The organism is Treponema sp., assembly GCF_052169735.1.
GTDB lineage: Bacteria > Spirochaetota > Spirochaetia > Treponematales > Treponemataceae > Treponema.
This window is the reverse complement of record NZ_JBQNBW010000012.1, coordinates 1-46995: the sequence shown is the minus strand read 5'-3', so window position 1 is coordinate 46995 and position 46995 is coordinate 1. Positions and strand designations below refer to the sequence as shown.

General features: G+C 42.1%; 42 protein-coding genes and 3 tRNA genes. 12 read left to right on the top strand and 33 right to left on the bottom strand.

What is annotated here, in order from left to right; genetic code table 11:
• Nucleotides 1–147: 147 nt before the first annotated feature.
• Nucleotides 148–1194, bottom strand: coding sequence for a substrate-binding domain-containing protein (locus ACTTJ8_RS03460; RefSeq protein ID WP_442718867.1), 1047 nt, complete (start codon nt 1192–1194; stop codon nt 148–150).
• Nucleotides 1195–1458: 264 nt separating this feature from the next.
• Here ACTTJ8_RS03460 and ACTTJ8_RS03455 point away from each other — a divergent pair, with 264 nt between their 5' ends.
• On the top strand, nt 1459–3189 hold the full coding sequence (locus ACTTJ8_RS03455; protein ID WP_442720311.1) for a DUF262 domain-containing protein: 1731 nt from the start codon (nt 1459–1461) through the stop codon (nt 3187–3189).
• A complete protein-coding gene (locus ACTTJ8_RS03450) occupies nt 3186–5402 on the top strand; it encodes a DUF262 domain-containing protein (protein ID WP_442720310.1) in 2217 nt (738 codons plus the stop codon). Before ACTTJ8_RS03455 ends, ACTTJ8_RS03450 begins: the two co-directional genes overlap by 4 nt.
• A 106-nt stretch (nt 5403–5508) precedes the next feature.
• Here the strand turns inward: ACTTJ8_RS03450 and ACTTJ8_RS03445 are convergent, their stop codons facing one another.
• The 20 genes from ACTTJ8_RS03445 to ACTTJ8_RS03350 form a co-directional block, all read right to left on the bottom strand.
• A complete protein-coding gene (locus ACTTJ8_RS03445; RefSeq protein ID WP_442720309.1) occupies nt 5509–5607 on the bottom strand; it encodes a hypothetical protein in 99 nt (32 codons plus the stop codon).
• Between the two features lie 8 nt (nt 5608–5615).
• Nucleotides 5616–5810, bottom strand: a complete 195-nt coding sequence (locus ACTTJ8_RS03440) for a pyroglutamyl-peptidase I family protein (protein ID WP_442720308.1) — start codon at nt 5808–5810, stop codon at nt 5616–5618.
• 64 nt (nt 5811–5874) lie between these two features.
• Nucleotides 5875–6288, bottom strand: a complete 414-nt coding sequence (locus ACTTJ8_RS03435) for a bacteriohemerythrin (protein ID WP_442715651.1) — start codon at nt 6286–6288, stop codon at nt 5875–5877.
• Nucleotides 6289–6451: 163 nt separating this feature from the next.
• Nucleotides 6452–6922 (bottom strand): 30S ribosomal protein S7, encoded by a 471-nt coding sequence (rpsG, locus tag ACTTJ8_RS03430; protein ID WP_442715652.1) that lies wholly within the window; start codon nt 6920–6922, stop codon nt 6452–6454.
• 11 nt (nt 6923–6933) lie between these two features.
• On the bottom strand, nt 6934–7308 hold the full coding sequence (gene rpsL / locus ACTTJ8_RS03425; RefSeq protein ID WP_442720307.1) for a 30S ribosomal protein S12: 375 nt from the start codon (nt 7306–7308) through the stop codon (nt 6934–6936).
• Nucleotides 7309–7543: 235 nt separating this feature from the next.
• Complete coding sequence (gene rpoC, locus ACTTJ8_RS03420) at nt 7544–11863, bottom strand: DNA-directed RNA polymerase subunit beta' (protein ID WP_442720306.1); 4320 nt, start codon at nt 11861–11863, stop codon at nt 7544–7546.
• Between the two features lie 14 nt (nt 11864–11877).
• On the bottom strand, nt 11878–15372 hold the full coding sequence (gene rpoB / locus ACTTJ8_RS03415; protein WP_442715655.1) for a DNA-directed RNA polymerase subunit beta: 3495 nt from the start codon (nt 15370–15372) through the stop codon (nt 11878–11880).
• Between the two features lie 313 nt (nt 15373–15685).
• Nucleotides 15686–16072 carry a 50S ribosomal protein L7/L12 gene (gene rplL, locus ACTTJ8_RS03410; RefSeq protein ID WP_442715656.1) on the bottom strand — a complete coding sequence of 129 codons (387 nt, stop codon included), beginning with the start codon at nt 16070–16072 and terminating at the stop codon, nt 15686–15688.
• Nucleotides 16073–16167: 95 nt separating this feature from the next.
• Nucleotides 16168–16698, bottom strand: coding sequence for a 50S ribosomal protein L10 (rplJ, locus tag ACTTJ8_RS03405; protein WP_442715657.1), 531 nt, complete (start codon nt 16696–16698; stop codon nt 16168–16170).
• Between the two features lies 1 nt (nt 16699).
• Nucleotides 16700–17380, bottom strand: coding sequence for a 50S ribosomal protein L1 (rplA, locus tag ACTTJ8_RS03400; RefSeq protein WP_442715658.1), 681 nt, complete (start codon nt 17378–17380; stop codon nt 16700–16702).
• Entirely contained in the window at nt 17381–17815 is a 435-nt protein-coding gene (rplK, locus tag ACTTJ8_RS03395; protein ID WP_442715682.1) for a 50S ribosomal protein L11, read from the bottom strand.
• 78 nt (nt 17816–17893) lie between these two features.
• A complete protein-coding gene (gene nusG / locus ACTTJ8_RS03390; protein WP_442715659.1) occupies nt 17894–18448 on the bottom strand; it encodes a transcription termination/antitermination protein NusG in 555 nt (184 codons plus the stop codon).
• 9 nt (nt 18449–18457) lie between these two features.
• Entirely contained in the window at nt 18458–18637 is a 180-nt protein-coding gene (gene secE, locus ACTTJ8_RS03385) for a preprotein translocase subunit SecE (RefSeq protein WP_442715660.1), read from the bottom strand.
• Between the two features lie 21 nt (nt 18638–18658).
• Nucleotides 18659–18731, bottom strand: a tRNA-Trp gene (locus tag ACTTJ8_RS03380).
• Between the two features lie 38 nt (nt 18732–18769).
• Nucleotides 18770–18940: a 50S ribosomal protein L33 gene (gene rpmG, locus ACTTJ8_RS03375; RefSeq protein ID WP_442715661.1), complete on the bottom strand. Its 171-nt coding sequence runs from the start codon at nt 18938–18940 to the stop codon at nt 18770–18772.
• Between the two features lie 26 nt (nt 18941–18966).
• Nucleotides 18967–19039: transfer RNA gene (locus ACTTJ8_RS03370), tRNA-Thr, on the bottom strand.
• Nucleotides 19040–19108: 69 nt separating this feature from the next.
• On the bottom strand, nt 19109–20629 hold the full coding sequence (locus tag ACTTJ8_RS03365; RefSeq protein WP_442715662.1) for a hypothetical protein: 1521 nt from the start codon (nt 20627–20629) through the stop codon (nt 19109–19111).
• A gap of 82 nt (nt 20630–20711) precedes the next feature.
• Nucleotides 20712–21380: a metal ABC transporter ATP-binding protein gene (locus tag ACTTJ8_RS03360; protein WP_442715683.1), complete on the bottom strand. Its 669-nt coding sequence runs from the start codon at nt 21378–21380 to the stop codon at nt 20712–20714.
• 76 nt (nt 21381–21456) lie between these two features.
• Nucleotides 21457–22944, bottom strand: a complete 1488-nt coding sequence (locus ACTTJ8_RS03355; RefSeq protein WP_442715663.1) for an HDOD domain-containing protein — start codon at nt 22942–22944, stop codon at nt 21457–21459.
• Between the two features lie 127 nt (nt 22945–23071).
• On the bottom strand, nt 23072–25186 hold the full coding sequence (locus ACTTJ8_RS03350) for a methyl-accepting chemotaxis protein (RefSeq protein WP_442715664.1): 2115 nt from the start codon (nt 25184–25186) through the stop codon (nt 23072–23074).
• A gap of 616 nt (nt 25187–25802) precedes the next feature.
• On the opposite strand from ACTTJ8_RS03350, the gene ACTTJ8_RS03345 reads away from it, so the two are divergent.
• A tRNA-Sec gene (locus ACTTJ8_RS03345) sits at nt 25803–25892 on the top strand.
• A 25-nt stretch (nt 25893–25917) separates the two neighbouring features.
• Nucleotides 25918–27045 carry a sigma 54-interacting transcriptional regulator gene (locus ACTTJ8_RS03340; RefSeq protein ID WP_442715665.1) on the top strand — a complete coding sequence of 376 codons (1128 nt, stop codon included), beginning with the start codon at nt 25918–25920 and terminating at the stop codon, nt 27043–27045.
• Here the strand turns inward: ACTTJ8_RS03340 and ACTTJ8_RS03335 are convergent.
• Complete coding sequence (locus tag ACTTJ8_RS03335) at nt 26972–27772, bottom strand: RNA methyltransferase (RefSeq protein WP_442720305.1); 801 nt, start codon at nt 27770–27772, stop codon at nt 26972–26974. The genes ACTTJ8_RS03340 and ACTTJ8_RS03335 overlap by 74 nt on opposite strands.
• Nucleotides 27773–27840: 68 nt before the next feature.
• On the opposite strand from ACTTJ8_RS03335, the gene ACTTJ8_RS03330 reads away from it, so the two are divergent.
• The 3 genes from ACTTJ8_RS03330 to ACTTJ8_RS03320 all read left to right on the top strand — a co-directional run bounded on the left by ACTTJ8_RS03330 (nt 27841) and on the right by ACTTJ8_RS03320 (nt 31185).
• A complete protein-coding gene (locus ACTTJ8_RS03330; RefSeq protein ID WP_442715667.1) occupies nt 27841–28569 on the top strand; it encodes an SDR family NAD(P)-dependent oxidoreductase in 729 nt (242 codons plus the stop codon).
• 62 nt (nt 28570–28631) lie between these two features.
• A complete protein-coding gene (locus ACTTJ8_RS03325) occupies nt 28632–29189 on the top strand; it encodes an STAS domain-containing protein (protein ID WP_442715668.1) in 558 nt (185 codons plus the stop codon).
• Nucleotides 29190–29679: 490 nt separating this feature from the next.
• Entirely contained in the window at nt 29680–31185 is a 1506-nt protein-coding gene (locus ACTTJ8_RS03320) for an IMP dehydrogenase (RefSeq protein WP_442715669.1), read from the top strand.
• 219 nt (nt 31186–31404) lie between these two features.
• On the opposite strand, the gene ACTTJ8_RS03315 is transcribed toward ACTTJ8_RS03320, so the two are convergent.
• Complete coding sequence (locus tag ACTTJ8_RS03315) at nt 31405–32052, bottom strand: peroxiredoxin (protein WP_442715670.1); 648 nt, start codon at nt 32050–32052, stop codon at nt 31405–31407.
• A 180-nt stretch (nt 32053–32232) separates the two neighbouring features.
• On the opposite strand from ACTTJ8_RS03315, the gene prs reads away from it, so the two are divergent.
• Together prs and ACTTJ8_RS03305 are read left to right on the top strand one after the other, a co-directional pair.
• On the top strand, nt 32233–33501 hold the full coding sequence (prs, locus tag ACTTJ8_RS03310) for a ribose-phosphate diphosphokinase (RefSeq protein ID WP_442720304.1): 1269 nt from the start codon (nt 32233–32235) through the stop codon (nt 33499–33501).
• Between the two features lie 64 nt (nt 33502–33565).
• Nucleotides 33566–34921 carry an FGGY-family carbohydrate kinase gene (locus tag ACTTJ8_RS03305; protein ID WP_442720303.1) on the top strand — a complete coding sequence of 452 codons (1356 nt, stop codon included), beginning with the start codon at nt 33566–33568 and terminating at the stop codon, nt 34919–34921.
• 37 nt (nt 34922–34958) lie between these two features.
• Here the strand turns inward: ACTTJ8_RS03305 and ACTTJ8_RS03300 are convergent, their stop codons facing one another.
• The 8 genes from ACTTJ8_RS03300 to ACTTJ8_RS03265 all read right to left on the bottom strand — a co-directional run bounded on the left by ACTTJ8_RS03300 (nt 34959) and on the right by ACTTJ8_RS03265 (nt 43794).
• A complete protein-coding gene (locus tag ACTTJ8_RS03300) occupies nt 34959–37268 on the bottom strand; it encodes a leucine-rich repeat domain-containing protein (RefSeq protein ID WP_442720302.1) in 2310 nt (769 codons plus the stop codon).
• Between the two features lie 9 nt (nt 37269–37277).
• The gene (locus ACTTJ8_RS03295; protein ID WP_442720301.1) at nt 37278–38348 is read right to left on the bottom strand and encodes a leucine-rich repeat protein; all 1071 of its coding nucleotides are present in this window, start codon (nt 38346–38348) and stop codon (nt 37278–37280) included.
• A gap of 115 nt (nt 38349–38463) precedes the next feature.
• Complete coding sequence (locus ACTTJ8_RS03290; RefSeq protein WP_442715675.1) at nt 38464–38814, bottom strand: hypothetical protein; 351 nt, start codon at nt 38812–38814, stop codon at nt 38464–38466.
• On the bottom strand, nt 38811–39395 hold the full coding sequence (locus tag ACTTJ8_RS03285; protein WP_442715676.1) for a DUF4339 domain-containing protein: 585 nt from the start codon (nt 39393–39395) through the stop codon (nt 38811–38813). The genes ACTTJ8_RS03290 and ACTTJ8_RS03285 overlap by 4 nt, the downstream gene beginning before the upstream one ends.
• Nucleotides 39396–39406: 11 nt before the next feature.
• Complete coding sequence (locus tag ACTTJ8_RS03280; protein WP_442720300.1) at nt 39407–40897, bottom strand: SPFH domain-containing protein; 1491 nt, start codon at nt 40895–40897, stop codon at nt 39407–39409.
• A gap of 12 nt (nt 40898–40909) precedes the next feature.
• Nucleotides 40910–42133 carry a hypothetical protein gene (locus tag ACTTJ8_RS03275; protein ID WP_442720299.1) on the bottom strand — a complete coding sequence of 408 codons (1224 nt, stop codon included), beginning with the start codon at nt 42131–42133 and terminating at the stop codon, nt 40910–40912.
• A 298-nt stretch (nt 42134–42431) separates the two neighbouring features.
• Nucleotides 42432–42782, bottom strand: coding sequence for a hypothetical protein (locus ACTTJ8_RS03270; RefSeq protein WP_442720298.1), 351 nt, complete (start codon nt 42780–42782; stop codon nt 42432–42434).
• A gap of 4 nt (nt 42783–42786) precedes the next feature.
• On the bottom strand, nt 42787–43794 hold the full coding sequence (locus tag ACTTJ8_RS03265) for a zinc ribbon domain-containing protein (RefSeq protein ID WP_442720312.1): 1008 nt from the start codon (nt 43792–43794) through the stop codon (nt 42787–42789).
• A 408-nt stretch (nt 43795–44202) separates the two neighbouring features.
• Between ACTTJ8_RS03265 and ACTTJ8_RS03260 the strand changes: the two genes are divergently transcribed.
• Nucleotides 44203–44415, top strand: a complete 213-nt coding sequence (locus ACTTJ8_RS03260) for a hypothetical protein (protein WP_442720297.1) — start codon at nt 44203–44205, stop codon at nt 44413–44415.
• A 618-nt stretch (nt 44416–45033) separates the two neighbouring features.
• Here ACTTJ8_RS03260 and ACTTJ8_RS03255 read toward each other — a convergent pair.
• Nucleotides 45034–45294: a Txe/YoeB family addiction module toxin gene (locus tag ACTTJ8_RS03255; protein ID WP_442719093.1), complete on the bottom strand. Its 261-nt coding sequence runs from the start codon at nt 45292–45294 to the stop codon at nt 45034–45036.
• Complete coding sequence (locus ACTTJ8_RS03250) at nt 45294–45536, bottom strand: type II toxin-antitoxin system Phd/YefM family antitoxin (protein WP_432918818.1); 243 nt, start codon at nt 45534–45536, stop codon at nt 45294–45296. Before ACTTJ8_RS03250 ends, ACTTJ8_RS03255 begins: the two co-directional genes overlap by 1 nt.
• A gap of 445 nt (nt 45537–45981) precedes the next feature.
• Here ACTTJ8_RS03250 and ACTTJ8_RS03245 point away from each other — a divergent pair, with 445 nt between their 5' ends.
• Nucleotides 45982–46215: an AbrB/MazE/SpoVT family DNA-binding domain-containing protein gene (locus tag ACTTJ8_RS03245; RefSeq protein ID WP_442720296.1), complete on the top strand. Its 234-nt coding sequence runs from the start codon at nt 45982–45984 to the stop codon at nt 46213–46215.
• A complete protein-coding gene (gene mazF, locus ACTTJ8_RS03240) occupies nt 46209–46547 on the top strand; it encodes an endoribonuclease MazF (protein ID WP_442720295.1) in 339 nt (112 codons plus the stop codon). The genes ACTTJ8_RS03245 and mazF overlap by 7 nt, the downstream gene beginning before the upstream one ends.
• Nucleotides 46548–46995: the final 448 nt, after the last annotated feature.

Below are 46995 nucleotides of genomic sequence, written 5' to 3'. Positions count from 1 at the left end.
GCTCTTTGGCTTTATCTTCTTTCCCTTCCCTTTATTCTCAAAGATCACTATGCTTTACTGTGTTTTATTCGCAGCAAGCGTTGAAGAATATACTACAAACCTATTCTCTTTGTCAACACCCTTTTGCTTTTTTTTCTTACTTTTTTTTCATTCTTCAATTTCCATTCGATCTAACACAGCTTTATCTATAATATCAAAAGGTATAATATTGAGACTATTATGTTCCTTGCCATAAATCGCATCAATAATAACGCGTGCCGCAGTTTTTCCCTGCCCCTCAGCATCTTGCAGAACGGTCGCAACCATCGTACCTTGTTGAATAGCTACTTTCCCTTCAATAGTTGCATCCACGCCTACTACAATCACATTATCAATACCCGAATAATCGAGAGCTTGAATTGCTCCTATTGCCATTTCATCATTGCTAGCAATGACAGCTGAAATTTGCTTACCATACTGCTTTAACCAGTTCATCATAATCGTAAAAGCTTTATCACGCTGCCATTCAGCACTCGCTTCAGCCAGCACAACAATTTCCGGATAGCGTTCTTGCAACACCTCTTTATTGCCGCGCACCCGTTCCACCGCAGCTTGCTGATCCAGCGGTCCAAGCAAAATAACAATATTTCCGCCGCCATGCAACAATTTTCCAAGATAGTCAGCTTGAAGCCGACCTGCAACAACTTCTTCGGAACTGACGACATACACGCCTTTCGGAATAAGATTTTTATTCGGATACGGATTACGGTTAATGTAACAAAGCGGGACACCCTCATCTTGAGCAATTGCAGTAGTAGTTGCCGCAGATTCCTCGTTAATAGGAACGACGATAAGCCCATCAACCTTTCGTGCTGCAAAATAGGCAACTTGATTCCGCTGTTTTACTATATCATCATCAGCGTTGCTTATTTCTATCTCTCCACCAGCCTCAAGGACTGCTTCTTTTACCGCATCTAGTATCTGTATTTGAAAAACATCTTCTATATTATTAAGACAATACCCTATGACAAACGAACGATTTATCCTATCAAGATCGCTATCGGACTCGGCGGGTGCCTGTTTTTGCACGCAGGCACAGAAAAACCACGGCAGCACAAACAAGACAACCAATAGTATGATAATACAGTTTTTTCTTCTATCTACTGTATCGGTATCATTACGATATGTCAGGTAACATTCTAAAGTTTCAGCCATTCTGCTAGTATGATGCCATTGAAAAGCAAAAACGTCAACAAGAAAAAAGCAATATTTACAATTTAATTGAACTAATTTTCGTTATACAGATATTATCCAATAACCGCAGCCCGCCCGTTCACACCGGTTGCAATATCCTATCATATCCCCAAAAATACAGAGACACTACAGTGATATACTACAAAATACACAATACTATGTAAGTATGAAGCATCTTTTTTATAATTGACGTAAGAAATATTATAAAATATACTAGAAAATAAGATGAATGATATAAAATTAGAGCTAAGACTTGTCGGAAATATAAGCGGATATTTCTTTATAGCAGATTATCAGCGAGGGTATCGATGGAAAGAAGAAGTTGAAATGTTGTTGAACGATATTTCAGAAATAGAAGAGGGCAAAAACTATTGTTTGCAGCCGATAGTTGTAAAGAAGATCGATGACAAATTTGAGCTGATCGACGGTCAACAGCGTCTGACGACTTTATATCTAATACAAAAATTTACAAAAACGTATCGCCCGAAAATTCAGGTAAAGTACTCTATTTCTTATGAAACAAGAGCAAATAGTAAATCTTATCTGGAGAATTTAGATTTTGATTCCCTTAATGAGGATTTTCACAATATTGATGAATATTTTATCACGGAAGCAGCAAAAATTATCAAACATTGGTTTGAAAAATTCAATAATACTGATGAAACAAGATATTCAAATGATGATGATGCAGCAAATGACATACAAACAAAGCTCAACAGTAAAGTGCATGTAATTTGGTATGAGGTTGATTCAACAGAAAATTCGACCCAACTTTTTACACGCTTAAACATTGGTAAAATCCCGTTGACCAATGCAGAACTTGTAAAAGCTCTGTTTTTGAGTAGAAATAATGGTCTCAACGACCAAAAACAATTAGAAATTGCAAGTCAATGGGATATTATCGAAAAAGAACTGAGGAATGATAATTTCTGGTGTTTCATAACGAATGAGAAGGCTGCAAAATATCCCACAAGAATAGAATTAGTTTTTGATCTGATGGCAGGCAAACAAATATCAGACAGAGAGCGTTTTAGAACATTTTTCTATTTCAGCAATAAAGTAAAAGGCGAAAGCAATAAAGCAGATGTTTGGCAAGAAATTTTACGCTATTATCAAAAATTAAAAGGATGGTATGAGAATTTTGAAGTGTACCATAAAGTAGGCTATCTTATTGCTACACAAGCGATTACTTTGGAGCGTTTACTGCATGAATCCGCAAATAAAACCAAGTCTGCTTTTCAGCAGTCTTTGGACAAAAAAATTGCACAGAGTATCAATTACAATAAAGATTATTCGGAATTGTCTTATAAACATGACGGCTTTCTAATTGAAAAGCTGCTTCTATTATTCAATGTAGAAACTATCAGACAGAAACATGATGTATTTATGAGATTCCCTTTTGAACGGCACAAAAAAGAAAAATGGAGTTTAGAACACATCCATGCTCAACACTCAGAGGGCTTGAACAAAAAAGAAGCTATAAAAGAATGGCTTGTAAATCACAAGCAATCATTAGAAAGCCTTCACGACCCGACATCAACTCCTTTGATACAGCGTTGCGATGATTTACTTCGGCAGCTTGATGATCCTAACGATAAATCGAACACAGGAGAAATCTTTGCACCGATTTTTGCCGAAGTTATCTCAAAACTTTCCGAGAATGGAGAACATGAAGAAATTCATAGTTTGGATAATATGGCTTTACTTTCCAGTAGTGATAATTCGACACTTAGCAACTCTACTTTTGATGTTAAGCGCAATAAAATTATTGCTATGGATAAAACCATTGACTACGTTCCTGTTTGCACTCGCCGTGTCTTTTTAAAGTATTACACCGATTCGGATAAAAACCAACTTCACTTCTGGGGAGAAGCTGATAGAAAAGCATACATAAAAAATATGAATGAGGTATTGAAAAAATACTTGGAAATTAACCAAAAGGAAATTGATTTATGACACCCGAGTTATATACTTTTAAGAATTTAATAGGCGCTTATTTTTCGATTAATGGAGAAGACTCCGTTCGCATAGATGAGATTATAATCCCTCGCATTCAGCGCGATTACGCACAAGGTCGAATCGGCGCATCAGAAAATAGGGTACGGGAACGCTTTTTGGATGCCTTGTATGAATCAATATATGAGCAGCGATCTATCACACTTGACTTTATTTATGGGGATGTAGAAGCAGGAAAGCTGACATTATTAGATGGTCAACAACGATTAACAACACTATTCTTGCTCTATTGGTACGCTGCCAAAAAAGAGAAGATTGAAAAACAGGCATATAATTTTCTGAAGTCTTTCTCATACGCTACACGATTCAGTTCAAGAGATTTCTGCAAGGCTCTCGTTGAAGAAGAAATCAATTTTTGTTCGGAAGAATTATCAAAAGAAATTGAAAATCAAGCATGGTATCCCTTCGATTGGAAAAACGACCCAACAATACAAAGTATGCTGGTGATGATTGATGCTATCAATAAAAAATTTAAAAATATTGAACATTTATGGCAATATCTTAGCGAAAAAAATCTTATTTCTTTTTATTTTCTGCCATTAGAGAAAATGGGATTAAGTGATGAATTGTATATAAAAATGAACTCTCGGGGTAAACCCTTAACGGATTTTGAACATTTTAAGGCAGAATTTTTAGAAATTATAAAAGCTCAAAGTGAACCGTTGTACAAAGAGTTCAGTCAGAAAATCGATATTGACTGGACAGATATACTTTTCCCATATCGGGGCGAGAATCAGATTATTGATGACAAGTTTATGCGTTATTTTAAATTTATTAGTCATATACTTTGTTATCACAACGATATTCGTCCTCTAGAATACAATGAGTTTAAATTAGCAAAGCAGCTTTATGCCAAAGAAAATGCAAACTCTATATCAAACTTAGAATTCTTAAAATCTGCATTTGATTGCTGGTACGGAATCGATATTGATGCTTTCTTTAATTCCGTCTTTTATACAGATTCTTATGAATGTGGAAAAACAAAATTGTATTTAAAAGAAGGGGAAACAACAAATTTATTTTTTGACTGCTGCAATTATCACTCAGAATTTGCAAATAATGGAAGGAACCGTTTGTTTTCTTTGAACAGTATATTGCTATTCTACGCTGTAGTGCTCTATCGGCAAAATATAACCTCTATCACTCAACAAAACTTTAGACGAAGAATCCGCATTGTCCGTAACTTAATAGAAAATTCTCAATATGAGATTCGTGAATTTGACCAATACGGCAACAACCAAATGCAGCGTCTGTTAAATGATGTGTCTGAAATTATTCTTAACGGGAATATCGTAACAGAAGATAGAGGTTTTAATCTTTTACAGAAACAGGAAGAACAATCTAAACTTGCATGGCTTCAGTCTAACAGCCAATACCAAGAAGAACTTTTTAAACTTGAAGATTATGACTTATTAAAAGGAACGATTTCTATTGTTGGATTACATTCCCATCAGAATTTCTCCAAATTCATTAATCTTTTTGATAATTGTGATAAAAAATTAATTAGTAAAGCATTGCTTTGTATTGGTGATTATTCTCAAAATTTAGGTTGGCGGACTCAATTAGGAGTAAAATCAAAAGATTCTGTTTGGGCAGATTTATTTCACCCGACAAAGCAACGGAATGAAGGCAATAGATTCCAGAATACATCAACAATTTTGAATCAGTTGCTCGCACGGCTGCCTAAGGACACAGCTGAGATTCAGATATTTTTAAAAACAGCTGTTTCCGACTATTTAAATAATTCTAATACCCCGAAGGACTGGCGATATTACTTCATTAAATATGAGCAAATGCATTATGATACGCACGGTATGTACTGGTGGCATGATAAAAAAGGAAAACCCTATGAGATAATTATAATGCATACAGGAAAAGCTCTTAGTGGAAAGAATTGGAATATTTTTTCTTATGTGCTATCTGAACTATATCCCGATGTATTTGAACTTGGAAATTTTGCATATCAGGGCGATAAACTAAAAATAAAGAATGAAAATACCTATATTGAAATTTTCAATGATAAAGTTATAGTCACCAAAGAAAATCAGGATGCATTCTATTTTTTAATCCCGCAAAATAGCGATGGTATAGATTTGGAAGATAGAATAGAAAAAATAAGCCAAGAATTAAGAGGCAAAGGGCTTTTATCTTAAGGGTACTTTGATGCTGCTAAGCATTCCCAAATATCCCTGTACGGTTTTGCGATCTTTGTTTCGAGATATGGTCCTTACACCGCCATCTTTATTTTAGTATAGCGGGTTAGCAGATTTTACCGCCCGAAATTTTTATATCAGTATTGTTTTCTATAATAGCTTCAAGCGCTAACGTAATCCCGCGGAGAATGGTTTCTACGCTCATAGAGGGTGTTAAAAGCGGTTTTCCGATCGCTTGTTCAGGTAAAAATTGATACCCACCCGTTCAACGGAAATGTCTGCTCTGCTGCCTGCTTGCCCGATACTCAGCACGACATCGGGATTTTCTTGTTCAACTGCTGCAGTTATTTTTGCTAATGACTTTCCTACCACTGTGGGAACTTCCAGCTTGATAATTTTTACACCCAAGATGTTTGCTTATGAACAAAAATCCCTGCTGTATATATCCGTAAGCATCAACAATACTCTGCAGTTATTTCTTTACGGCAAAATAATGGCGCGCCCATTCCTTATCATCAACAAGAATATGGTTAAACAGCCAATCGCGCAAAAAGCGCACAAAAGAATTCGGGATAAGTTGCTTTCCGTTTTTATAGGCATTTACAGAACTGAGTATTTCTTTTATAAATAGCTCGTGCTGCATTTTATGCTCCCGTAATCCCGGATAGTTAATACTTTCCATTATGCCCTCTTCATCCTTAAAATGAAACATGACATATTCCACCAATTCTTTCATAACATCCTTGAATGTTTCATCCAGTACAGCTTTCTCATCAAGACATGCACTATATAACTGATTAATTAAATCAACAAGATGCCGATGCTGTTTGTCGACACTTTCTACGCCAACATTGTAGCTGGTATTCCACGAAACAAAATTAGGCACACAAAACTCCTTCTCATTTTAACATTAGCAGCTCTCTTCATTATATCGGCGGGTCATACCATAAAAAAAAGCCTTGAAACAAGGTTCAAGGCTTTTTCTGCTCGTTATGCAGCGTTGCAATACCGTGTAGTAGACACAACTCGCAGATGAGCCGTTTTGTTTTCTACCACCGGTAATGGGCAAATGCTTTGTTCGCTTCTGCCATACGATGGGTATCTTCCTTCTTTTTATAGGCAGTACCCGTATTATTGTAAGCATCAATAACTTCAGCAGCTAAGCGATCTGACATTGCATGACCATTCCGCTTGCGGGCAGCGCCGATTATCCAACGCATTCCAAGCGCTTCACGGCGGGCTTCACGAATTTCGATCGGCACCTGATAGGTAGCGCCGCCAACACGACGAGATTTTACTTCTACCAGCGGCTTGACATTCTCAAGCGCCTTTGTAAACACAGCAAGAGGGTCCTCACCGGTCTTTGTTTTGATAACATCAAAGCAGTCATAAAGAATTGCTGTAGTCGTTGATTTTTTGCCATCGAGCATCATACGTGCAATAAATTTTGAAAGCATCACACTGTTATACCGAGCATCCGGCGCGATAGGTCTATTGATTGTCTTCTTTTTTCTTCCCATAATACACCTCCTTACGCCTTAGGCTTCTTAGCGCCGTACTTGGAACGCCCGCGCTTGCGGTCGGTAACTCCGAGTGTATCCTTAGTTCCGCGAATAATATGATAGCGGACACCAGGTAAGTCTTTAACACGTCCGCCGCGGATAAGCACAACGGAGTGTTCCTGTAAATTATGACCAATACCCGGAATATATGCAGTTACTTCAATACCATTGCTTAAACGCACACGAGCAACTTTCCGCAATGCGGAATTCGGCTTTTTCGGTGTAACTGTCATTACACGGGTGCATACGCCGCGCTTTTGCGGGCATGACTGTAATGCAGGACTCTTGGTTCGCGAGACGACCGCTTTACGTCCCTGCTTTATCAACTGATTAATTGTAGGCATTTGCCCTAACTCCTTCTATTTTTCCGCCAGCACCACGGATTTTAGTTTCATTCTATTTCAGATGCTGCCGCTTTTGCTCTGCAATGACCGGCAGCTCGCACATTAAGGCATCTCTAAAAGGAAACATAATCAGCGCCCTCGACACAAAGCATCAGGTTACTGAACCCCTCGCACGAATACGCATTTTAGAGAGCCGTATACCATCGGACCATTTTAGTGGAGGAAGCCGTTTCTGTCAATCCTCAGCGTCACTTGAGGCATCATCAGTATCTTGCGGCTCATCATACCCAGCCTCAACAGCAATACTTTCATCATAGCCCAAATCATCGTCGGCATCAAAATCCTCTGCAGCTGCTTCAGCCTCAGCTTCTTCCAGCTCACGCTTACGCCGCTCCAGGATTTCGTTGACCTGCTCGTCCAAATCGCTCATGTTCTTATCAAAGAGCTTGACCGACCGATACTGCGGCATACCGGTTCCTGCAGGAATAAGATGCCCGATAACAACATTTTCCTTCAAGCCGCGAAGCTCATCCGTTTTACCGGCAATAGCCGCATTGGTAAGAACCTTCGTAGTTTCTTGGAACGAGGCTGCCGAAATAAACGAATCGATATTGAGAGCAGCCTTCGTAATACCTTGGAACATTGGACGTGCAATGGCAGGCTGACCGCCCTCAGCAGTAACCCGCTTGTTTTCCGCATGGAACTGATATTTATCAACTTGCTGACCATAAATAAACCGTGTATCACCGACAGAGACAACTTCAATCTTACGCAGCATCTGGCGTACAATAACACCGATATGCTTATCACTGATAGAAACACCCTGCATTCGGTACACGTCACGGATTTCGTTCATCAGGTAATTCTGTAGCGCATTTTCACCCAAAATTGCCAAAATATCATGAGGATCAAGATTTCCGTCACAGAGCCGCTCACCAGCTTCAACCGTATCACCATCACGGATAAGCAGCCGCCGCGACATCGGCACCAGATGCTTATATTCCTTCCCATAGTGGTCGCGGACAATAACAATCCGCTTACCCTTCAGCAAGCCCTTAAACGAAACAGTACCGGTAACTTGTGCCAGTACCGCGGGTATTTTAGGACGGCGGGCTTCAAAGAGTTCTGAAACACGGGGCAAACCACCGGTAATATCCTGCGTTCTTACCGCAGCCTGTGGGAGCTTAGCAATCATATCTCCAGCTTTAATCGGAGAGTCTTCTTCAACCATAAGCTGAGCGCCATCCGGCAAATAGTAGAAGCCGAGCGCATTACCGGATTCATCAGAAATAAACACCCGCGGCTGCAGCGTCATATCAGCTTTCAATTCTGAAATATGCCGTTCCGTAGTACCTGTGTCGGTAACCTCTTCTTTCAGCGTAGAACCGGGGATAATATCTTCAAACCGTACAAAACCATCCTGTTCCGCTAAGATCGGTTCATTATGAGGATCGAATGTTGCAATAATCGAGCCTGCCGGCACATATTCATCTTTTTTAACCACTACCGTTGAACCGTTTCTGATCTCAGTTTTCTGCTCAGGAGCGGTTAAATATAAGGAGGAACCATTTATATAGGCAAAAGCATTGATAAGACTCTTTACCTCTGTTCCATCGGCAGCAGTGTAAAGCACATCGTTGCACAGTACCCGTGCCGTATGCTGCACAACAAGAGTATCGCCGGCTGTAAGATTATACTCTTTCAAAACCTTTTCAAATACAAGAGTACCGCGGCGGGTAAAGAGCAGCGCTCCATTATCCCGCGGGATTGCCGTACCCACAATATCTTTGACAATAATCGGGTACTTAAACTCGATATGGTTTTCCTTGGCAGTACTGCTTGCGGTACCGCCTACGTGGAAGGTACGCATCGTCAGCTGAGTACCCGGCTGACCAATTGACTGCGCCGCAATAATACCGACTGCTTCACCGATTTCAACAATCTTATTCCGCGCGAGGTTTCTTCCATAGCACTTAATACATACACCGTGCTTGGATTCGCAGGTAAGAACAGTACGAAGTTTGACTGACTGCACACCAGCTTCTTCGATCTTTGCGGCAATGTCATCGGTAATATATTCGTTTACATCGATTAGCAATTCATGGGAAATCGGGTGAACAACCCGTTCCAGCGTATATTTTCCAACAATGCGCTCGCTCAAGGATTCAATAACTTCATCTCCTGCCTTTACCGCCTCATACTCGATACCGTTAATCGTACCGCAGTCCTCTTCGTTGACAACGACATCCTGAGCAATATCAACGAGACGGCGTGTCAGGTAACCGGCATCTGCTGTTTTCAGAGCCGTATCAGCAAGACCTTTCCGCGCTCCGTTTGTTGAAATAAAGAACTCGATAACATTCAAACCTTCTTTAAAGTTTGAACGGATCGGTAATTCGATAATATCACCGCTCGGTTTTGCCATAAGACCGCGCATACCGGCAAGCTGACGTATCTGGTTACGGCTGCCGCGTGCACCGGATGTAGCCATCATATAGATAGTATTAAATCCGTCCTTATCTTTAGCAAGCGTATCCATCATGATGTTAGTCAACTCTTCATTGGTTTTTGACCATACTTCAACAACCTTGTTATACCGCTCTTCCTGGGTGATACTACCGCCGCGGTACTGGTTATATATAGAAAGAACTTCTTTATTTGCTTTTTCGAGGATACCGGACTTCTCTTGCGGAATAATGATATCATCCATACTCAGGGTTGCACCGAAGAATGTTGCATAGTAATATCCGACAGATTTGAGCTTATCCAACATCTGCACAGTAACATACGTTCCCTTTGTGCGGTAGACCGTTTCAATCAGCTTGCGGATTTGCTTATCATCCAAGGTAGTGTTTACGAAAGGAACGCCTTCAGGCATTTCCTCATTAAAGGCAAGACGGCCGGGCGTTGTTTCTACCTCTTCACCGCGATACTTAATTTTAAGAAGATCCTGCCAGCCGATGGATTTTGCTTCCGCAGCCATCATAACCTCCTCAACAGAGGAATACTGACGCAGCTGCTGCCCTTCTTTTAGAGACCGCGGCTTTGTTAAATAGTACAACCCAAGAACCATATCCTGTGAAGGGTATACAATGGTCTTGCCGTTTGCGGGGTCAAGTAAGTTCCGGCTGGAAAGCATGAGTGTCCAGCACTCCATCTGGGCAGCCTGTGTCAGCGGCACGTGAATAGCCATCTGGTCGCCGTCAAAGTCGGCATTAAAGGGCTTACAAACCAGCGGGTGAAGTTTAATTGCCTTCCCTTCAACAAGAACCGGCTCAAAAGCTTGGATACCAAGGCGGTGCAGTGTCGGCGCACGGTTCAACATAACAGGATGCTCACTGATAACCTCATCAAGCACTCCGAATACCGCTCCGTCCTCCTGCTCAACCATGATCTTTGCTTTTTTAATATTGGAGACAACCTCTTTCTGTACAAGCTTTTTCATAATGAAGGGCTTAAAAAGCTCCAGCGCCATCTTCGTCGGTAAGCCGCACTGCCAGAGCTTCAGCTCCGGTCCGACAACAATAACGGAACGTCCTGAATAGTCAACACGTTTACCGAGCAGGTTTTGGCGGAATCGCCCCTGCTTACCTTTCAGCAGATCGGAAATAGACTTGAGCGGACGGTTTGAGGTTCCCTTGATAACTCGTTTCCGTTTTGAGTTGTCGAATAAGGCATCAACAGCCTCCTGCAGCATCCGTTTTTCATTCCGGATAATAATATCAGGAGCTTTGAGACTCATAAGACGGGTAAGACGGCTGTTCCGATGGATAACACGGCGGTAGAGATCATTTAAGTCCGATGTTGCAAAGCGTCCGCCATCCAACTGTACCATCGGGCGCAGATCGGGCGGTATAACAGGAATGACATCAAGGATCATCCATTCGGGCTTATTGCTCGATGTTCTAAAGTGCTCAACAATTTCAATCCGCTTTAAAAGCCGCTTATCGCTTTTAGCACCTTTTTCAATCATCTTCAAGCGGAGCTGTGCCGCAAGTTCATCCAAGTTTAAATTGCTCAAGAGGGTCTTAACCGCTTCTGCTCCCATATTTGCAGTAAAAGCGCCGCCATGCCGCTCTTGTGCAGCCCGGAATTCATCTTCACTCAGCAGCTGATTTTTCTTGAGGTCGGTTCCACCCGGTTCAATAACAATATATTTTTCGTAGTATAATACTGAGCGAAGCGCTGCTACCGGCAAATCGAGCAACAACCCCATCCGGCTGGGTACCGACCGATAGTACCAGATATGAGAAACAGGGGCTGCCAATTCGATATGCCCCATACGCTCACGGCGTACCTTAAAATGGGTAACTTCTACGCCGCAGCGGTCGCAGATAACACCTTTATAACGGATAGACTTAAACTTCCCGCAAAAACATTCCCACTCTTTGGTTGTCCCGAATATACGCTCACAAAAAAGCCCATCGCGCTCCGGGCGGAGCGTACGGTAATTAATGGTTTCCGGTTTCTTTACTTCGCCGTAAGACCACTCACGGATTGCTTCAGGCGAAGCGAGCTTAATCATAATATTATCAAAATCTTGTATATCTCTCATAGCCCATCCTCATCTTAATTTGAAAACTTAGAGCTTTTTTCATTGATCAATTCTTCATCACGTTCGGTAAGCGGAATACGCTTTCCTTTTTGATCATAAATCGTAAAGTCCAAAGCTAAACCGCGCAGTTCTTGTACCAATACGTTAAACGATTCCGGAATGCCGGCAGCCGTAGTTGCCTGTCCCTTTACAATCGATTCATATATCTTCGACCGCCCATGCATATCATCCGATTTAATGGTTAACAATTCCTGCAAGGTATTTGCCGCACCATACGCTTCAAGCGCCCAAACTTCCATTTCTCCCAAACGCTGACCGCCGAACTGTGCCTTACCGCCAAGGGGCTGCTGTGTTACCAGCGAGTACGGCCCGGTAGACCGTGCGTGCATCTTATCATCTACCAAGTGCGCCAGCTTCATAAAGTAGATAACCCCGACAAAAACATCATTTTGGAAGGGCATACCCGTTCGTCCGTCACGCAGCTTGACCTTTGAGTTTGCAGGAATACCTGCCTGTACAAGCTTTTGCTCGATTTGCTCATTCGTCGGCGACTGGAATACCGGGGCTTCATACCATTCATCAAGACGCAAACCTGCTAATCCTAACTCAGATTCCAAAATCTGACCGATATTCATACGGGACGGAACGCCGAGCGGGTTCAAACAAATATCCAGCGGGGTTCCATCTTCCATATACGGCATATCTTCTTCCGGCAAAATACGGGCAACAATACCTTTGTTCCCGTGCCGTCCTGCCATTTTATCACCTTCGCGCAGCTTACGTTTTGTCGCAATCAGTACTTTGATAAATTCATCGACACCGGGACTCAGATCATCCCCCTGCGAACGCTTGAGACGCTGCACATCAATAACAGTGCCCTCAATTCCGTGCGGAACACGAAGAGAAGAGTCGCGCACATCCTTTGCTTTTTCACCAAATATTGAGTTCAAAAGCTTAAACTCAGGGGTTGTTTCGGACTCATTTTTAGGGGTGATCTTTCCAATGAGGATATCGCCCGACCGCACCTGAGCGCCGATACGGATGATGCCCTCCGCATCCAGATTGTCGAGGCTCTTTTCCGATTTATTGGGAATATCACTGGTAATCCGTTCCGCTCCCAGCTTTGTTTCGCGGACTTCGGTAGAAAATTCTTTAATATGCACTGAGGTAAACATATCTTCTTTGATAACACGGCGCGAAATAAGGATAGCATCTTCGTAGTTATACCCATTCCACGGCACAAAGCCTACCAAAATATTACGTCCCAGTGCGAGTTCACCCTGATATGTTGCAGGCCCATCAGCAATAACCTGCCCCACTTCAACATGCTGTCCCACCGAAACAATCGGACGCTGGTGGTAGCAGGTATCTTGGTTTGTCCGCTGATATTTCAACAACACATAATCACGGATTTTTCCTTCATCACCATCAGCCTTGATCGATATTTTTTCTGAAGAAGCATATACAACCGTACCGCTTTGCTTTGCTTTTACTAAAACGCCGGAGTCGTATGCACACTTACCTTCCATACCGGTACCAACCCGAGGAGGCTCCGGAAACACCAGAGGGACACCCTGACGCTGCATGTTTGAACCCATAAGGGCGCGGTTTGCGTCATCATGCTCCAGGAAGGGAATCAAAGAAGCAGATACAGAGATAATCTGTTTTGGAGAGACATCCATGAACTGTACATCTTTTGAGTTACGTGTTGTATAATCGCCTTGATGCCGGCATGCAATCTGCTCGGCAGTAATGGTACCGTCGCTTTGCACAGCCGTTGAAACCTGCGCAATGTAGTACTTATCCTCATCCATTGCTGAAAGATATTCAACTTCCCGTGTTGCCACACCGTTTACAACCTTTACATACGGAGCTTCGAGGAAACCATAGTCGTTGACATGTGCATAACTTGCCATCGAAACAATAAGACCGATATTCGGACCTTCCGGTGTTTCAATGGGGCACATCCGTCCATAGTGCGTATAGTGAACGTCACGAACCTCAAAACCTGCCCGATCACGTGAAAGTCCGCCTGGCCCCAAAGCATTCAAACGGCGCTTATGAGTAAGCTCTGCAAGCGGATTGACCTGATCCATAAACTGGGAAAGTTGACTTGCACCAAAAAACTCTTTAATCGTTGCAACGATCGGCTTTATAGAAATAAGTTCTTGCGGCTTAATCGTCTCAATTTCTTTTGATCCCATCCGCTCACGTGCAATCCGTTCCATACGCAAGAAGGCGGTTTTTAATGTATTCGTCATCAACTCACCAACCGAACGGACGCGCCGGTTTCCTAAATGATCAATATCATCTATAGAAGCTGCGCCAATATATACTTGAATGAGATACTTCATCGTATTTACAATATCATCGAGGATAAGGGTACATTCTTCCACCGGCTGCGCATAGTCAAACTTTTTGTTGAGCTTATACCGCCCTACCCTGCCGAGGTCATAGCGGCGGGAAGAAAAGAACATCGACGTTAAATCTTTTTCGGCTGCTTCCACCGTCATAGGATCACCAGGTTTTAAGGCTGCATAAACCACCGACAAAGCTTCCTCTTTGGAAGGTTCTTGTCCCTTGGCAGCATCAGCAAAACGGATTTCCTCACGCTCAAAACAGTTGATAATAACAGGAGAATCAAGACTACCGTCCGCTTTAAAATCGATTACGGATATTTCGGTAATATTATTTTGATGCAGTTCATCAATAACGTGGGGATGTATTTTCTCACCAGCCTGATACAGAGTACGCTCACCTGACTCATCGGTAATCGTTATCCGTTTTGCAAAAACACGCCCTACCAGCTTATCATAAGCAGCGCTGCCTTCAGCAACAGACAGCACTTCAGTCTTATAAAAAAAGTCAATTATCTGTTCACGGGTTTCGTACCCCAATGCCCGCAAAAATAAGGTTCCAAGAATGCGTTTCTTTTTATCCAGCTTTGCGTAAATTAAATCTTTCTTTTGATCAATCTCAAATTCCAACCAACTGCCTCGGTAGGGGATAATTCGGCTTGAATAGACACCTTTATCATGAGAAAAGATAACCCCCGGAGAACGGTGAATTTGCGAAACGACAACCCGTTCAGCGCCGTTGATAATAAATGTCCCTCGCTCTGTCATTAAGGGAATATCGCCCATGTAGATACTTTTACGGCGAATTTCACCGGTTTGATTGAACACCAAGTCTATTTGAGCTTTAAGAGGGATCGCATAGGTTAACCCCTTCTGCTTACATTCGTACTCGCTAAACTTTATATCATTTTCATCAAGCGTATATGATTGATATTCCAGGGTCATATCGCCATTCGGACTTTCTATTGGGAAGGTTGTCCGGAACACATCCTCCAGACCGACCTCTTCCGACGTATTACCGCTTTGATGAACACCGCGGCTTAAGAACTTTTCATACGAAGCGAGCTGGATATCTATTAAGTTAGGCAGCTCCATAAAATTCTGAATATTTTTTCCGATATATTGGCGATTAACCGTTTTCCGAACAAGCATCCCATATCCCCCTTCACTTGCTTGAGCAGATCCATAATCTTGCAAAGACCACGGCACTCAATGTGCAGCTCATTATTAAAACCGATAGAACCTACTGAAAACCGCCATTCCTAAAGGCTCGTGTTATATCATCAAACCATCAGCCTTCTGGCGCGGACAGCTGACAAGTCCTTATTTCCTATTTTTACTTTACTATTCTGAATAAACTACAAAAGCCTCCCCGCAAAACGAGGAAGCTACAAACAAACATGAGAAAAATCACAAGATCAAAGAAATGCCGATTGTATCATACAACCGGCATCTGTTAAAAAAACTAGGCAATCTCGATCTCTGCACCGGCAGCAGTCATTGCTTCTTTAATTTTCTGAGCTTCCTCTTTAGAAACATTCTCTTTCAAGACTTTCGGAGCACCTTCTACAAGTTCTTTTGCTTCTTTCAGACCAAGACCTGCAACAACGTTCCGAACTTCTTTAATAACTCCAATTTTCTTGCCGGGGTCTGCCAAACCTTTTAAGGTTACAGTGAACTCAGTCTGTTCCTCAGCAGGAGCAGCGCCCGCCGCACCGCCAGCAACCACAGCTACAGGAGCTGCTGCTGTTACACCGAACACCTCCTCCATGGACTTAATAAGCTCGGAAAGTTCGAGAATTGTTTTCTCTTTAATTGCTTCAATAATTTGTTCATTGGTTAATGCCGCCATATTATCTTCTCCTATAAAATAAATTTACAGCTTATACAAGCCGCAGTAAAGGCAGACAGGAAGACAGCGCATGAAGCCTGACTGCCGAAATTTTATTATGCCTCAGCGGATGCAGGAGCTGCACTTGCGCCGTTCTCTTTGTCAACAATAGCTTGAAGAGTACGCACAAATTTAGCAGTCGTGGCATTAACCGTAGACATAAACATTGCAATAAGTTCTTTTTTGCCGGGCAGTTTAGAGAATGCTTCGATCTTTGCAGCATCATAGAACTCCCCATCAACCACCGCCCCCTTAACAACAAGAGCAGGGGTTTCTTTTGCAAATTCAAACAAAGTTTTGGCAGCAGCATTTGCATCTTCGCTGACCATTGCTACTGCTGTGGGACCAACCAAGTAATCCTTGGCATCTAATTGCATAGAATCAAAAGCTATACGCGCAAAATTATTACGCACAACCTTGTACGTACAATTATTTTCACGCAGCTTTGCACGGAGCTGAGTAATCTGCTCCACCGACAATCCGCGATATTCTGTAAAAATAAAAGATGTCGAAGCCTTTAATTCATTGGTTATATTTTCAATAGCAGCCGTTTTTGAGGGCTGCGGTTTATGTGCTCGCAATGCCATCTTATTCTCCTACCTTATAATCAATCCAGACACCGGGCCCCATTGTAGAGCTGATAGAAACAGACTGCACAAAATCAGCCTTCGCATCGGTAGGCTTTTTCCGCACAATTTCCGTCAGTAATGTTGTGATATTTTCGGCAACCTTATCGGTATCCATAGAAACCTTTCCGATTGCTAAATGTACAACACCTGTCTTGTCGGCACGAAACTCCACCCGTCCTTTTTTCAGTTCGTTAATTGCAGCAGTAATATCAGTAGTAACAGTACCGGTTTTAGGATTCGGCATAAGCCCTTTACGCCCCAAGACCATACCAAGCCGTCCAACATCCTTCATCATATCAGGAGTTGCAACTGCGACATCAAAGTCAAGCCAACCGCCCTTCACTTTTTCAATATACTCTGCAGCGCCTGCATAGGCAGCACCGGCATCCAAAGCCTCTTTTACACGATCCTCTTTACAGAAAACCAATACGCGTTTTTCACCGCGGAACTGATGCGGAAGCACAACAGTATCCCGAACACTCTGATTCTTTCCGATTTTAAGACTGACATGTACTTCAACGGTTTCATCAAACTTCGCAAACTTCAGCTCTTTAACCAGATCAACCGCTTTAGGTACAGGAAACAAAGCCGTACTATCATACTTTTTTAGTGCATTACGATAATTTTTTCCGTGCTTCATTTAACGCTCCACCTCCACGCCCATACTACGTGCAGTACCTGCAACGATCTTCTTAGCAGCTTCCAAATCATTTGCAGTAACATCAGGCAGCTTCATCTTTGCAATTTCTTCCAATTTTGCTTTCGAGAGCTTCGCAATTTTCTGCGTCATTGAATTAGAAGAACCCTTTTGAATATTACAAGCCTTTTTAATCAAAACAGCAGCAGGCGGTGTCTTCAAAATAAAAGTAAAACTTTTATCGGAATACACAGTAATAACAACAGGAACAACAAGACCAGGCTCCATTGATTTTGTACGGTCATTAAACTGCTGTACAAACTGAGGCGCACTCACACCATGAGGTCCAAGAGCAGGACCAACAGGCGGAGCCGGCGTTGCCTTTCCGGCAGGACACTGCAATTTAATAACCGCAGCAACCTTTTTTTTTGCCATAATTATCTCCTTCTGGTATTAACGGGAATACACTTCCCTCCCATAAAAATAAAAATCAACACATAAAAAAAATAATAATAACTAAACCAACTCAACCTGCAGCATATCAACTTCCACAGGCGTTGTCCGTCCAAATATAGGCACCATAACACGCAATTTATTACGCTCAGACATAATCTCTTCAACACTACCGGTAAATGATGCAAAAGGACCTTCAATAATCTTAACCTGCTGACCTTCTGCGAAAATCTGTGCAGCACGAGGCTTTTCACCCTTAATTTCACCCGATTTCTGCAACACACTCTTCGCTTCTTCAGCAGAAATAGCCTGCGGACGAGCATCACCCACAACGCCCAAAAAACCGGTAACACCATGAATACGCCGTATAGGAGCACAAACCCCTTTCCAATTCGTAGCAGGCAAATCCATCTCTATAAGAATATAGCCCGGCAAAAACTTCCGCCTAACAACCTTTTTCTTACCGTCTTTTACCTCAGTCAATTCTTCTTCAGGTATTTTAATTTCAGACACAACACCGGGAGGTATGCTATTATTATCTATAAGTTGACGTATCGCCCGCTCAATCTTTTTTTCATACCCTGAAAAGATATGAAGAATATACCACTCTTTTGCCATACCCGTCCCTTAAAAGAACCATCCCAAGCAGGCAACAAAAAAAGCATCAACCGCACCAAAGAAAACAGCAACAAGAATAGTAGAAACGATAACAACTTTAACAGCAGCAACAACATCATCACGAGTAGGCCAAACCACTTTACGCAGCTCAGCAATACATTCTTTCCCGAAAGTAATTATTTTTGACATACCTACCCCTTATTCAAGAAACAGGCCAGGAAGGACTCGAACCCTCAACATTCGGTTTTGGAGACCGACGCTCTGCCATTAGAGCTACTGACCTATATAAACGGTGAGAATTATAACCAATAATACTTATTATTACTTAATCTTCGCTTCTTTATGCAGAGTATGCTTACGATCAAACGGACAATACTTGCTTAACTCAAGCTTTCCTTGAATGTTTTTTCGATTTTTTGCAGTCGTATAGTTCTTCCGCTTACACTCACTGCACTGCAGCGAAATCAGCTCAACAGACGTTTTTTTAGCCATTACAACCTCCCTCTAAAAAAAGAAAAAGCTTCCGAGCGGAATCGAACCGCTGACCCCAACCTTACCATGGTTGTGCTCTGCCGACTGAGCTACAGAAGCATAAGACATCTTAGAATATCAGAAGCGCAAAAAAGTGTCAAGCGCAGCAAAATATTTTTCACACATAAATTACGGATTAAATAAACCGACTTCGGGAGCACGCACCCGCACCAACGCAGTATACATATCAGCATTAGCCTTTATAAAATCCTCACTTGAAACAAACGCCCCGTTTTCATATATATCAAGATGAAACGCACCCCATTCGTCAAAGTAAGGAAAGAACACCGCTATCTTATCATACGTTCTCAGCTCCGCTCCGGTGGATCCAGCACTCAAACAAGCCAGATAAAAATGATCCGCTTCGGTTATCGTAAGATAATACAAAAGCGGCAACAGGTATGATGTTTGATAGCCTGCATACTGTTGACAACCTAAAAACTGCGCCTGCCGCGCCGATGATTTTTCAAGCTTTGATGCAGACACTCCATCAAGCACAAAGGGACACACCGTTACATCCAAACCGGAATCAGAAGGATATACAGTACGGCTGAGATTCAGAGTTAAAGCTGCAGCACCAAGATTACGAATCCAATCAAGCCCAAGAAACACATCAGCTGTAGAAAGCATAGGTTTGGTAAAATGCGTTTTCGGCACATCCGTCGAAAGCTTAAGTGATTCCACCATAATCCCCTGCCCTGCGACAGGCCGCACCATCCCATCAATTACCCACTTTGCAAAGCCGGCAGCATCAACACCGCCGCTTATTTCCGACCGAATTTGATCTATTCTAAGAGCGGAGGTAAGCTCCAACTCCGTCTGAGGCTCAAGCGTACTGATGTGCACAGGTTTTCCTTCATGATCAAAACAAGCATCAGCTACATACACCAACCGGTCAAGCCGGCTTTGTACAATCTGCGACAACACCCGCACTGGACTATTATAACACGGCAGGTTAAATATATCCCATGGAACAACCGCATTAGTCAATGCCTTTAAACGAGAAAGCGAAAGCTGATACAAAGCCTCAAAAGGAACGCCTACCGCTATACCTCTACACACATAGGCATTAAAGAGACGAATATCGATAAAGGACTTCCCGCGATACGCTTTTTTTGCAGCCGGATGCAGAGAAATTAAAAGAGCAGGATTCTCGCGCGGATATATTTTAATTGATAGCGGGGCCCCCGTATCAACACTCCGCTGCAGCATCCATGCCCCTTGCGGAACAAGATTTCGGTCAGGAATACTATAGTCGGTCAGCAACGGTATCACAGAGACCGTATAGGTAGTCTTATCGTTTTCCGCATAGGCGCCGGACACCGTAAAAGCATTACCTTTGGAATCCGTATACACTTCAGCCCCAAGTTTTATAACCTCGTCGATCGGCGCAGACAGCCACTTACTCAAAATAAGCTGACGTATTTCGGCAGAATCGGGAATTTGATCAAAAGGATAGAGGCGGACGGCTTGCTGAGTCTCTGAAGACGGCACTGTTTTTATCACAGCACCGGCAGGAGCAGCTTCTTTGCTAACCTCAATACCGGGGATTACAGATGCATCAGCAGCAAAAAGAGGATAAACACTCAATATACATAAGAGAATACCGGTAAAAAAACAACACGGAATCCAAAAAACAGCTCTTTTCATACGTCTATGGTATCGGCACGCACAGTCCACAGCTTAAGAAAGCATCTGAGGATACTGTAGATTGCCCTGGAATGCTCAGCACTTAACCGGAATAAACCGAACGGCGGAAATGCAGAAACTCTGCAGCATATTTTTGCGGTGTACAAAGATGGCCGCAGCCATTTGCAAGATGAAAAATATCGGTAGAATTAAGAACAGCTGCATCGAGATTATGTTCGACGGACACAACTGTCAACCCACTCTCCGTATTCAGTTTTTTGATATAGGCATAAATCTCCTGTTGGCTTTGGATATCAATACCGGTTGACGGCTCATCCAGTATCAAAAGATCAGGTTCACCGATAAGCGCACGGGCAATATACATTTTTTGCAGCTGTCCTCCGGAAAGCGTTCCGATCCGGGCATGTTTATGTTCAAGCAGCCGCACATCGGCAAGAATGCGGTCGATAATACTTTTATCATGGCATTTCCGTACAATGCGATAGGAATTTAAGGCTTCGTATACAGTAATGGGAAAACCGCTTACTGCGGCTTTTTTTTGAGGCACATACCCAACCATTTGGGTACCGCAGCGGATAGTTCCTGCATCAGGAAGCACTAGAGAGAGGATGAGCTTAACCAGTGTACTTTTTCCTGTTCCGTTTTCACCGACAATCGAGATATATGCCCCTTTTTTAATAGTAAGACATAAATTTTCAAATAGCGCCTTGCCGTTACCGTAGCGGAAAGAAAGATTTTGAATACACACCATACTGCATTCGGCTGTATGTTCATGTACAGAGGAGCATGCAGCGCACACGGCAGACAGACACTCTTCCATTGCGGTATTAGTCCTGCTTGTGAAACTTTGCATTCAGCTTATCACACAAAGCCTGCAGCTGTTCTTCTTTTTCGATAGCATGCTGTTTCAGCAGAATAGGCGGTATTTGATAGTAGTTGATATTTCCCTCAGTATACTGCAGCATAAACTCCGCAAACCCCACAGTAGCAATCAAGTTACAATATTCCTTGGGCGCTGATTCAGGATCATATTGATACTTTATCGTATTGATGATGGCGGCAGGCAGATGCCACTTTTCCGCTACAGCTACACCGATTGCTTGATGCTCCATTCCTGCCATAACGCTTTGTATAACCGGCTCAGGAATATTCCTTTCAGTTTTCAGATCATTGATTTGTTCCAGTAATTTAGGATAAATCGAACTAAATATGATTTTTCCCAGATCATGCAAAAGAGCACACACATAGATTTCTTCAAGAATACCGACTTTCCCCTGTATTTTTGCAATATTATACGCAAAAAATGCACATTTGTAGGTATGATCCCACAGTTTTTTCTGCTCTTCATTCGTAACATTTAAGACCTGCAAAGTGCCGACTGAATACAACAGGTGTTGAATACCGCGCAATCCAGCCATTTTAACCGCTTCGTTAATACTCATACACTCTTTCGTCAGTCCGAATGCCGCAGAGTTGACCATCTTGAGAAGATCAGTTGTTAAGGCAATATCATCGCTAATCAATGAAGCAATAGTCCCCATCGTTGCATTTGGATCATTGATGAGGTGTTGAATTTCCATAATTTTTTCAGGGAATTGCGGCATTTCATCAATATACTCAACAATAGTCTTGGTTAATTCTAACAGATGCCGGTTTGCTTCAAAATCCGTCGGAATAGTAATCCGATTAATCGTCATATCTTTTTCGGTAATAAGCTCAAAAGCATCTTCCTGTAAGCCGATTTTTTTCAGCATCAGCAGCATAATAATCAGTCCAAGCCCTGCCCCTTCGGTATCATCAATAGCTTGCATAAAAGCCTGATCAACGGTCTCATAATCCCGCGCAACGACCATCCGATCGAAAATACGTTTAAATTCGGTTGCAACCATCTGTACATTATTGCGTACCTCAAAAATGATACAACCGGGCTTTGCCTGCATAATCACTTTAATATACAAGCCCTCTTTTTTTTGCTGCTGAAGATAGTAATCAATATTACTCAAACTCTCTTGCTTAAAATTGAGCATACCTTCATCATAGGACTTTTGATCATAGATATCAAAACCTTTTTCTTTAAAATATACACGTTTTGTATTGGCTTTTTTCGCATTAGTAGTCAGCTCATTCAAACAATAGACAATATAGTCTTCAATTTCCGTTTGATGCACAGCTCCAAGAAAAACTTTTACTACCTCAACAATATATGTTTCCGTTTCTTTAGGAAGCGTATAAGTGTTAATTGAAAGAGGGATATTCATCTGAACCGCTTGCCCAATTTTATTTTTATCAACCGGAATACTGGTACTATTACTCATGATGGATAGTATACGGGAATTTAAGAATTTCCGCAATGCGTCTTGACAAAAAGCACAGAGATTCCGCGAGGCATTCTTTTCGTTTATCACACAAACATTGGGGGTGTCTCAATGCAGTTTTAGTATATCACTCCACTTTGAATTTTCCGACCTCATTTGCCAGATTCTCAATACTTTGTCTATTTTTTTGTGTCATTTCATTTACTTCTTGTACGCTATTGTTAATCTGCACAGCACCGGAAGCCATCTCATTCATACTTTCAGTAATACGCCGGGTAAGCTCATCTAATTTATGCATTTCATGTGCAACCCCCTCCCCGCCTTTCAGCATTTCTTCAGAACCTGCTTGTACTTCTGTGGTAACCATATTGATATCTTTAATAGCCGTCAGTACTTCTTTACTCCCCTTTGCCTGTTCTCTCATAGTTTCCGTTAGCAGGTTACTCATATCTGTAACCTTCTGCGTAAGATTGAAGATAGTATTAAACTTCTCTTCTACAGTTTTAGAGGATGCAGAAAGCGTTTCTATTTCACCGGTAAGCATTTTTAGTGTCGCCGTAATCGTTTTACCTTGCATTGCAGAATCTTCCGCCAGTTTACGGATTTCGTCAGCAACAACCGCGAACCCCTTTCCTGCTTCACCAGCATGAGCAGCTTCTATAGCAGCATTCATTGCTAACAAGTTTGTTTGCGATGCAATATGCTGGATAACGCCCGAGGCTTCCATCAAAGAACCTGATTCTTCTGCAATCTTTTGCGTTACCGTATTCGAAGTTACCAATGTGGCTTTACCATCATCGGTTGCAGACACAAGGTCTTTGATAATCGTATCAGTTGTTGTGAGCGTTGTACTAATTGAGTCAACATTTGCAACCATTTGCTCAACTGATGATGAAGACTGCGCTACGCTTGCAGCCTGTGTTTCGATACTGTTGCTCAGCTGCTTAATCGTTCTGATAATCTCTTCAACCGTTGCGGCAGTTTCGGCAACACTTGCGGCCTGTGTAATTGTCTGCTGCTTAACACCTTCAATGTTTGTGCTAATTTCTTTGATGGAATGCGCAGTCCGGCTCATATTCGCGGAAAGTTCTTTACCAACTTCTTCCATAACACTGCTGTTTGTTCCGATTGCCTGAATAGATGTAGCAATCTTGTGTATTGTTTCATTAAAATATTGAGATAGGTCTGTAACCTCATCATTGCCGCTTACAGCCATACGTACCGTTAAATCACCTTCCCCTTGTGCAATATCCTTTAGCGCAGCCACCAGCTTTTGAAGCGGCTTTACCATACTCCGCGCAACAAAATACACAATGATGAGTGAAACTGCTAAAACTGCGCCCCAAATGATATTCATAAAAAGGCTCATCATGTTTACTGATGCCATAAATTCTTGGTAGGGCGCTGTGATAATTACCGTCCATCCTGATAATTTGCTCTTAGCATAGGATGATAGCGTTTCTGCTCCTTCATTATTAAAGTATTCAACTCCTGGTGTTGTAGCTTGGAGCGCTTTCGTTTCAAAGGCTGCGAGGGGCGCTATACTCGGATCCATTTTAGCCTCTTCTACGGAATTATATTGGTCTTCTACGAAGCGCACATCTCTATCTGCAATTGTATTTCCGTTCAAGCCAAGAATATAGCAATAACCTTTTGTACCGATAGTTATATCTTTTATAGCCTCAGATAAGCGTGTTGCCGGTACGGCTGCACTTAATACACCGATAATAGTTTTATCATCACCGATAATCGGTACTGCATAGATAATTTGCAGGGTGTTTGAGACACGGGAGAGAGTCGGCTCTGCTACGAAAGGTTTACCCGAGGCGGCTGATAAAAACCATTCTCTATCGCCGACATAAACCGGTTTTCCGTCATCGGTGCCGTACCGGTTTCCTTTCATATCTGCAACACCGAAATACTCAACTCGGGAATTATTCCCCGCTTCATGAGTCAGCATTTGTACTCTTTCGTAGTATGAAAGAGCAGTATCTCTTAAAGCCGGCATACGGGCAACCCCTTCAACAAATTGGAGTGTAGCCTGTATTCTTCCGTCAATAATTTCTGCAACATCGGCAGCTTTATCCGTTAAATGATCTTGAATTTTTTCAGTTACGGCATTGCGGGCAACTGTGACACCCAGTACAGTTTCTATCATAAGGGCAACAAAAATAAGTGAGCCGAATATGAGCATCAGTTTTTTTCCTAAGGAAAAACGTTTCTTTGTTAATTTTTTATGCATACTACATCTCCTCTCATGCCTTATCGATACTTCCATAAAAAGTCAAGAAAACAGCTTTTATTTACCCCCATAAAGGCGGCGATAGTATCCCCTCGAATGCTGCTATACTAAGACTGAGCATTCCTATCCTGCTTGCAGACAGCTTGAACGATACACCGAAAACTTTTTATACTTTTGGAAATAAAAATCCCCCGACGCAGAGCATCGTAGTTATATTACTCTTGTAAGGTAATTGAGGTTTGCTTTAATCCCCCTCTGTGACGACTCAATCAGTCTCAGGGTATTAATGCTCCCTATGAATAAATTTTAATTTGATTATGGATTTTATATCGATAAATATTAGCGATAGTTTTATACACTATTTTCAACAGTTAGTCTACAATAACCTGTAAAAAACTGTAAAAACTTTCAGAAATTCTGCATAAAAAATTGTAAAGTCATATTATGTAATAATTTGTCCATTTCACTCCTCATGCCTTTTTTTTTGCAGGCTGCATTGTTGTAACCTATTGCCATACAATGATTTAAACAGTTGCAATGAGGAATCCCTCATTTTTACGTGCAGATCGCTTGCGTAAAAGCCTTTTTCACTTTATACTGCCTGCATTGCTTATCGGGAAGCTGATGGGATCTGGTGGTCTTCGCGGTCTTCAAAACCGTTGGTTGCATAATTCGCAACGGCAGGTTCGATTCCTGCCTCTTCCGATTTTGTCTTATGGGTGTGTAGCATCATGCTGAATGTTTTATTTCTTGCTGCATTTCCAGAAGATGCTGAAAAGCTCAGGCATTTATCGGAGCCTATCTGGATTTTAGATTATGTAGCAGATAATAGGGAGGTTTTAACTCGATTAGAACAAACAGTATACGATGTACTGTTGTTTGATTTTGAAGCGGGCGGCATCTATCCGCCTGATATTATTAATACTGTTTGTAGACAGTATCCAGCTCTATCGATTTTTTTACTCTCTCGGCAGCACTGCTGTTTTGTAGAGCAAAAAGTGTGTGCTGCAAAAAAAATTTCCGGCTGTTTCCCTATTCCTTGCGATTTTAATATCCTTTCCGCTGCAGTAGATAATGCTTTTTATAACTATATAAGAAAACAAGAAGCCATTGCGACTATGGAAAATGACCCTCTTTATGTACAATTACAAGGCAAAAGTTCTAAAATGCAAGAAGTGAGAAACTTTATCATGGATGCTGCGGCTCAAACAGCTCATGTACTGCTGTATGGGGAGAGCGGTTCCGGAAAAGAGGTAGTCGCTTCCCTTATTCATCATTATTCTGATCATCGTACCGGAAATTACATGCCGGTGAATACCACCTGTATTACGGAAGAATTGGCAGAAAGCCTGCTGTTCGGCTCCTCAAAAGGAGCATATACGGGAGCTATTGAAAAAGAAGGGCTATTTGCACAAGCTGACCACGGTACACTCTTTTTTGATGAGATTGAAAATTTAACTTTGAATCTGCAAGGAAAGCTGCTGCGGGTTATTGAAACGCGGGAGTTTTATAAGCTGGGCGGAAGCAAAAAATATTATTCTGACTTTAGGCTGATATGCGCAACAAATCAAGATTTGCAGGATATGGTACATAAAGGAACTTTTCGTCTAGATCTTTTTTATCGGCTTGATGTGCTTCATCTTGTTTTGCCGCCCCTCCGTAAGCATAAAGAAGATATAGCGTATCTTTCCCGTCATTATTTAAAAGAAGTGCAGAAAACGCTGTCACGGGAGGCGCTTGATTTGTTACATAATTACAGCTGGCCGGGAAACGTGCGGGAACTGTTTAATTGTCTGCAGCGTGCGGCATTTCTGGCGCGGAACTCTCCTGTGATACAGACATATCATATTGACCTTTGATATAGCAAATTTTTTTGAACAATGTTTCTAAATATCGTGCCTCCCGGATAGATAAGCCGGCACGGGCAATAATTTCTTGAAAAAACCGGATATTATCTTCTTTTCCTCCATGCTTAAAAAGACCGATAGCGCATAGATACTCATTAATGTGTTCAGCTGCCGCAGTAATGGCTGTGTACGGGATTCGTTTATAGCCGTATTGCTGCCGGCTATAGGCACGGAACAATGTGTAACAAATAAGCTGCACGGCATGAGATAAATTAAGAGAAGGAAACACTTGAGATGACGGGATATTTAACGCTAACGAGCAAATATGCAGCTCTTCATCAGTAAGACCGGTACGTTCATTCCCAAAAACTACAGCAATCAGCCCTTCTGCATTTGTCCATGCGAATGAGCAGAACTCTTCGGGTGTCATCCCCCATGATTTACGCTTTTCCCCCATACGTCTCGTGGTGCCTGCTACAATACTGCTATCGGCAACTGCGGCTTTCAATCCGTCTACGGAAGGTTCAAAAAAACGTGCATTGTGCCAAATCGCGTCAGCATGGATAGCAAGCCGGAGTATTTCCTGCTCATCATAGTCTGTTTTGTTGCCGACAATCCGTAAGTCGTAACAATCATTATTGGCCATAGCCCTACATACGGCTCCAATATTACGGCTTATTTCCGGACGGCAAAGAATAACTGCAACGGGAAGACGGTGTTGTGAGTTCTGAGAAATCATGGCTGGTAATTTTGTACAAAGCGCTTGTTATGTCAAGTGCTTTGCAGTATAATTAAAGAGGCATAGGTATGAGTATGGAAAATTCACTGCAAGGTAAGAGTGCTTTAGTGATCGGCGGTACAAGCGGCATAGGATACAGCGTAGCGCAAGCGCTTTTACAAGAGTCTGTCTCCGTTGTAGTGCAGGGACGGACGCATTCGCAGCAGCTTGAAGCTTTTTATAGCCAAGGGAATGCAGCCGTTCTAATGTGTGATCTAGCGGATCGGACATATTTACAGGAACTATGCCGGTATGCACAGGCTACTGATATACTCTGTATCGGTTATGGTCCTTTTTTGCAGAAACCTCTTGATACAACAACAATGGAAGAGTGGATAAACACCGTCTATGCAAATCTTACACTTCCGGGGTTACTTGTTTCCGCGGCTCTTTCCGGTATGAAAGAACGGAAGTGGGGGCGGATATTATTATTCGGCGGTACTGAGACGCAGATAATACGGGGCTTTAAAACAAATCCTGTTTATGGAGCAGCAAAAACGGGGCTTATGTCTCTTGTCAGATCGATAAGTATGGGGTATGCTGCATACAGGATAACAGCGAATGCGGTTTGTCCCGGTTTTACCGATAGCAGATTATTCTCGCAAGCAGATCGAACAGCATTGGCTCAAAAAAGTCCTGATGGAAAGTTGGTAACTCATGCAGAGATAACGGATGCAGTTCTTTTTTTATTAAAAAATAGTACCTATAATGGTATTATTATGCCGATAGATAAAGGATGGACATCGTTCTCTCTGTAATCGTAGTTGCACTGGTATGTGTAATATAATAAAGTTTTTGCATGGGAGTAAAGGATTGGTATATGAATGATGCTGAAATAATTCAGAGTTTTGACACTGAAAAAGACAAAAGTCTTAAAATTCAACTTCAAAAAGTCGAAGGGCTTGAGAAATGTATGGTGATTCTTTTGTCAGGATATGTTGATACCTATAATTCAACATTTTTTCAAAAGCGAATCACAACCCTGATAGATGCCGGATATGTTCAGATTATTTTTAACTGTGCACATTTGGACTATGTTTCCTCAACAGGTATCGGTTCTTTTACTGCATTTCTGAAAGCGGTAAAAAGTAAGGGCGGTGATATTGTACTATTGAGCCTTCAGCCAAAAGTGTATGAGGTTTTTCAACTGCTCGGCTTTGCCAACTTTTTCACTATTCATGACTCTTTAGAGACATCGATTGACTTCTTTAAGAATAAAGGAGTTCCTATTGTCTCTCAGACAAGTGTATTCCCTAAAATATTTTCTTGTCCTATTTGTGCAAAAAAGTTAAAAGCGCCGCGCCCGGGACGTTTCCGGTGTTCCGAATGTAAAACTATTCTAGTTATAGACAGTAATGCGCAGGTTTCTTTGGGATAGTTGATAGCAATATGTGAATAAGTTGTGGATATATTTTGCATGATATATTCATAACTTATTTTTTTTTACACTTTTCTGTTCCGTTCCATTCTATTTATTTTATAAATCTTTTACCATTTACTATTTATACTGTTTGTTAATTTGAAGTATAATATGTAAACTTCCTTTTGTGCAGTCCTATGTTGTATTCTTCTTATGAAAAACACTGTAATAAGTTGTGGATAAGTTGTTGATTCGGTGAGTAAGTTGTGCATAATCAGTGTGAACTATGCGGAATAATTGTTAGAATCTGAAATTACCGGCTGTGAGGGCTTGATAAAAAATGTAAGGTACGGCATTATTTCCCCTATTATTTCAGTAATCCGCAAGGTCGGTGCACAATACCGGGCTTGCGGTTCTTATCATGTGGTTGCAGTCGGGTTTAATACCCTTTGTTATGGCTCAAGAAGCACAGGGGGTATTAAACCTTCCGCACGGCTAAGGAGTTATTATGGCATACTATTATGAAGAACCCTCGCATACTTTTAATGAGTATCTGCTTATTCCCCGTTATACAGGGGTTGATCACAATCCGCAAAATATTGACTTGCATACTCCGCTTACACGGTTCAAAAAGGGTGAAACTCCGCTTTATACCTTAAATATTCCGCTTGTATCATCTATTATGCAGTCGGTTTCTGATGATGGTATGGCGATTGCACTTGCAAAAGAAGGAGGAATCTCGTTTATCTTTTGTTCACAGGATATTGCAAAACAGGCTGCAATGGTATGTGCGGTAAAAGATTATAAGGCAGGTTTTGTAGAAAGCGATTCAAATTTGAAGCCAGATAACACATTGGAAGATGTACTCCGATTGAAGGAAAAAACAGGACACACGACCGTTGCGGTTACTGATGACGGTACTGCGCATGGGAAGTTGCTGGGTGTTATTACCGGTCGTGATTATCGTCCCAGTCGAATGGCGCGGGATTTACCCGTTGCAAAGTTTATGACACCGATTGAAAAAATCCATTATGCTGATGAAGGGGTTACACTGACTGAAGCAAACGATATTATTTGGGAATATAAGCTGAATGCGCTGCCGGTCTTGGATTCGGAAGGTAAGCTGGTGGCTTTTGTATTCCGGAAAGACTATGAAAGTAAAAAAGAGCATCCGAATGAGCTATTGGACGAAAAAAAACGCTATTTAGTCGGTGCCGGTATTAACACTCGTGATTATGAGCAGCGGGTTCCTGCCTTGGTTGCTGCCGGAGCTGATGTTTTATGTATAGACTCCTCAGATGGTTTTTCAGAATGGCAAAAGCGGGCTATTCAATTTGTGAAAAAGACCTATGGAAATAAAATCCCGATTGGAGCAGGCAATGTCGTGGATGCGGATGGATTTATCTTCTTGGCTGATGCAGGAGCTGATTTTATTAAAGTCGGTATTGGCGGCGGTTCCATCTGCATCACACGGGAAACGAAGGGAATTGGACGCGGGCAGGCAACTGCATTGATTGAAGTCGCTAAGGCACGGGATGAGTATTTTAAAAAGACGGGAGTGTATATCCCGATATGTTCGGACGGCGGTATTGTGTACGACCATCATATTACAATGGCGCTGGCAATGGGCAGCGATTTTTGTATGCTTGGGCGGTATTTTGCCCGCTTTGATGAAAGCCCGACCAACAAGATATTGATTAACGGCAGCTTTATGAAAGAGTATTGGGGAGAAGGCTCTGCCCGAGCTAGAAACTGGCAGCGTTATGATTCAGGCGGCGATAGTAAACTGGCATTTGAAGAAGGGGTAGACTCTTATGTTCCCTATGCCGGAACATTGCATGACGGCGTCAAAACAACGCTGTATAAAGTCCGTTCTACTATGTGCAACTGCGGCGTGCTTACCATTCCCGAACTACAGCAAAATGCAAAGATAACGCTTGTTTCTCCCTCCAGTATTGTTGAGGGCGGCTCGCATGATGTTGTATTGAAAGATGTGCGCTCGTCTATACGGTAGCTCATAGACAGGAGGGCTACAAGCACAAGGAAATTTAGATATTCTTCCGATAGTCCCTGTAAAAATCAACAGCCCCGGCGCTGCATGCGCGTATTTAACCCCCGTACGGATAAGGCACAGTCGACAAACTGCATTAGTATCAATGCCTCTTCGACTGTGCCTATTGATAGAAGATACACACACCCCGTTATACACGGGTGTTTATCCTTGAGTATTCGCCTATTTTAATGCCTTGTGGCAGAACCACCAATCAAATCCTTCGTATTTCTTAAGCCGTTCTGCAGCATCTTTTACGTTGGCGGCAGGCGGTACAATCGCATGGTCTTTAATTAAGCCGTTTTCGGGCCAGTTAGCAGGCAGAGCTACATCTTCTTTGTCAGAAATCTGGAGCGCTTTTACTGCACGGAGAATTTCTTTCATGTTTCTGCCGATTTCTTGCGGATAGTAGAGGACTAAGCGGAGAATGCCATCAGGATCGACAATAAAGACTGCGCGAACCGTATTTGTACCTTTTCCGGGATGCAGCAAACCGAGTGCATTCGCAACGGAATCATTTGCAGCAATAACAGGGAAGGTAATATCTACATTGAGTTTATCCTTTATCCATTCAATCCATTTAATGTGGCTGAATACTTGGTCAACAGAAAGACCTACTAATTTTACACCAAGTTTTTCAAATTCCGGAACCAATTCCTGAAAACCGACAAATTCAGTGGTGCACACCGGGGTAAAATCTGCCGGATGGCTGAATACAATAAACCATGAGCCTTTCATATCAGCCGGTAAAGACATTGGACCATGAGTTGTATTTACCTGTAATGCGGGGAATGCGTCGCCTAACAGCGGCATATTAATTCTTTCATCCATAATGAGCTCCTTAAATATTAGTAATTGTTCTTAATATATCATAGCTTATCGAAAACGGCAAGTGTAAAACAAAAAAGAAAAAAAGATGCCAAGTCTGCTAAAGATTATTTTTTAGCGATTGAAGTTTTTTTAAAAATATGTAAACTACTCCCAGCATTGATTCAGGATGAGGAGGCTGGTATGATGTATTCCGGTTCTGCGAATTTAGCTATTGTGGCATGTCCGGGCGGTGAACATTTTGCTGATCTGACCATTCAGCATTTAAAACACATTTATGTAGAAAAATTGAATAGAAAAATAGAGCAGCTGACAAAACGATATGATATACCAAAAGAAAAGCTCATCAAAGATATTAATTTTTACAACGATTTGAGTTCTCCTGTTTTACATGCAAATAATGATGTTGGCAATATACGGGTGCCGCGGTTTAAAGTAAACGCACGCTTTACGTATTTTATGAACGGTGAATTTAAAACCGAAATTTTGGAATGTATCCGCGGAAAAAGTGTTTTTATCTTCCAGGATGTAGAAAATCATCATCCGCTGTGGGTTAATGAAGGGAAAAATCAGCATGTTTTTTCCGTTAATGATCACCTTATGTCGATGATGGTAACTATTGATGCCGTTCGTTATGCAGGAGCAGCTCATATTGCATTGGTAGTTCCGGTATATCCGTATAGCCGGCAGCACAAAAAGAAGGGGCGGGAAGGTTTAACGGCAAGTATGCTCGGCTATTTTTATGAATGCCTTGGCGTTGACCAAATTATCACCCTTGATATTCACTCCCGTGAAATAGAAAATTCTTTCCATACAGCGCGTATCGAAAATCTTCATGCCAGTTATCAAATTATCAGAGAACTTATCCGTATAGAAAATCTTGCTGATCCCGATGCAGAATTAGTCGTTGTTGCACCTGATAGCGGGGCTGTAGACCGTAATAAGTTCTACTCAAGCGGATTGAAAAAACCGCTCGCTATGATTTATAAAGAGCGGGATTATTCGGTTGTTACTCAAAATGCAAAGCAGACAAATATCGTCAATATTAATTTATTAGGCGATGTACAGGGAAAAACTGCATTTCTTGCAGATGATATGCTTGGTACCGGCGGAACCTTGTTAAAAGCGATGGAGTTTCTCAAGAGTAAAGGTGCAAAGAAAGTTATTGCCGCAGTCAGTTTGCCGTTCTTTACCGGAAATGCGATCGAGTTGTTTGATGAAGCCTATAAAAAAGGACACTTTTACCGTGTAATTGGTACCAATGCAGTGTATCATGAAGAATTACTGCAAAAAGAATGGTATATTTCTACTGACGTGTCAGGTTTATTTGCACAAGTTATTTCTCGGCTGCACCACAATCAGTCTTTGAGCGGTTTGTTGGATAATAGAGATATTATTGAGCGGATGCTGCATACAGACTCAGCAGGATCGCATAAAACCGACAATCAATAAAACAAACCCAGCCGGTTTAAGCGCAGAGAGGGGCTATCTGGACGCTGTTTGTAGAATCTACTCTGTGAAAATAGGTTGTATGCAAAGCGGTATCTTTTGTGTAGATATAGGAACCTCGTCCTTAAAGGCAGCCTTTATCACTGAAAGCGGAACGGTGATGAAGTTTATCCGGTTGCTTTTTCCTCAACCCGTGCAGGCAGCTGATTGGGTACGCGCTTTTTTTTCCGCGTGGGCAGCGCTACCGGCTGATTGCACTATTCAAGCTATCTGTGTTTCCGGCAATGGTCCCTCGCTTGTTGCGTTGCCTCATCGGCGCAGCGTACCGAAAAGTGAGCCTTCCCTACCAGCATCTCCTGTTTCGGCAGAATTGCGGGACAGTATTATCGAAGCAGCCAAAGATGACATCCTGTTTTTATGGAACGAACCGCTCCCGCCTGATTTTACTGTTCCGGCGGGGACATCCCTGTTTTTACCACGGATTGCTGCGTTTCATACAAAATACCCAGAGGTGTTTGATGCAGCGGCTTACCTCTTTTCGGGACCTGAATATATTGCCTATCTGCTCACCGGCACAGCGGTAACGGTTTTACCAGACCCGCGCTACGAAGCTGCGTATTGGAATAGGGCAGACCTTCCGCACTTTGCCGAATCCGTATTGCGTATCGATGGAGAATCTTTGACTAAGTTGCTTCCCCCATTTGCTCACGCGGGAACGGTACTGGGGGCGTTTTGCGGTATTCCGGTTATTGCAGGCGTGCCGGATTTTATTGCAGCTTTAATCGGAACAGGAACACTCATACCGGGAAACGCCTGCGATCGTGCCGGTTCGAGTGAAGGGCTGAATATCTGTATTCCGCAACCGATCCGCACTGCCGGCGCATTGCTCTTACCATCGGTTATGCCCGCATTATGGAATATTTCTTCGGTTATTCCGTCTTCCGGAGCTGCTTTTTCCGCATTTTTGGTAAGCCACGGGTTTTTAGGCAATGATTATATCGGTGCAATGAAGCGCATTGCCGCAGAACCGTTTATCGCCGAGGGGATATACCCCGCCACGTTTGCTGGGCAGGGGAGGGCTTTTGTTGAAAACCTCGCATTCCGTATTCGGCGCTCCTGTGATGTTTTGGAAACGGCTTCCGGATATAAACCGGTGTATACTCTTTCAGGCGGACAGGCATATAACCCATGCTGGTGTCAAATGAAGGCTGATATGACTGGCAGAACCTTTGCGCTACCCGCTGTTGCAGACGCAGAATTGCTGGGAGATGCTCTATTGGCATTGCATGGGCTGAATCCCGCAACGGATATCGCTGAGCTTGCAAAGAAACTGATTCGTATTGAGCGGTATTACGAACCCAATCGTGCAACTTCCCCATGGTATTCCGAAAAATATATGAGAAAATCGAAAGCGCATTGTTGAAATCTTAAACGAATGTTTTAAAACTGACACAAGGACGCTATTCGCTTTTAAACCATGCAGGATCAGCGCCTATTTCGGCAGCATGTTCCCGATAGTATTCCAGTTCGGAATGAGGAACGGTAATACTTCCTGCAGTAAGGTTTTCGCAGCCTGAAAAACAGTCTGTCATACGCACAATTCCTTTTGGGATGTTCGGAACATTCGTAAGGTTTGTGCAATTTTCAAAGCATCCGTACATATCTATAACACCGGCAGGGATAATAGGTGCTTCAGTGAGACTTTTACAGCCGGGAAAACAGCGTACCATAGTGGTAACACACTCGGGAATAGCGGGCGCTTTTTTCAGGCTTGCACAACCTGAAAAGCAATTAACCAAACCGGTAATCCTTGCAGGAAGCGCGGGTACTTCACAAAGACTCTCGCAGCCCTTAAAGCAGCTGTGCATACGTTGAATGCTCTCAGGAATAGCCGGTATTGCTACAAGACTTTTGCAGCCGGAAAAACAGCTGCCGATATCAATTATCCCTTTTGGAAGAACCGGTGCTTTGGTAAGACTTTCACACCCAGTAAAGCAGCTGAGCATATTCGTAACGCTATCAGGAAGAGCAGGGGCTTCCGTAAGACTTTTGCAGCCGGAAAAACAACCAAACATATCCGTAACGTCTTTTGGAATAACCGGTGCTTCCGTAAGGCTGACACAGCCGGCAAAGCACCAGTACATATACGTCATGCTATCAGAAAGAGCAGGAGCTTTGATCAGTCTTATACAATTTTCGAAGCAGCTTGACATATTTGTGATACTGTTCGGAAGATCAGGCACTTTCATAAGGTTTGTACAGCCTTTAAAACATTCAGCTATAGTGGTAACGCTTTCCGGAAGTTCCGGTGCTTTGGTAAGCGCTATGCAGTTCCGAAAGCAGTTGGAAAGATTTTCAATGCTTTTGGGAAGAACGGGGGCTTTCATAAGACGTTCGCAGCCGGCAAAGCAATTACTCATATCCGTAACGCTCTCGGGAATAACCGGGGCTTCTCTTAGATTTTTACAGCCGTAAAAACAGAATCCTAGACACGTAATGCCTTTAGGAATAATAGGAGCCTGGGTAAGATTTTTGCAGCCGTAAAAGCAGGCTCCTATATACATAACGCTCTCAGGAAGAGCGGGAGCTTCTACAAGGCTTGTGCACCCTTTGAAGCAGCAGGCCATATTTACAACACCATCGGGAAGAGCCGCAAGCGAAACGAGGGTGGTACAGCCTACAAAACAATATTTCATCGAGTAAAGGTTTTCAATGGTTTTTGGCAGTTTCAGTGCAACTTTTTTACCGCTTTGTTTTAGAATCTTACCAAGCAGACTTGGATGCTCGACGGTTTTCAAATCTCTATTATCGTTGAATAACGCCGCTGCCTCAATATCCGTTACTTCAATATAATTGATCGCTTCTGCGGATGCCGTATTGTGCAGATAGTCTTGCAGTTCGGCAAACGGAACTTTTGTGTATGGTTGCACGGTTGTTGTATGTAATGAACGTGTAAGCCATACTAGATCCGCATCCGGTTCCGTTGTCTGCACCGTATCCAATAATGGACGCGTACCCCTTACTAGATCCGATTCCGTTGTCTGTACCGCATCTAATACTGGACGCATAACCCATACTAGATCCGATTCTATTGTCTGCACCACATCCAATTCGGAAGCCGGTACTGTTATACACTCTGCCGTAAGGCTTTCGCAGCCTTTAAAGCATTCGGTTGTATTTACAGCACTTTCCGGAACTTCCGGTGCTTTGATAATACTTATGCAGTTTGCAAAGCACCGAAACATGTTTACAACACCATTCGGAATAGCAGGCGCTTCCATAAGATTTATGCAGCCGAAAAAGCATTGGCTCATATCTTCAACACCCTGAGGAATAATAGGCGCTTTTAGAAGATGCTTACAGTCGAAAAAACAACAAGTCATATCCCTAACTCCCTTTGGAATAACGGGACTTTTTATAAGACTTATACACGCTTCGAAGCAGAAGGACATATCTACAACACCATCGGGAATGGCCTCAAGCGAAACGAGAGTAGAACAGCCCCAAAAGCAATTATGCATCGAGTAAAGGTTTTCAACGGTTTTTGGTAATTTCAGTGCAACTTTTTTACCGCTTTGTTTCAGAATCTTACCAAGCAGGCTTGGGTTTTCAAAGTTGTCCAAATCTTCATCATCAATGAATAACGCTGCTGCCTCAATATCTGTTACTTCAATATAATTGACCTCTTCTGCAGATGCCGTATTTTGCAGATAGGCTTGCAGTTCGGCAAACGGAACTTTTGTGTATGGTTGTGGAGATGCAATGTTCATAAAAACTCCTTAGCGCGGAATATGGGGAATATTTGTAAGACTTGTACAGTTTTCAAAACAGTAGCTTATATCCGTAACACTACTCGGAATAGCGGGAGCTTCCGTAAGGCTGATGCAGTTTTCAAAGCAGCTGCACATATCTGTAACACTGTGAGGAATAATGGGAGCTTTCGTAAGGGTTTTACAGCCGAAAAAGCAGCTGTTCATATTTGTAACACGGTGAGGAATAACGGGGGCTTCCATAAGGTTTTTACAGTCGAAAAAACAGCTGTCCATATTTCTAACGCTATCAGGAATCACTGGGGCTTTTGTGAGAGTGGAGCAGCGGGCAAAGCATTGGAGTAGACTGCTAATGCCGGCGGGGATAGCAGGGGGTTCTACGAGACGAGCGCATTCTAAAAAGCAGCCGCGCATATCGGTAACACTGCTCGGGATTGCAGGCGCTTTTGTAAGACTTTCGCAGCCGGTAAAACAGCTCACCATATCTATAACACTGTCAGGAATAGGCGGAACTTTTATAAGGCTTGCACAGCCGCAAAAACATTTCCTCATACTCGTAACACCTTGAGAAATAATGGGGCTTTCAGTAAGACGCAGACAGCCGAAAAAACAGCAACTCATATTTGTAACACTGTGGGGAATAGCGGAAGCCTTTATCAGGTTGCGGCAGTTGATAAAGCAACACGTCATATTGGTAACACCGTCGGGAATAGGCGGTGCATGTGTAAGGCTGTCGCAGTCGGCAAAACAGTAAGATATATTGGTAACACCATCGGGAATAGCAGCAAGCGAAACGAGGGCGGTACAGTCGATAAAACAATTTTGCATCGACTGAAGGTTTTTAACGGTTTCAGGCAGCTTGAGTGCCACAGGTTTATCCTGTTCTCTCAGTATTTCACCAAGCGCGCTTGGCGCTCTGTAACCGAAATAGCTGCCATCCGTATCTGATGAGAGCGCCTCAGCCTCAATATCCGTTACTTCAATATAATTGACCTCTTCTGCGGATGCCGTATTTTGCAGATAGGCTTGCAGTTCAGCAAACGGAACTTTTGTGTATTTCTGTGAGGTTGCAGCGCTCATATCAAACTCCTTCTCACATAATATAAACTCTTTCAATGCATTTTACTAAAAATCTCTACCTGAGTTTTTAGAGATACCCTGTATCTAATATAAAAGAAAATTCGCGGAAAGATTTTTACAAAGCTTTACTCATTGAGTACACAATCCCAATATATATTAAAAGTACGATACCGGAAACGATGATATACGGCGCGGCACGGAAGGGTGCGAATGTGGCAACAAGGTTTATGACCAGATGCACAATCGCGGCAATTACGGAAAGAACCATAATACCGACCCCGCTTCCCCCTGCTCCATACCGTATACCAAAACCGCCTGCAAGCGAGACAAACAGTGTAACTGCAGAACAGACCATCATCATCCAACGGCCTGTGTTTCCATCGTGTACGTTTGCAGCGTAGAAAGCATAGCCGGCAAGAATGGAAATACCCGCCAGAATCAGTGTGGGAACAACTCTTATTTTCATTTATTTTCCTCCGTGTTTGTTTTTGTCAATTCCGGCGGCACAAGCGCAATTATCGTAAGTAAGTCGGGGAAGTCTGCCGCTGTTTTCCATTCAGCCATACCGGTCTTCCAAACAGGAGTTTGCGCCGTTACTTGCCGTTCAGCAACAAGCCGTGCGATTTCCGTACCGCTGTATGGACCTTCAGCCTTTCGCCCCTCACGCGAAATATAGAACACTTCGGGAAGCGGCGGCAGTATCGGCTCCGGCTGTACACTCTGCGGTACTGGCGGCGCTGCAGTAGTTGCTGTACTCTGCGGTACCGCCTGTGAAGCTGCTGCCGGATGTTGAGCAACCTGTTGAGGCGCAGGCTGCCACCGCTGCGGTGTTTCCGCATACTGCCGATACACCGCTTGTACCGGAGTGTTCGGTTGAACCGGCTGTTGTACATAAAGCGGCTGCGCAGCAACTTGTACCTGCGGAGGCTGCCGCATAGAAGCCATCATAGCATTCATGGTCTGAGTAATCTGCTGGCTCATTGCCATGCCCATACCGAACTCTACCAGTCTATCCATCGAAAAAAAACTATCTTTGGTATTTTGCATACACTCTCCTTTTACGGTAATGCCGGAGGAATCGGCGGAACGGTGTTATTTACAAATAACCCTTGTAATTCCGCGACTTGACCTGCTGCCATCCAGTTTGCCATGCCTGCTGCCCAGACAAGACTTTGTGCATTAAACTGTCCACTTGCTGCCATCTGCTGCAGCTGCTGTACCGAATACGGTCCCGCTGCAGCGCCGTTGACTGCAACATTGTACAGCGTACCGATCGGCGGCGGGACAGACACTCCGCCTGAGGGAGCTGCCATACCCGGCATAATTCCTGCCCCCATACCCGTTGCAGCACCGGCAAAAGAGTTTCCAAGCATATTCGCCATACCGGTACCGACTGCGGTTCCCATTGCCATATTCGCCATCATCGCACCGGGATTCATCCCCCCAATGCCGCCTGCACCGCCTAAGTTGATATTCCCCGCTCCGCTTGCGCCCTGTTTGCCCATCGCGTCCGCAGCAGCAACACCAACCTGCGTCTGATTTTTGACAGCAAATGCACCGAGATTCTGCTGTTCTGCTTGCAGCTTTGCCGTGTACGCATTGGCTTCCGTCGCCTGCCGCTGAGCGTATTGTCCTTCCTCCCGGTTAATACGGAGCGACTCTTGCATGTTCTCCAAGTTGATCGCTTGCGTCTGCTTCATCGAGTCCATCTGCAGCCGGTTTGTTTCCTGCATATTGCCCACATTGATATGCTGTTGCGCTTTGAGTGATGCTTCCGTATAATTTGCCGTCAGCTCTTTTACTTTGCCGTAACCTTCGCAGGTTTTGTCCACATCCAGTTCGGAGATATTAAAATCCTTTAATGTAACGCCGTACACATCGGAAAGTTTGGGCTGTATATACTGCTGCACTAAGTCATTTACCTGTAGCAGCCGGCGCTCCATCTGCACAATCGGAATCGGAGCGCCGCCATAACTGCCGTCCGGAATATTGGTAACAACGCCTTTCACAAATTTTACTAACGTGTCTTTTAGCTGCTTATTAAAATCTTCAAGTTCAAAATTAGAAAGCCGGTGCAGTTTAACAAACAGCCTATGGTCCGTAATGCCGAATGCAAAACTGCCGCGGACTGCCATGCTGATTGGAAAATCCGGCAAGCGCGGATCAAACATATCGAAGTACGGCACTGCAAACGGCAGCCGAATAAGCCCCGCCATATTGATGTAGTAAACTTCCGCTTGAAACGGCGATGCGCCGCCGAATGCAAGCCCGACGATTTTTGCAAGCACCGGAAAGTTTGCTGTCTTGATGGTATCGTTATACGGTCCTTCGATAAAATCCTGCATGGTTCCGTCTTTTTGGTGATACACAAAAACCGCAATTTCGCCGTCTTTCACGTTGAGCGAAGAACCGTATCGGATTGCATTCTCCTTGACCGTTGTACCAGCATCCTGCCCTGCCGGTCGCCATTTCCAGATAAGGTAGTCTGTTTGATCACAGCGGATTGCGTCCATCAATCCGCCTTGATTCTTTGATTTAAAAAAGCCCATGTACAACTCCCCCTATTTGATTTCAAGAGCTTCGGAATCCTTTTTTTCAAAATTCCTTATTACATATTCCAACTGCCCATCAATAAGGCATACAGCCTTAGACATCAAGTCTGCAGCATTTTCTTTATTCTCGACAGTAAATATGAGGGTCAATGGCTTAGTCTCTCCTTTTTTTAATTTTAAGATAGCTTCGAGCGTATCTTTTTCCTTTTTGACTGAATCACCATTTACTGTCAATTCATTGTTATATGGATGAAGGTCGATCTTGCAATCAGAACGTTTCCATTTCTTTATCTTTAAGAATGCATCGATTTGGGTATCAATTTCCGGTTGTATATCTTTTATTGCTTCCACTTCGGTAACCATCGTAACAGTAAACTTTTTTTTATCAAAAAGAAGTTTACTATCTCCCGTTATGCGATAATAATCAGCAAGATCACCTGTAATACTAATTGATGAAGGAGATAGTATTTTTTCTTGAGGGATACGATTTAACGAAATCTTATCTCTTATAACAAAAAAAGACGGCAGTCCGACAATACCTACTATCACAATAGCAGCCATCCCCAAAGCATTTTTTGCTCTTTTTTTCTTAATAGTTTGTGCAAGCAGTTTTTGTTCATTTAGAAATGAGATAAAAGACCTATCAGTTGCAAATAACGCACTGGCTTTTTCTATAATTTGTTCACATTTATTATTCCAGACACCAATCCAAAAATGAGCTTTCATATCAAACAGAGAATGCTCTTTATCACGCTGTGCTTTTGCAAATAAAAGAAATTCCATAATATCTTCTTTATTGTTAGGTACTACAAAATTTTCAATTAGGTCTTTTTTTATCTTTTCGTTCACAGTAAGATTCTTTGTTCTAAATGACCGTAAAAAATCGAATACAATATGAAGCAGGAGAGGAATACACAAGGTATTTATATTTAAAATCACATATCCTATCTTTTTACCAATACCCCACGATATCCAAAATGCCTTGGTATTACTCTCTTCTTCTGCGATCGCTTCTCCTATCGCATGTAATCGATTGGTGAAATCGATAATTGCTTTTGATACATGTTTGCTTGTAACTTCAAATCCGCAGGACGGACAAATTGCGGTAAAACCGTCAAGCACGCAACCGCAATGAACACACTTGCGTATTTCGCCTACAAATGTTTGGATTCGTTTTTCTCCGGTATTTGTACTGCCCTCAACAGCTGTTCCGCATGAAGTTCTTTTCCACATTTTGTGCAATAGTGCATTTTCTATAACTCCCTCATCTAAAATTCACCTTCGTACCGCTCAATTTTAAGCAAACTATCTAAAAACTGAAGTTTTTAGATAGCCGTGGTGTTGAAAGTGTTGTTATTCCATAGCCGCAAGCAATGCTTTTGCTCTCTTGCTTGTCATGGTAATGCAAACTCCTTTATGGCTCATATAAAAAGATATTACTACTCCCGAGTTTCTATCTTCATTTACTTTGTCTTTTCTCCCGAATAATCCCATGTACTGTGCACCTCTTTATTAGAAATACGTTATGCTGTTAATAAATATCTACAGAATGAATACCCTCAAAAGAAATACCCGCCTTCTGCGCCTTAAGAGAACCTTTCATTGATAGGAACAATGTTTGAGGAGGCTTCTGTGCTTTATCTTTAATTGTATGCAAAAGATCTAATAGCACAGCCGTTTTGTTCTGAAGTTTTTTCTTAGTCTTATAAGACCGTTCATGATGCTCAACCGTACCGGAATCAACTAATTCAATTTTTTCACCGACCTTTGCACCTAACAGAACTTCTACAGAGAATACTTCCTTGTCGTTACGCTTAGAAAATATACTGTCTTGAATTTCTACCTCATTAGAAAAATTATAGTTGGATATTCTTGAATCCAATTTGTCAAACTTTTTTTTTAATGAATGCGTCGTATTGTTTGTTATATGCAGCTGCAAAATCTTTTTTCAAGCGCATAGGAACAGAAACAACACCGGAAATAGTACACTGAAATTCATTTTCATAATCATGTTCGTCATAATGATATGTAACTGTTGCATCACCGATTACTTCACAATATGTAGATAATAAGCCTCCTAACGAAACGCTATTTTTGGGAATAGTAACTTCTTTTGCAAGTAAACTTATAACTTCCGTTTTGAGCTGCGCTAATTCTTGCTGCCTTGACTTTTCTTCCTCTGCCAGTCTTTGCTTTTCCGCTGTTCTTTTATCCGTGCAGCTTTTAATCCCAAATCCGGCTCCTCCAAGTACAGCTAATATTACAACAGCGATCCCGAATCCTTTCAGGAATTTTTTTGCAGCTGCTGTGCGCTTTTTACCGGTTTCAATGGCGCGTAGTTTTTTCTTGAGTTTTTCGTTTTCAGCAGAAGAGGTTTCAACGCCGGCTTTGTAGTTTTTAAGCCACGCGGAAAAGCCTTCGTCCATGCCGAATGTGTCAAAAGCCTGATTCACAATCTGCCGGCACTTATTGTTCCATGCATCCACCCAGTATGCTTTTGAATCGTCGTCAACGTAGTCCTTGTCACGCTGGTTTGCAGCATAGTTTAAGAGGTCGCGAATATCTTCCTTGTTGTTTGGAACAGCATAGCTTTCGATAAATTCCCGTTTTGCCTTATCATTCGTAAATGAAGTGAGCTTTTTTATGAAAGCATCAAGAGACGCAGAAACATTTCGCTTTTCAATCACAAAACCGCATGCAGGACACTTTGCCGTGTTTGTTCCAATCTGCTCTCCGCAGTTCGGACATTTTATAATAGCGCCTACAAATACCTGTTTGCGCTCTGTATAGGTATCAGTTCCCGTTGAATTTTGCGGTTCCACCGGTGTTCCGCATGAAGCGCAAAAACGTGCGTCAAAGCTCAGCTCTTTTCCACATTTTGAGCAGTGTTGCAGTTTATCTGCTTCCTTACTGTCCTCGCGCCTTTGTTTTTCAATCCTTCTCGTTTTTATCCTCCAGATATTCTTTCCGCTCGTATACCATTACCTGCATACGGACGCTTTTTCCATTCCGAACTACAGCCGTAAGCCTGTGCTGTCCGTTTATTAGCTCACCTTCTTTCGTATGGAAACGATGTCGCAAAAACCAGCAGAATGTCTGCCATAATTTCTTCCTTATCAAAAATAGTTGCGCTTACTGTCTGCCGACGTTTTTGCAAATGTAATATAAACACATTGCGATTCAATTAATCTTTTTAAGATGTAACGAGCAATATTTTACAATGATCTATTGTTCTATAATAGGGAGGAAACCCGTGTAAAAGCAGGGACTACAGTCCCGAACAATTCAGGGGTTTGAAAAATGTGCAGAATATTGATATCAAAGAAAGAAAGTCTATGAAGAGCATTTACAGTAACCACAAAAAAGCAGTAATGGGAGCATTAAAAGCCGGGATTGCCTCTTATTTCTGGTATTATAATTCGATGCGCTTACATCAGGTACTTGACTATGCAGTTCCCGATGATATGTATCAAAGCTTCCGGTCGGAAAAGCTGGATCGGAATATAGCGGCTTAAATACACTTTAAAAAAGCTATTTTTTTGTAAGTAAGTAATCAAAATTAAGCGTTCGTCCTGATGCAATGTATACATCCTCACCCCGAAACTGCCGCCCGTAGGGAACATAACCTTCAGTGCATATATGACTTTCGTCGGCATAGTACAGATCAATACAGCCTTCTCTTTGTTGTCCCTCAAGCTCTTGCAGCTTCTCGTATTTGTACCGGTACAGCTGCGGCGATGGCTTTCCCCTTGGGCGTTTTCTTATACGCTTATATCTTGCGCCAATGCGGATAAAAAACGTTTAAACGTCATACCTGTTCGATTGCTAAATGTACCGCTTGTTCGTCCGAGCAATCCATAATTGGTTCGCGTCCGCGACCGGGACGAGTTTTTAAACCGTCAATGAAAAACCTAACAAATCTATATAGCATACAGCATCAGTTTTCATTTCTTTTCCTTTTTTGTGTACGATAGTACATCCGTCTAACTAACGCTTAACCTGCATTGTGGCTTTGCCAACGCGCTTAGCGGCGGCAAAGTTGGCGCGACAGTTGCATAAAAAAAGGAGCCGTAGGTGACTGTCTAGCAACTTTCGTGAAAAAACAAATATCAGATTGAAGCGAGTGTTAGGTTTTACTCATAATGAGTCCACATTCTGAGAATACGAACTACATGTTCTTTTTCAAAAATTTCATATACTAAACGGTGCTGTATATTAATTCTTCTTGAGTATTTTCCTAATAAATCTCCAACTAACCTTTCGTACGGCGGAGGATTTTCAAAAGGGTTATTCTTTATAATTTCAATTAAATGTTTTACTGTGTTTTTTAGATTTGACTGTTCAATTTTCTTACTATCTTTTGCCGCCTGTTTTGAATAAATTACAGTCCACATTACCAGTCAAGTTCCTTAACACTATCTTCCAATGGCTCTTTACTTGCTTCAATGATTGATTCCCTCATTCCAGGAATCGAACACAAGTACAAGGTTTCTTGAATAGCATTCCAGTCGTCCTCTGAAATTAAAACGGCATTATTTCTTTTGCCTGAAATGATAATCGGTTCATGATAATCTTTTGTTTGATCAATAAGATTATAAAGATTAGTTCTCGCTGCCGTCGCCGTCATTACTGCCATTTACATACCCCCATCATAGCACATAGCGTACGAATAATCGTACGCTATGTCAAGAGGAAAATTTCTTTTTATTGTTTCATATTCCCAGTTAATAAGTCTATTTATCTTATGTAGTTGCCAAAGTACAGGATTTCTAATGGCTAAAGCAAAGGTTACAGTGATAAATGGAGCATATCCCTTCTGAACAATATATTGAATTGACTTAGATTACTTGTGATGATACAGAAGATAATTGGTGCTGATGGAATAATAATCTTATGAAAATCTGCATTCGGAGGGGGATAATTGGTTATATGTATTATATAGCAGCTGAAGAATATGGCATGAAAGTCATAGTTTTCAAATATGAATGATTTAGGCAGTAGAGCAAGCCCGCTTTTTTGAAAAAAATTCTTGACAAGAAGACTATACAATGTATATGCTAAAAAAATAATGGAGGTTTATTATGCAGGTTGTAGTTCAGAAATGGGGTAATAGTCTCGGATTTAGAATACCCTCTCTTTGGGCAAAAGATAATAATGTAAAGAATGGAAGCAAAATAGAAGTAATCGCAGAAAAAGGAAAAATAGTAATTCTTCCTCAGAAAAAAACTCTTGATGATATGCTGACAATGGTTACTTCTGAAAATGTTCATTCGGAAATCTCGACAGGTTATTCAGTAGGTAACGAAGAATGGTGAATTCAAATTATGTTCCCGATAGAGGCGATCTAGTTTGGCTTGATTTTAATCCGCAAACAGGACATGAGCAGAAAGGTCGTCGTCCTGCAATTTGCATTTCGCAAAAAAGATACAATCAAAAAGTCGGACTTGCTTTATTTTGTCCTATTACAAGCCATATAAAAGGCTATCCCTTTGAAATTGTATTGGATAATCATTCGATAAATGGCTGTATTCTTAGCGACCAAGTAAAGAACCTTGATTATAAAAAAAGAAGTTGTGATTTTATAGAAAAAACAACAGAAGAAGAGATAAATGCTGTTGTAGATAATATAAAGTTGTTGATTGAGTAATCACATAACACCCGCTTCAACCTGACATTGCCTTTGCGGCAATGCAGGTTAAGCGAATGTTATGCTCACACGCCAATGGCGTGATAAGGATTAAATATTCATTTAAATATTTGTGCAATTGAAAAAATTTTATTTCCTTTAAATAAGCAAGTATATTCTTCAATTGAAAAAGAGTTAAATATTCTTTCTAAATCTGATGTTGAAACTTTAATAGAATGCTTCAAATTTGAAAGTAATGCTTTTTATGAAGAAAAACTTGAAATAAGTCAAACTATTCCCGAATTTCCTGAATTTAATGTTTATATATTTTTTTCAGAAAATGAAGATATAACTATATCAACTATAGAAAAATCTAAAAATTACAAAATATGGACAAGTGATTTAAAATATATAAAAAGAGAAAATACTCATATATTACCAACTTCTGATCTAATTTTGCGTTTTTATC

What these genes read in the sequence shown, in the direction of transcription:
- ACTTJ8_RS03445 (WP_442720309.1), bottom strand. Translation starts at nt 5,607, where the DNA reads ATGAGCGTAGAAACCATTCTCCGCGGGATTACGTTAGCGCTTGAAGCT.
- ACTTJ8_RS03295 (WP_442720301.1), bottom strand. Translation starts at nt 38,348, where the DNA reads ATGAGCGCTGCAACCTCACAGAAATACACAAAAGTTCCGTTTGCTGAA.
- ACTTJ8_RS03275 (WP_442720299.1), bottom strand. Translation starts at nt 42,133, where the DNA reads ATGTGGAAAAGAACTTCATGCGGAACAGCTGTTGAGGGCAGTACAAAT.
- ACTTJ8_RS03320 (WP_442715669.1), top strand. Translation starts at nt 29,680, where the DNA reads ATGGCATACTATTATGAAGAACCCTCGCATACTTTTAATGAGTATCTG.
- ACTTJ8_RS03365 (WP_442715662.1), bottom strand. Translation starts at nt 20,629, where the DNA reads ATGAAAAGAGCTGTTTTTTGGATTCCGTGTTGTTTTTTTACCGGTATT.
- rpmG (WP_442715661.1), bottom strand. Translation starts at nt 18,940, where the DNA reads ATGGCTAAAAAAACGTCTGTTGAGCTGATTTCGCTGCAGTGCAGTGAG.
- rpoB (WP_442715655.1), bottom strand. Translation starts at nt 15,372, where the DNA reads ATGCTTGTTCGGAAAACGGTTAATCGCCAATATATCGGAAAAAATATT.
- ACTTJ8_RS03250 (WP_432918818.1), bottom strand. Translation starts at nt 45,536, where the DNA reads ATGGCAGTAATGACGGCGACGGCAGCGAGAACTAATCTTTATAATCTT.
- prs (WP_442720304.1), top strand. Translation starts at nt 32,233, where the DNA reads ATGATGTATTCCGGTTCTGCGAATTTAGCTATTGTGGCATGTCCGGGC.
- ACTTJ8_RS03450 (WP_442720310.1), top strand. Translation starts at nt 3,186, where the DNA reads ATGACACCCGAGTTATATACTTTTAAGAATTTAATAGGCGCTTATTTT.
- ACTTJ8_RS03290 (WP_442715675.1), bottom strand. Translation starts at nt 38,814, where the DNA reads ATGAAAATAAGAGTTGTTCCCACACTGATTCTGGCGGGTATTTCCATT.
- ACTTJ8_RS03335 (WP_442720305.1), bottom strand. Translation starts at nt 27,772, where the DNA reads ATGATTTCTCAGAACTCACAACACCGTCTTCCCGTTGCAGTTATTCTT.
- ACTTJ8_RS03300 (WP_442720302.1), bottom strand. Translation starts at nt 37,268, where the DNA reads ATGAACATTGCATCTCCACAACCATACACAAAAGTTCCGTTTGCCGAA.
- rpsL (WP_442720307.1), bottom strand. Translation starts at nt 7,308, where the DNA reads ATGCCTACAATTAATCAGTTGATAAAGCAGGGACGTAAAGCGGTCGTC.
- mazF (WP_442720295.1), top strand. Translation starts at nt 46,209, where the DNA reads ATGGTGAATTCAAATTATGTTCCCGATAGAGGCGATCTAGTTTGGCTT.
- ACTTJ8_RS03350 (WP_442715664.1), bottom strand. Translation starts at nt 25,186, where the DNA reads ATGCATAAAAAATTAACAAAGAAACGTTTTTCCTTAGGAAAAAAACTG.
- ACTTJ8_RS03330 (WP_442715667.1), top strand. Translation starts at nt 27,841, where the DNA reads ATGAGTATGGAAAATTCACTGCAAGGTAAGAGTGCTTTAGTGATCGGC.
- ACTTJ8_RS03355 (WP_442715663.1), bottom strand. Translation starts at nt 22,944, where the DNA reads ATGAGTAATAGTACCAGTATTCCGGTTGATAAAAATAAAATTGGGCAA.
- ACTTJ8_RS03315 (WP_442715670.1), bottom strand. Translation starts at nt 32,052, where the DNA reads ATGGATGAAAGAATTAATATGCCGCTGTTAGGCGACGCATTCCCCGCA.
- secE (WP_442715660.1), bottom strand. Translation starts at nt 18,637, where the DNA reads ATGTCAAAAATAATTACTTTCGGGAAAGAATGTATTGCTGAGCTGCGT.
- ACTTJ8_RS03360 (WP_442715683.1), bottom strand. Translation starts at nt 21,380, where the DNA reads ATGGTGTGTATTCAAAATCTTTCTTTCCGCTACGGTAACGGCAAGGCG.
- ACTTJ8_RS03325 (WP_442715668.1), top strand. Translation starts at nt 28,632, where the DNA reads ATGAATGATGCTGAAATAATTCAGAGTTTTGACACTGAAAAAGACAAA.
- rplJ (WP_442715657.1), bottom strand. Translation starts at nt 16,698, where the DNA reads ATGGCATTGCGAGCACATAAACCGCAGCCCTCAAAAACGGCTGCTATT.
- rplL (WP_442715656.1), bottom strand. Translation starts at nt 16,072, where the DNA reads ATGGCGGCATTAACCAATGAACAAATTATTGAAGCAATTAAAGAGAAA.
- ACTTJ8_RS03255 (WP_442719093.1), bottom strand. Translation starts at nt 45,294, where the DNA reads ATGTGGACTGTAATTTATTCAAAACAGGCGGCAAAAGATAGTAAGAAA.
- rplA (WP_442715658.1), bottom strand. Translation starts at nt 17,380, where the DNA reads ATGAAGCACGGAAAAAATTATCGTAATGCACTAAAAAAGTATGATAGT.
- nusG (WP_442715659.1), bottom strand. Translation starts at nt 18,448, where the DNA reads ATGGCAAAAGAGTGGTATATTCTTCATATCTTTTCAGGGTATGAAAAA.
- ACTTJ8_RS03245 (WP_442720296.1), top strand. Translation starts at nt 45,982, where the DNA reads ATGCAGGTTGTAGTTCAGAAATGGGGTAATAGTCTCGGATTTAGAATA.
- ACTTJ8_RS03280 (WP_442720300.1), bottom strand. Translation starts at nt 40,897, where the DNA reads ATGGGCTTTTTTAAATCAAAGAATCAAGGCGGATTGATGGACGCAATC.
- ACTTJ8_RS03455 (WP_442720311.1), top strand. Translation starts at nt 1,459, where the DNA reads ATGAATGATATAAAATTAGAGCTAAGACTTGTCGGAAATATAAGCGGA.
- ACTTJ8_RS03460 (WP_442718867.1), bottom strand. Translation starts at nt 1,194, where the DNA reads ATGGCTGAAACTTTAGAATGTTACCTGACATATCGTAATGATACCGAT.
- ACTTJ8_RS03285 (WP_442715676.1), bottom strand. Translation starts at nt 39,395, where the DNA reads ATGCAAAATACCAAAGATAGTTTTTTTTCGATGGATAGACTGGTAGAG.
- rpoC (WP_442720306.1), bottom strand. Translation starts at nt 11,863, where the DNA reads ATGAGAGATATACAAGATTTTGATAATATTATGATTAAGCTCGCTTCG.
- rpsG (WP_442715652.1), bottom strand. Translation starts at nt 6,922, where the DNA reads ATGGGAAGAAAAAAGAAGACAATCAATAGACCTATCGCGCCGGATGCT.
- ACTTJ8_RS03340 (WP_442715665.1), top strand. Translation starts at nt 25,918, where the DNA reads ATGCTGAATGTTTTATTTCTTGCTGCATTTCCAGAAGATGCTGAAAAG.